Here is a 57,671-nt window from a genome sequence, read left to right as displayed (position 1 = left end):
AATGCGCCAGTTTGAACAAAATCTCAATAAGCAAATGGCCATTCAAAAACAACTTGGTTTTAATGAAGACCAAGGTATTCGTGCCAGCTTTAGAAAATCCATTCATGCAATTCAAGCCACTAGCCAGCAAATTAACGACCAAACGCTCGAGATAATGATCTTAGAATTAAGGCGCCGAGAAAAAGACTACCTACTACGCTGGGACAAAAAGTACTTAGAGCTTCACAAACAAGCGTTAGTGCAAATAAAAGTGTACCTACAAACCCATAACAGCGAATTAAAAACTCAATTAGTTGAAAATTTAAAAGACTATGATTACAACTTTACCCAATATACCGCACTATTAGATACCATGGGGCAATCCTCAACACTTGGTGTTGCCGGTAAAAATAAAGTGCTGTCACAAGTTATTAATGAGCGCTTTACTAACTTATCCTTATTGTTGAATGAGCGTGCGAAAGATGCCAGTAATCAAGTGCTGTTACTCACTTTTAGCGTCACATTTGTCTTTTTAGCATTCAGCTTATTAAGCTCATTTTTGATAAATCGACGCATTGGTTACGGATTATTTAAGCTAAATGCATTTATCAGTTCAATTTGCCAATCTGATACTTTTTCAATGCGCAGCAATATACGCGGCGACGATGAGGTAACTGATCTTGCAAAAAATATTGATAACCTACTCGCCCATATTGAAGAGCTAATTAACCGCTTAAGTTTGGCGCAAAAGCGCTTAATTGAAGATGCTAAAATGGCAAGCCTTGGCACTATGGTAAAAGGCTTCGCTCACGAATTAAATACACCGCTTGGCATTGCGATAACCAGCGAATCGCACTTACGTGATCAAGTTGAACAACTAAAGCACTCTTTTAACCAAGGTACACTACAAAAAAATACCCTCGAGCAAATGATCTTGGATGCGGAAAATTGTTTAAGTTTGATGGAGTCAAATTTAAACCGTTCAGCGAGTTTAATTAACAGCTTTAAACAAGTTGCTTCACATCAAGAATACGACGAATTAGTCGAGTTTAATGTCGAAACCTTTTTAAATAACCTGTTTGATAGCCTAAAACATGAACTTGATAAATACGATGTTAACGTTAGTGTTGAAGCAACTAATGGACTGGTAATCAAAAGCTATTTAGGTGCGTTTAATCAGATATTTACAATTCTTATCATTAACAGTTTACGTCACGGCAGCGAGCCGAATACAACCTTAAACATTAATATCGTGGCAAAAATGGTAGGGGCAACACTGCATTTCCGTTACATGGATGACGGTGCAGGTGTAAAAGAGTCATTGCTCGACAAAATTTTCGAACCCTTTGTAACAACAAAACGTGCCAAAGGCGGAACCGGTTTGGGGCTGAGTATTGTGTACAACTTGGTCACGCAACGCCTTAAAGGTGAAATCGAATTTCAAAGTATCGAGGGTGAAGGCGTATGTATTTACCTGCATTTTGATGAAATTGATTACAATCTTAAGTTTGATGAGTAATAAGCATGTCGATTTAGTTTTACAGCAAGTATCGAGGTTACCATCTAGCGAAAATACATAAACGGTTACTATTTTCACTAAGCCATTCGCTCTAGAAATAGACAGCAAAGGTCAACACACTTAGCTTTCTGTGTTAATGTAAACGCGTATAAATTAATTGAATTACACTATGGATCAAGTTGTTAGCCATTTCATAGGCTTGCTTAAAACTGGCAATATAAAAGAAATCACCACGTTTTATTTAACGCAAACGCCTCAGAGTCAAGCACACATAATGCTGTTTTTAAACTTGCAGGCCAATAAAAACGTGGACTCATTTGATTATTTTCAACGTTTAAGTGTCACGCTAAACGGCGAACACCCGATGCCCACGCCGTTAGTATCGCAACTTAAAAATAGCCAAGCATTATCGTTTTTTACGCCGTTATTGCAGAAAATGGCAAACTTTTCGCTGCAAGATTCAATGAAGCGCAATGTCTTGCATTACCTATTTGTTGCCCGCGGTGAGCACACAAATGTGCCCTTTACGTATGTTCGCTCACTGTTATTATTCGAAAGTAACGTATTTTTACCAAAAGCACTAAGCCAACGTGAATCGAATGGGTTGACGCCGCTGGAATGTTACCTGCACTTAAACATTCAAGGCACTGTTTTACCAAACCATGAACTCACCGCGTTTATTGCGCTGTGTGAAATAGAGCGTAGCCAAATCACCTTAAACAGCGACAACTTAAATTCTGCACTAAAGCGATTTAAAAAACAGCGTGCCGATTTTGACCTAACACCCAATTACATCGAACAAAAATGTTTATTGCTAGCCAGTTACTACGGTGTCTCAGAGCAGCACATTATTACTTCGCTTAACTAGCTTGCGCTCTCAACAATCAGTAACAAACAACACAACAAATAGAACAATAACAAAGGTTTACCGATACATGTTTGAATCACTTAAAACTAAGTTAATTACACCATTTTGCCTTAGCTTACCCATTTTAACGCTTGCTACGTTTAATATAAACGCAGCCACAGCGTTTAACGCAACAAGCGCATGGCAAGAGGTTGAACACGTACTCACAAAGCAATACGCCTATTTTGATAGGTTAAACAATACAAATACAGTATTGAACCAGTTTAAAAGTAAAGCGCTGAAGGCTAAAAACAAGGCTGAGTTTAATGACATTAGCCAGCAGCTTATGCGTGCCTTTTCCGACCCGCATTTAAACCTTGGTCCCTACGATAAAAATGATTTTAGTGTGTTTCCAACCGGATCAGATATCCGTGCTATTTATCAAAACGGTCTATTTATCGTGCAAGATATTAAAGCTCGATCAGCTGCAGATAAAAGCACTCTCACATTAGGTTCAACAATTATCAAAATGGACAACCAGCCAATAAAGCCTCTTATAGCCAGCTTATTTGGTCAAGAGTTTGAAAACCTATCACCACATCAAATTGAGTACGGGTTAAATGTTGTACTTGGCGGCCTTCGTAAACAAACTCGAGCAATTACCTATAAAAATAACAAGGGTACGCACACTATTACACTTGCCGCCAGTTATGATGCGATTAATGCGTTAAACGATGGTCCAACATTGAGCTACCGAAATTTAGATGGCCTTGGCTATATCCGCTTTAATAACTCCCTTGGTAACAACCAAACGGCGGCCTCGTTTAAAAAAGCCATTAACGCACTTAAGCATACGCGCGCACTGATTATTGATTTACGCAATACGCCAAGTGGCGGCAATACTGGCGTTGCAGAGCCTATTCTTGGCCACTTCGTCACCGAAAAAACACGTTATCAAACCTATCGCACGCAAACATCTAACATGGCGTATCAAAACGCACCAATGCAAACAGCGTTTGTTACGCCAACTAAGCCGCATTATGCAAAGCCATTTATTGTACTTGCTGGTCGTTGGACCGGTAGTATGGGTGAAGGTATGACTATCGGACTTGACGCCCTTGGCGCACAAACCGTGATTGGCGCCCCCATGGCTGATTTACTCGGTGGCATTAAAACAGTGACTTTAGAACAAAGTGATGCCTGGCTAGAAATGGCATTTGAGCGTTTGTACCATGTAAATGGCAGCTTTAGAGAAGATTTTGAACCGCATATATTAGTAATTCCAACAGATAGAGATAATCAAGGAAGCGACCCAGCTCTAAACAAAGCCATTGAGTACTTACAACAATCTACCAGTATATAACCGTTCGAATATAAATAAAAAGCCTGCATACATTGCAGGCTTTGTTATTAAACCAACGGGAAATTTATGCTCGATTAACGCTTAAAATCTAACGTTAATGTTGGCAGAAAAACTTCTACCTGGCTCTGAGTAACGCTTAATGCCATCGTTTGCAACACCACCTCTAAAACCACCAGAGCCTTCTGACACAAAACGAATGCGCTGCCAGTTATAGTACTCTTCATCAAATAAGTTACGTGCCGCGATATTAATCACCATGTTATCCGTGATATCGAAATTAGCGATTAAATCAACTACGGTCGATGTATCACTCAAGAAGTCAGTCGCTTGAACCTGCTCACCTTGTTCATTTGTGGTGTATGCATCGCTTGCCTTTTTCTCAGCTTGGTGACGAACTTGCGCCATTACTCGCCATAGTGACTGTGAATCATACCCAACACTGAAAACTGCCGAATCTGGCGAAACGGTTAGCATTGGGTCGCCATTGTCATATTCGCCTTCAGAGTGGGTGTAAGCAGCACGCAACTCTAAACCATTGTTAAAGCGATAGAGCGCATCTAACTCAACACCTTTAACACTTGCTTCGCCGATGTTTTCAGGTCGTTGATAGTCATCTGTAGTGACTTCCATTTGCTTGTAACAACCGCATGATGGGTCGTACACACGCTTTGTTGTTGGTGTCGCTAAATCGCGGGTGTAAGTGACATTATCAATAAAATCTGTGTACTCACTGTCAAATACTGACACACGTACTCGGCCGTTATCATTTTGCCATTGATAACCGAGTTCCATGTTAAATGCTGATTCAGGTTTTAAATCATAGTTTGGTACAAGTTGCCAATCATCAACCGTTGCACCGCGTGAGCCATAATAAACCTGCTCGACAGATGGTGCTCTAAAACCTGTGCCAAGGTCAACAATCACTGAATGATTTTGTGTTATCTCATAGTTCGCAGAAAGTTGCCAAGTAAATGCATTCATATCAACGTCTTTAACCAGACCTTGATCATTGGTGAAATACTCATCGAACTCTGGTTGATAGCTGTAATCGTCATATCGCATACCCGCTGCTAACGTTAACGCGTCTGTTACAGTCACACTGTCACGTAAATACACATTCCAAATCGCAACGTCTGTTTGAGGAATAAAATTAGCATCTTTAATCGGATAATGGGTGGTGCCATCTGCAAGCGGGCGTCTTAATTGTTGATAACCTGAATCAGTTGTCAGCCCATTGTAACGGTGATCCCACATATTATTCTCAAGTTCACGGGTTTCAAAGCTTGTACCGTAAACGATATCATGGCGCATTTGCCCGGTAACTAACTGCTTTGAAAAATCAAATGCAAGAGTCGAAGTCTGTTGCGTTAGTTCGCGCTGCTCTTGACGTAAATACGCTTCTCCTAGCGCTAAGCATTGGTAACTCGGTGAGTATTCAAGACACGCTGCGTAGTGCATATTAGTTACACCAGAGGTGAAAATATCTTGATAATCAAAACGTACCTCCAGCTCATCGAATGCTACTGTATCGAGCGTTAAGTAATAAAATACACCGTAACGGGCGCGATTTTGTTCATCATCTGAAAAACGACGTTGAATACTGCTTGAAACGCGCGATAGGTTTTCGACTTGAGATAGATTATCGTCATTTTCAACAACAAAGCCTAGTTCATGAACGTCGTTAAATTGATACTGGGTTTTAAATAACAGTGCGTCGCTGTTAAAGTCGAGTGGGTCTGGCTTTTCTCGCGATGCGCCTGTTGTATCTGGGTTTCCAGAGTGGTTACTTGATTCACTGCCCTGGCGTTTTGTGTACATTAGTAGTGTTTCTAGCCCACCAAACTTGTTAGCCACTGCAATTGTGCCTTGCGCTTGTTCATCGCGCTCATCATAACCAAACTTGAAATAACCACGGGTTTGATTTTCATCGCCGTCAAGTAAATCAGATGCGCTCATGGTGGTAAACATCACTGCACCACCCAGTGAACCTGAACCACTGGTTACTGAGTTTGCACCTTTTACAATTTGAATGGCTTTCATATGCTCAATTTCGGTGGAGTTACGACTCGCTCGAAAATACTCATAAGGCGCAAATGAAGGGGGATCGAGTGTTTCACCTTGGGTTAAGCCATCAACCGTAATCGCAATACGATCGCCTTCCATACCGCGAATATTAAAACCGTTATTACCAAAACGGCCCATGCTTGCAACGTCTACACCTGGAATGTAGTCAGCGACATCATTAATATCTTGCATAAGATTTGACGAAACTGACACGCTGTCGAGTTCCGTTTGTGACTTAGATTCAACGCGCTTGTTGGCAGATAATTTTGTTTTTTCTAGTGTTGTGACCTGCGTATTTGCCAAGGTATATGGGCTTACGCCCGCGATTGAAACAACTGATGCAAATGAAATTGCGGTGCTTAGCTTAGATAGAGTAAAGCGCAAAAGAGTATCCTCACATTTAAAATTCATAGTCATCGCACTCAGGTCGTAATGATAATGATTCGCGTTTTTAATGCAAGGTAAATTATACTTTTTTTCGCAATATAGTTAATTGCGCAAAATCCACTACAGGAAAAAAATAAATGATTGATATATTTAAAATAATATAAAATATTTCTGGTAATCTTTCGTCAAAGCCAAGTTTGCACATTGAACTTAATTATCGTGAGCAAAACTGCATATAAGTAAAGCGCGTATTTTGAGAAAGTAAGCGGCAAATCCTTATGCCGTTTTATGTAATTTACGTTAGAGCCTGTTGATCCGTACAACCAATTTCTATAGCGCTTTTGTTGCCAACTTTTGACTTAGCGCTTTGCTTTTACGGCGTAATCGTCAGGCTAAGTTGCCCTATTTCCCCTTTGCCATCTTTAGTTATTGTGGCTTGTTTCGTAACATTAAATGGCAACTTTTGATAGCTGGTTTCACCATGCTCTCGGCTAACTTCAATATGCAATATCAATTCATTTTCAGTGACAATTTGGCCAAAATCGTCCTCGCCAAACCATGTAATACTGTGTTGACCGGGCTTTCGCGTTGCATGGGCAAGATGTGGAAAAACACTATTTTCCTTGCGCCCTACTTTTCGCCACCAACGCCTGCTTTGCTGCCACCACCTTTCACTATCACCAAGAATAGCCATTTGTTTTATAGGGTTGCCTTTGGTATCTGATAGCCATATCGCAACATAAGGTTTACGGTAATCAGCAATATCAAATTCAGGTAACGTGTAATCAAATGTCAGCTTTGCCTTGTGTTTTGATACATCGCGTTGTTGCCATGTTTTTGAATAAACAACGCGCCCGTCAGGCAAAAATAATACGCCTGCTACGTCATGCTTATTAAGCCAATCAATGGCATTTACACCATTCATTGTGGTTAACGCGGTTGCAATGGCATCGGCATTTGCAGTTGTTTTTGCAATTACTGCAGCACCGATAGGCTTTGTAATTGGCCAGCCATCACGGGGGGCAAAAATATGGCTAAACGTATTGTGCTTAATTTTAAAATGACGAAACGCAAGGCCACTTGCTGCATATGCGTGATTTTCCAAATTAGTTAACATCACCTGCGTTGCGTTCTTAACATTTGGGTTTGTAAATGCGATTGGCCACGCGCCGTAGTGACGACCATCGCCGCCAATATCAATTTTAAAGCGGCTTTCGCTGTAGTGGGCAACAAGTAAGTCATACACTTTATCTATGATAAACCCTTTCGCGATACCATTAACATCAAGCGTTAGTTCCTCATCAAGGGTGATGTGCGAACCATTAATTAAAATTGTTTTATCGCGTAACGAACGGGCCTCGCGTCTTACATCAATGCGCGATGGCAAAGTCTGCGTTGTTTCAGCCTGTTGCCAAATCGGTAAAATACTGCCTAGTCGACAACTAAAGTGGTTAGCGGTACTTACTTGCCATTGCTGACATAACTTAAGTACGTCGATAAGCTCAATAGGTGCATTTTTCAGTTGTTTATCACGATTTAAAATCGACAGGGAACTACTGTTGTTATAGCGCGATAAAATCATATCCAAGCGTGTTAACTCTTGTTTAACTAACTCAAACGCTTGGTTTTGTTCAGTCGCTGATACATTCTCTATAGTAAACTGAACAGATGTGCCTAAATAGGCCGTTGTGGCGTACTGTTTCGCCACTGCGTTAAATCCGCACACAAGTGCTACGATTAAAACCACAAAACGCATCATTTACCTTTTTAATCTAAAAGGGGGATTACTCCCCCCTGAATGTGTTAGATTTTTATCAACAAACGTTACAGTTTGCTGTCTTCTTTTTTGGTATCGCGGTTAGCTACTTGTGTGTTAGTCTTTTCGTCAAACTCAACTTTGCCGTCTTTGTTTTTGTCATAGCGCACAAAACTGCGCACACCTGACAATTGAAACTCCTCAAATGTCATACCATTACTGTCTACATCAAGGATTGCAAAGCGTTTATCGGTACGTGCTACCCGTTTTTCACGGGCTTTTGCAATTTGCGTATCGAGTCGGTTTTCAAATTCTGCTAAATATTCGTCAAATACCAGTTGGCCGTCACCATTTTCATCTGTTCTTGCGAACATTTCTTCACGTACTGCCATGTACTCTTGCCAAGACACACTGCCATTACCGTTGGCGTCATAAATCGCAACCATGCCCTTTTTATTATGCGTAGTTGGCATTTTTACAACACGTTTCGCACTGGCTATTTTGCGCTCGCGTTGTTGTTTTTTAATTTCTTCTTCGCTTTTTTGCTTAGCTTTTTTGCGCGGTTTATAGTCAGGTTTAGGATCTTCATCGGTGATCATGCCGTTTTTATCCGTATCAAAAAAATCAAAACCGCGCTTTGCAACATCCATGTATTCGTCTTTCGACATCACTTCGTCGTCGTTTTTATCCATTGCGTTAAAGCGCATTTTTGTTTGCTTAACGCTTTGCTTACGCTCTTGTGCAATTTTTTGGTCGAGACGATTTTCGTATTCGTTACGATATTCATCTAAGTTCACTAGGCCGTCTTTATTTTCATCGGCAAGGTCAAAGCGTGTTTTTCTTGCTTTAAAAAACTCTTCAATCGTTACTTGTTGGTTGTTATCTGTATCCCAAGTATCAATCCAGCTATAGCTAAAATGGGATTTTTCTGCTGCTACAACTGAAAAACTATTAATTGCTGCAACCACAGCAATGGCCGATAAGGCTTTAATTGGACCTTTCATTTTCAACCTCTTTTATAATTGAGAAAGTGTTTGGGATAATGCATTAAGATTACGTTTTAAACGCGCAATTAATGGCGCTTTGTTAAATCGACTAAAATCATCAATATGCCAGGTATTAGGCGATGGCGTTTTCTTAACTTTGTCGACTAATAAGTAATTTAGACCTAGGGCTTGTGCGTCTTGCTGGGTCGCTAAATCTGTCGCAAAGCCATTAACAAACGGTGCCTGTTTCACATTTGCCACCATAAATGCAACGTCGTGTTTAATTAACAACTCATTACTCGCGCGATTAATGCTGCGAATTTGCGACGATAGCGCTTGTTGATTGGCATTAAACATTTCAGAGAATTGCGGCCAAAGGCTCACCAAATCACGCTTCAAAATGCCTAACATAAGCAATAAGTTGTTATTATTAAGCCAAAAATATTCTTGTTGGTTTAGTAACACGACTTTCTCGCCCTTTGGCAACAGGGCCTCAGCAATGTCAATTTCAACCACACGAATATTGCTTTGACGCACGCTGGCATATAAATCAAATTTCGGCTTTACTGAGCGCATTGATACATACGCATCAAACTGGTCAAATTTGCGCGTTTTGTTTTTCTCAATCCAGCTTGGGATGCGACTTACAGGTAAACGCTTTGGGGGTAGATAAGTCACTTGAATAGGCGTATTTTCAACCATCGCTGTGACTAAGCTATGGCTTATTGGACTCACAGTGACAATTTTCAAAGACTTACTTTCGCTTGCCTCAGACGCACCTACAGCCAAAGGCATTATGGTTAATAACATCGCTAACATAAGATCACGCACGGGTGCTTACTCCTTTTACGCTGTGCACGCTAATGGCAAACACAAACCAACAACAAGCGGTTAAAATAATTGCAGGCCCAGTTGTCACGGCCCATTGCATATACATAGGTAGCAACACACCAATTAATGCGCTGGTTGTTGCAATCATTACTGACCATAACAACATGCTGCGTAAGTTATGGGCTAATAATCGCGCACTTGCAGCAGGAATAAGCAACAACGCCCCAACTAAAATTGCACCGATAATTTTCACGGCAGCGACAGTCATCAGGGCAATAAGCACAACAAAGCCATAATCATGCAGCTTAGTGTTAATGCGTTGGCTCTTTGCAATTTCAGGCGCAATTGCGGTTAAGAATGCTTGATTTGAAAAACGCCATGCAAGCACCGCAATAATGACAAACATCACTACTAAAATGAGTAAGTCTTGTTCATTGGCGGTAAGTACCGAGCCAAACAACACTTGCTCTACTAAATGGGCGTTTACTTGTTGCGCAACCAACATTAAAAGCGCCGCCCCCATTGCCAAAGCAAATGATAAAAATACGCCAATTAGCGCGTCATAAGGCACGGTCGTACGCCCTCTCACCCACTGCAACGACAGGGCAAATAACAAAGAAAACGCAAATAAACTGATCCAAGGCGCGGTAATTGGCTCACCAAGCAAAATACCAATGGATACGCCTGTGAGTGCTGAGTGACCAACTGCTTCAGATAAAAAGGCTAAGCGTTTCACCACCACTAAAGTGCCTAATGCTCCCAACAAAGGGCCAATTAGCAAAGACGCTAAAAAGGCATTAACCAAAAAACCATAGCTGAACATTTCTGGCAACAGACCAATATTCACTAGATTTGAAAAGAATGTATGTACTAGGTCCAACATAAAATTCCTACGCTGATGTTGCTAACTCAAATGGTGCGACATTTGGCTTTAAGCGGCCAAATACGTGTTCAATTGGACCATAGTCAACCAGTTGCCCATCAATCACTGCAACAAACTGACAATACTGCTCCACCACGTGCCAGTGGTGTTCAACCATAATCACGCTACCACCCGCTTGGTGAAATTCTGACAACACATTAAGAATTAGTGCATGGCCTTGTTTGTCTACACCGGCAAGTGGTTCATCTAGCACCAGAATATCCGGTTGATTAATTAGCGCGGCGCAAAGTAAAACGCGTTGTCTTTCGCCAGCCGATAATGTACCAAGGCGTTTGTTATTAAAGGTTTCAATTTGCAAACGCGTCATAGCATTTCGTATTGCTTGCTTTTGCTTATGCCGAAACCAAACTGGGCGGGTATCGCATACCATAGTGAGGTAATCGCTTACAGTTATCGGTAAAGAGGGCTCAATAACCGCAATTTGTGGTAAATAACCAATTCGGCGCGCACTTTGCTCAGGCCAATCTAACGCGATTTGTCCGCGGTGCGGCACTTGCCCCATGATGGCTTTAATCAATGTTGACTTACCACCGCCATTTGGCCCAACCACGCCTAGCCAAATTCCCGCAGGTACCAACAAGTTAACGTCATTTAACAGCAGGTTGTTGTTAATGCTGACACTTAAGTCACTAACACATACGATAGGAGCATGAATTGTCATAGCGTGTTACCTGATTTTGATGCAGCAAATGTCAATGCATTGGCAAGCATTGTTAGGTTGTGCTTCATTTCACGTTCAACTAAGTCTTGGCTGTACTGACCATGGGTCATATGCGAAAAATGATACACTTTAATGCCGGTCGCTTTTTCAATTACATCAACATAGCTGTTTGCCATATTAAGTTCTGTAAACAGCACATCTATGTCGGCTTTTTTTATCTCATTAATCGTTTGTTGTAGCTGCGACGCACTTGGGGAAACCCCGTGCGCGGGCTCAACAACGGCTGAAACGGTTAAGCCAAACTCTTGCAATAAATAACCATATGCGTTGTGGGTGCTCGCGATACGCACATTCGATAAATCATGATTGATTAAAATATCTTGCACTGGCTTTTTTAACGCTCGCAATTTTTTGGCGTATAAAAAAGCGTTTTTACTAAAGTATTTAGCGTGATCAGGTGCCAATTGACCAAGTGATTTAGCAATGGCATAAACTTGGCGAATTGCCGCATCAATAGAAACAAAGGTATGAGGGTTCATCTTATGGTTTTTGCGCAGCAGCGGTACTTGGTCGTTGGCTTTTATCAGTGTAACGCCTTTCGGTTTTATGCGATTAAAACCATCGAGTGCAAAGTCATCATGACCAATACCATTAACAACTAGCGCGTCCATGTTTTTTAAACGGCTTATATCTGCAGGGCTTAAACTGTAATTGTGTGCATTAAATCCCGTTTCAATTAACGGAATTACCTCACCTTGGTTACCCACAATATTTGCCACATAGGCATAATAAGGGTGTAAGGTCGTACCGACATGCAATTTACCGTGCTGTGCATATGCGTTCGATAACGTGATGCAAAACACCATCACGCTAAACATAATTTTATAAAACAAGCGAACCTCTAATTTTGGTTAGTCTGGCTACTTACGTGTTGCCATTTATTATTGTTATTGCAAAGCGCGTTATCGTCATGATGTGCGTGCGCTGTCGCGCTATGAGTTTGTTCGCGCCACATCACTTGCCAGCCCGAATCCTGAAAGTTAAGGCGCACTTGGTGGTTATTGTGTTGATGTATAAAACACCCTAGTATCGGTGATTCAAATTCACGCTCCAAAAAAGGTTCAATCTGGTAGGTGATCAACTCTTCTAATGTGGGCCTCACAGCTAATTCACCCACACTAGATAAAATAGCGATTTCTTCTGCGGCATTTTGTAATTGAGTGCTAAGGCTTACAATATTTGCCGGCAGCGCAACACGTTTACTGCGCTCGCCTACAGTGAGCACAAGAAGTAATGCTGCAAGCGCAAGTATTGATACGAATGCCACTACAAAATAGGCATTTTCCTTACGGCCGTCTTGCTGCGACACAATTTCCACAAAACCAGCTTGGTAAAACGCGCGTTTATTCAAGTTCGGCATAATCAAACTCGGCTGGGCTTTCATGACCCGCGTCAAACACAATATAAAACTCGCCGTTTGGTTTACCAAACGACACGCTGCCATCACTCTCGGTCTTTACTTCACGTAATAACGCTTCATCGTATGAGTACACTTTGAGTATTACTTCACCTGCTAGACTTGCATCAGAATAACCTGCGGTGCAGCTAAGCAGTTTTGCATCCGTATTGCTTACATGGCAGTTTAGCGTTGGAAAATGGGCATGTGCTTTAGCGCATACCGCTAAAGACAACATGCCAATCACAGGGGAAATCAGCTTTTTCATCGTGATTTACTCAAAAATCACTTCAAATGCGTAATACACGCGGGTAATTTCAACATCCGCTTCAGGATCGGTACTATCGATTTTATGATTGACCTTCAGCATGTAACGCCCGCCTTTTGCGAAATTGAAGTTCACAAGGCCATCTTTATCACTTTTCAGTTCAAGGGCTTTAGGATTTTCGCTGTATTGAGGTGCTTCGCGCTCAATCACCACATCTTGATTTGCCACTGGCTTACCGTTAAATAACAAGCTTACCGTTAAATCTTCACCAGTTACGTAATCTGACGGATGGGTGATTGGTAATACTTCAAAACCTTTATTTTTTGCTTTGAGTACTTCGTTGGTGGGTGCTTTATTTGTCACGTACGACATTGCAATGGTTGTGTATGATGCCGTTTCTAAATCTCGCGCGCCTTTTGGTGCATGAGCCTTAGCGTGTGATTTATTGCCGCGAATGCGTTTTTCAGTGTCTCGCTTACCAATTTTGTAGCGTGAGTGATAGTTTGGACCGCGATGATATTCTAGTGCATATGTGCCTTCCCCTTCCACACCTAAATCGAATGTTGAAAAACGCGCACCTTGATAAAAACTACCAATACGACGCACTTGTTTACCGTCGGCAGCAAATACTTTTACGCCTTCACTTGGCATAGCAAAGTCAGGTCTGTATGTAGTGTGTGACGCAGTAATTTGAACTGGCACGTCAACCGCCTTTTCGCTATTCACCGTAAAGTAACTTGGCCAAATATAGATATCATGGGCACTTGCTAAACCTGATGCCAAAGCAAGTGTTACCCCTGCGGTTACGTTAACAAATTGGAATTTCATTATTATTTTCCTTTGATAATTGTTACAGCGCCAATTTCTTTATCAGCGTTTAAGCGATAGTGTTTTTGGTTATCTGAGAAGTCGATTGGCGTTTTTATTAGTGCACGACCGCCGTCTTCACGCACCACTTCGATAAACAGTTTAAATTGGCTTAAATCGCCAACATCGAGTGTTTCGCTATATTTTCCTGGGCCTTTTGTCGCGCCAGTCACGCCATCTGGCGCGTCGCCATAACGCCCTTGTTTGCGCCACCAACGACGAATATCCACCAGCCATTTATCTTCTTTTCGTTTAGTTAAATGCCAAAGCAACAACGTTTGATTTTGCGCTTTACTTTCAGCCCAAATTGCAACGTAAGGTTTGTGATAGTCGCCGGTGGTAAAACTCGGTAATTCAAATTCAACTGTTAAGGTATTTGCATGCGCAGTGACAGATGCAAACATAAGGGAAGTCACTGCAATTAACTGCTTAAGCATCGATACGTCTCCTAATGCATTAAAGTAATGGTAAAGACAAACAAGCTACTACCGAGTAGCAACGCAATATTGGCGTTTTTGCGCTCCATGCGGTTAACCAAAACCAGCCAAAAACCACTAATCGAAAACAGCACCATACAAATTGCGCTAATATCTGAAAGCATGCGCCATAAGCCTGATACGTGCTTTGCCCGATGAATATTATTCAGCATATCGATAAGGGATAAGCGTCGTGTATCAACATGTGCTTGCCCTTCTTCTATAAATGCCTCAATTAGTGTGCTGCCATTTGGGCCAGATAAATTCAAAATGACCAGGCTATCTAATTCATCCCAATCGATTTCGAAGTCAACTCCCGATACGCCATGTTCAACATCAAGCCAGTGCAATAAGGTTAAACTGTGGCTCGCATAATGAGTTGACCAGTCGGGTAAATCAGTCAGACTTTTTGGCAGCGCAATGGTTTGCTGTTGTTTTTCAACGTCACCACCTTTCCAATCGGGGTGGTTTAGGTAAATACCCGTAATTGCAAAAAACACCATCAACACCAATACCGGCATTGCACTGAAAATGTGTATTTTGCGCATAATGCGAGATACATAACTAACATCGAATTGCATTTGGCTATTTGACCTTGCCATACCACTAAAAAATCTTCGGTCTACTTATTTGTCGGGCAAATTCTACTAGCGTTCGCTGACACTTTGCAATAGCATATGATAATTATTTTCATTTAGATTTATAAATTAAACATGTCTCAGCTAGTCAAATATGGCAAAAACCTTATTAACTCTCAGCACGCTAACTTATCGTATTTATTGAATTTATTTATAAAATTGCTTTTTCTATTGGGCTTTGTTTTATGGGCGTGGATGTTTTCTTTAAATTCAAGCCATACTCAAACACGCTTTTCAATTGAGGGGGTTACGCAACACAGTAATGGTGAGAAAGTATTCGATAGTTTTACCATTAAACAACTTGAATTTTTCGATGAAACTCGCTTAATTGTGCTTAACCAAGAGTTTGAGATAATCAATTATCTGTCTAGCATCCAACTCGCCATCGCCCACCTATTAGAACAAATCGGCCTATTATTTTGTGCTGTAATTGTGGTTATTTCATTGCTTCTTTGGCATCAAAAAAAGCAGCATAAACTATCGCTATTTGCTTTTGGTTTTGTCGCATGTGCCCTATTTAGTGGCTGCTTTACCTTATTTAACCTAGACGTAAACAACGGCTTATCACTGTATGCATCAATAGGTATATTGATTGTGTGTTTTGTGTTTTATGCCTGCTGTTACAGTTTACTGAACGCCCGTAGTCAAACCGCGAGTACCTTGCTTGCATTCGCCAGTCAATCAGGTACTGCGATGTCGATTGCAGAGCGCTTTCATAAACAGCTACCGAATACCTTTGATCTGCGTTGTTTGTCTTCTCTCACACCCGATTGTTTAGGCCAGTATCGCCAAGTGCTTTTAATCGCCAGCACTTATGGCGAAGGTGCGCCGCCAGAAACCGCGGTGACATTTCTTAATAAAATGAAGAAAACGCAAACGCTAACTAGCAAGGTGAATTTCTCGATTTTGGCATTGGGCGATCGTACCTATCAGCATTTTTGTGCCTTCGGCCACCAACTTGCACATTTATTGTCATCAAAAGGTGCAAAACAAATTACCGATGTTATTGAAGTGGATCGCGGTGATAAAGATGCTATTGGCCATTGGTGGCAGCAAATTAGCCACTTTATTGGTAATGAGCAATCGACCGTTTCATTGAGTGATAACTATCACCGTCTTAATACCCGCAGTAACACGCTAGTGAACCCAAAAAAGCCTAAGCGCGCTGCACATAGAATAACCTTTAAAAACGAAGGACTCACTTATCAGGCTGGCGATCTTTTGGAAGTAATACCCAAATACGACGCGATTAAGTGTCAACAAATGCTGCGTGAAAAAGGCTTTGATTGTCAGCAACAGGTCATTTTTCAAAATACTGAAATGCCACTATTTGAAGCAGTAAGGCAATCGAACTGGCTTGGTGAAAACGCAACATCAGCTCAGCAACTTGTCGATGTGTTGAAGCCGCTACCACCTCGAGTTTATTCAATTGCAAGCGCACCACACGAATCTAACATAGAGATTTTTGTGCGCAGGCATTTCGATGACTTAGGTAAGCCGGGGCTTGCTTCAAATTATCTGTGTGATCTGAGTGAAAATGAACTGATAAGTGCTCGTATTAAGCATCATGCGAATTTCAATCTACCTAAACGCCACTGCCCCACCATTTTAATCGGTGCTGGCACTGGCATTGCGCCTCTTATTAGCTTACTAAAAGGTATGTCAGTCAATGAACAGCGTTTACCCGCTTGGCTATTCTTCGGTGAGCAATCAAAGAGCACCGATTTTTATTTTAAAGATGAAATTAATGCCATGCTTAGCGATAAATCACTGACTCACTTTACCCCAGCCTGGTCGCGCGACGGTGGCGGTTATATTACTGAGCAGCTAGAGCTACATGCTAGCAGTATTAAAAAGTGGATGCTTGACGATAACGCAATGATTTATTTATGTGGAAAACAAAAAGGGTTTGGCGACTCAGTTATCAGCTGTCTTAAATCAATTTTAGAAGAGCGCGTCTACCAATCACTTATCGAAGCTAAGTGCATTAGGGTCGATCTGTATTAGTAACGTAAAAATGCAAATTTGCTAACATTAACCGTATTGAGAACTAAAGGCGGTTTTCTCATCAAACCGCCCTTTGAATTAGCGTTTAATACCCTGACACAACAAAGCATGGGTATTAGTACCTAACAACTCTTGGTTTTTAAGTTCAAAACCAGAAGCGTTAAACAAGCTTTGACATAAATCAGGTGTGAGTACTGTGCTGTGCGCCGGCTTTTTACCATAGGTTTTATGGTAGCGGTACAACAACTTTGCACGATTTATCAGTGACATTTTATACATGGTAACGCTCATCACAATCACCTGACCAAACGGTTTTAATACGCGATGACACTCTTTAAGTAGCTTATTTTGCTCAGGTACAACGTGTAATAGGTTAGCCATAAACAAAGTGTCAAAGCTATTATCGCAATAAGGTAAATTAAAGCCATCTGCCAACTGGGTTTTTACGTTATCGCAATCACATAAGCGCTTTTGGCATACATTCAACATTTCCCTACTTACATCGGTTGCAGTAACCGATTCTGCATTGTCAGCCATCACTTTAGTATAAGTGCCATTACCACAACCGAGCTCTAGCACATGACCCGTACCGTAAAACTTTGAAAGACGCGTTTTAATACGGTCTATCTCCGATTTACCCACGACATAATTGTTACGATTTTCAAAATCAGTCGCAAACTGCTGCCATTGATTATTTAACGCTATCATCTGTTGAAACTCCTTTTTCTAAACAAGTAAAGGGAACACTTGTTAGGTGTGTGGTTTTCGCACCATTGCTTATTTATTTGTAAAGGCAATGCACGATTCAAGAATTTAAGTTTAATAGTGAGTTTATTTTAGTTGTATATAGTAATGATAATGGTTATCATTTGCAATATATTTAATTTGTAACTAACGCTGGTGTGGCGCTATGTCACTACTCGCGAATTTTTTGTCACTATGAAGACTCCAAAAAAAGTAACCTTGGTGCTATTAATTACTACCGCGTGTCTGTTTGATAGCCACGCAAGTACCGTAAAAGACTATCAATTATTGGTCGATAAATGGCTAAACTTACATAAACAACGTAATCAATTGATCGCCAATTGGCAAAGCCAAAAACCTTTGCTCGAGCAACGATTACGTTTATTAAATATTGAAAAACAGCGATTAAAAGAAAAACTAGCACAAAGCAAGCAGCACAATGATGAAGTTAGTGAGCGCCGAAATCAGATTTTACTCGCGCAATCTAAACTTGAGTCTGAGCAACATGAGCTTGCATTGTGGCTTGAACAATCAATTAGTTACGCTCACAGCCAGATAACAAGCCTGCCCCCTCCTTTAGCAAACACATGGCGGCAATCGCTTTTACAAATTACCGATGCATCGACTGACAGTGAAACCCTTGAAGTTTTGTTACTACTACAAAGCAAACGCCAAGCGTTTAATCAGCGCATAAGTTTTGAAAAGTCCAAAATCACACTAGCAACAGGTAAACACGTGTTACTTGAACAAATCTACATCGGTGAAAAGCTTGCCTATGTGAGTACGCCAGATGGTACACAGACTGGCATCGGGTTTGTTGCAAACAATCAGTGGCAATGGCAACTCAATAATGAAATGCCTTATGCCGACTTTGTAAAAGCAAAGGCCATGTTACAGCACCGACAAGAAGCCGATTTTATTTCTCTACCGGTAACCTTGGAGCAAACGCAATGAAACTATATTTATGGTTAGTCACTGCGTTGCTTTGTGTTGTAGCCCCGCTTAACGCAAGCGACGTAATTCAATCGTTACAACACGATATTAAAAGTGCGCAAGCAACACTCAACAAAACCGAAAAACAATTGGCACGTGAGAATAGTAATCTCAGCCGTGAAATACTTAACGCTGAAAACGCAGTTCTGTTACTGCGTAAAGAAACTGAAGGCGTAATACGCGCACAAGATGAAGCAGCACTGTCGATAGAAGACGTTGAAAATCGCTTAAAACAATGGCAGCAACAGTCGCAATATCAAACACACCTACTAAATCGTTATTTAAGTGAAAGCGAAATCGCGCCAAAAAGTGACGACTTAACAGAATTATTAGCGCTTGCGAGAAAAAGCTTTAGTGAAACGCAACAAAGGCAGGGGCTGTTTTATCAAAGTGAGGTGGTATTTAGCGATGGCAATACACATCAAGCAGAGCTAATTGATATTGGCCCTTTCACTTATTTTAAAAGCGATAGCACTGCAGGTTTAATTGATAAATCTAGCCAACACAATGAAGTCGCGGTATTACTAGAAAGTTCGCATGATGCATTAACGCAGTTAAAAGACACCGGCAGTGCAGTATTGCCAATCGACCCGAGTAACGGCCGCGCTACCATGACCTTAAAACAGCAAGAAAGCATTATTTCGCACATCAGCAAAGGTGGTGTTTGGGTCGCACCGATATTACTGTTTGCACTTTTCGCGGTACTTATTTCAATTTACAAACTGGTGCAGCTTGCAAGGCTCGACAAAATCGTGCCCGCAGTAACAGAGCGCTTAACTAATCTCAATGGTGATCACAGCACATTGAAACTGGGCAGCTGGCAAACCGAACTGGTCGAAATTTGTAAACGCACTCCAATTGGCCAATTGAGAGATGATTCACTGTTCAATGCCTTAAACGAGCAAAAGAAGCAACTCGATAACTTACTTGGCGCAATTGCTGTAACAGCTGCAGTTGCGCCACTTCTTGGCCTTTTGGGAACAGTAAGCGGCATGATTGAAACCTTTAAACTAATGACCTTGTTCGGTGCTGGCGACCCGGCTGCTGTGTCAGGTGGCATCTCAGAGGCGCTCGTAACTACCGAGCTCGGCCTTGTTGTAGCCATTCCTGCGTTACTTTGTCATGCGTTTTTGTCACGAAAAGTTAAAAGCCATTATCATCAACTTGAGCAGTGTGCCATTTCACTTAGCCAATTTAACTTCAACCAAAACATAGAACTACACAAAGGCGCGGCATGATCACATTAAACGAACTATGCCATCCCATTGTAATCGCCATTTTAGCGCTCGCGCTGTTTGTTTATTACCGTTTGGTGTATGCCTTTATTGCGCGCAAACAGGTGTGTTGCTGTGGCCTTGGCTTTTGGCAACAATCGCTCAATTTATGCATTTGCGCACTACCGCTATTAGGTTTGCTTGGCACAATTATGGGATTATTAGATGCCTTTGTTGCCATGTCTTATGGCGAAACAATGGGCTTTGGCAACAGTTTAACCGCCGGCATTTCAGATGCCCTATTTACAACACAACTTGGTTTGTTATTGGCCGTGCCTGCTTGGATCCTCTACAGCCTAGTTAATCGCAGCTTAAATGAAGTACAGCGCCATGCAAGCTAATCTAAAACAACGATTGCAAAACGAAGAGCAGCAACACATCGATTTATCGCCATTAATAGACGTGGTGTTTATATTGCTTATTTTCTTTATTGTTACCACGGTTTTTGTAAAAGAAACGGGGGTAGACGTTGATAAGCCTCAGGCATTATCGCAACAAAAACTAGAGCGAAATCTAATTATGATTGCCATTACTAACGCCAAAGAAGTGGTTTACGATGGCAGTAATATTGGCGTTGCCGGCGTACGTTCGATTGTTAGCCAGCTGACAAAAGACAAGCAACGCGCGGTGGTTATTCAAGCCGATAAATTGGTACCAACCGAGCTTTTGGTACAAGTAATTGACGAAAGTAAACTCGCGGGTGCGAGCAATGTGAGCATTGCGACAAAATGAAGAAAGTAACCTCGCATTCAATTGCCTTACTGATTGCTTTTGCAATTCTCACATCGGCACTTTCCCTTGTAATGCTATCGCGTTTTTTGACTACAGGTGTGCAAAAATCGCTAACAGTGCGCAATATTGAGACCGTGAGTTTACCGCCACCCCCTCCTCCTCCGCCACCAATGTCGCAGCCACAAGTAGACACTGTGCAAATTGCTATTAGCGCAAGTGGTGAGGGCCCGCAAATCACCATGAGTTTAGTAAAACCAGAGGTTACCTATACACAACAGCCAATTGATATCGCTTTTCAGGTAGATGACGTCAACTGGAGCGACTCATTGGATGTTGATTGGCAGGCATTTGGCTTAAGTGACTTAGATTCCTTGCCACGATCACTTGCGAATCTCAAGTTCAACGTACCCAAAAAGATACGACGCAGCGGCGTAAAGCGTTTTGACATTGTGCTTGATGTATTAATCAACGAACAAGGCAAAGTGACGCTAATTGATATTAAAGAGAATCCATTTCCCAGCTTTAAAAAAGAAATTAAACGTATTGTTAAAATTGCCCGCTTTACCCCGCCTAAAAAAAATGGCGAGAACGTAAAAGCGCGCTTTAACTGGCCTATTGAAGTAGAAACCATATGAAAATTACTCTGTTCTTAACACTGCTATTTGTTTGTACTAGTGCAGCTTCGAGCAATGCACACGTCGATATCGCGATAACTAAACCGAGTTGGGATTTTGAAATTAAATACGGTTTATTATCACAAGATGCTGCTAAGCTCGCGGCTAACGAACAAACCATTGCGACAACAATAAAGCCACTGCTTGCCAAACCCGACTACAACGGCGCGTGGCAAGCTGTAAAGCAGTTAGAAATTAACACATTAAGCCCAGCACTTGCGCAAGCGGTTGGTCAAATAGCACTACAAGTAAAACAGCTAGCGCACGCCGAGCGTGCTTTTCGCCATGCACTATCAAAAAGACCTGATTTACTGCCAAGCCACCGCGCACTTGCCGCAATTTATTTAAAGTTGGAAGATAATCAAAAAGCAGCAAAATATCTCGCGAGTGCATTAACATTAGGTGACCAAGATGCAAGTTTGTTTGCACAATTAGCTTATTTGCATATGCAGCAAGCCCAACCCTACGCCGCCATTGCTGGCTTTAGACAAGCGCTTTTTTTACAACCAGATAGCCTTGATTACAAAAAAGGATTGTTATGGGCGTTAACCCAAGCTGGCGATGTAAACGAAGCAACGGTTTTACTTAACCAACTAATTGAAAACACGCCTAACGAGGCTGATCTTTGGTTACATCTTAGCCAAATTCAATTGCAGCAAGGTAAAGAAAAGAACGCCCTCGCAAGTATTGAAGTGGCAAGACGTCTTGGCAATAATAACCCAACCAATCTATTACTTAACGCCCAACTGCATTTAAACCACGGTAGCAGTGACGCCGCTGTCAAATTATTAACAGAAATAATCAACAAAGGTGACCCCGCTCATTTAACCCAAATCGTTAACGCATTAACGGTTTTGATAAACCAAAATAACGTATCGCAAGCACAAGTACTTGCGTCAGTGCTTGAAAAACACAGCACTAAGCTTAACTTTACACATCAAAGCATGCTGTTAACTTATCTAGGGCTGTTAGCTGAGCGAAATGGTAAAACAACAACAGCAAAGCAATACTTAACCCGCGCAATTGAAACCGATGCCAGTAACGGCAAAGCCTTACTTCAACTTGGCCAACTTTATCAACATCAAAAACAACTTTTACGGGCAGATAATTATTATGTGCGGGCAAGTAGCCTTGATAACTATAAAGAGCAAGCGTGGCTTTTCAGCGCGCAAATCGCAATTGACCAAGGGCTATATGAGCGCGCGATTACACTATTAAATAATGCGTATCGTGAAAATCCAACACGACGTGATTTACTTGCCAATATTAAACAACTAGAGCGATTAAAACGCGTTCAATAACAGATAAAAATTAAAATGAAGATTGAGTTTTTGCTCTAATTAAGCTTTTTGATTACTTGAATCTGATGTAATATCGCTCACGTGCATGTTTTCTCTTATCAGTTTCACGTGCACTTTCTATACATTAAATACAAGGAAAGTAACTAGTGAAGTATCTAATTTTATCGCTTAGTCTATTTTTAACCGCATGTAATTCTACAACACATGTTGATGTTGCAGACACCATGGACTTAATCGCGCAAGCCGAAGACAATGCGCCTGATGGTGTAGAAGGTACATTTAAATTTTTAGTTAAAGCTACTGGAAGCTCACGCCGTGGTGAAGTTTATCTCAATACTGAGCACGATTATCGCGACCGACGTGCAGTAACCATTGTATTATCGCCTTCAGTGGTACCAGAATTTACCAAAAATTATGGCAAAGCGCCTAACGCGTTTTTCACAGGCAAAGTGATTGAAGTTACGGGTGAAGCAAAACGCGAAATTATCGATTTTGTTTCAAATGGAAAAAGAACGGGAAAATACTATTTTCAAACTCATATCCGGGTGTCGTCACTTGAACAAATTAAGGTATTAAGCTAACCACACGATTCGGGATTGTGCACTAGATTAGTACAATCCCTACCTTTAACAAAAACTGACCGAACGCTTAGATTAACTACCGCGTTTTAAACCATAAATAGCATGGTCGACTATTTTGCCATTAACATTCTCGGCACGTGTAATAACCCCTTCTAACGAAAACCCAAGACGCTCACACACATTTCGGCTTGCAGTATTGTTAACGGCAACTGCAATCTCAACTTTTTCCATTTCGTATTGCGTAAACGCCAGTTCAATCAATTTAGTAACGGCGCGCGTAACAATGCCCTTGCCCTGAAAATCACAACTAAGCCAGTAACCAATTTCAACCTTTTTAAGCGTATGATCAATGGAATTAAAACTCACATTTCCCACTAATTCGCCTTCATATATCATGGCACACACCAGCGACTTGCCATTAGCATAATCAATCAGTGAGCGAGTAATAAAATTCGAGAAAAACGCAATACTGTCGGCATGGCTTGGCCAAATCAACCAACGACTCAAATAATCACGTTGCTTTGTTACGATATCAAAATACGCCGTTGCAAACTTGGCATCAACTAACGCTAGTTTTAACGTGTTATCAACCGCTAGAGTAAACATAATCTACCTCGTTAAGCGCTCTAAACCATTGCTATAGTTTCTTTAACAAACAAAAAAGGGCCTTTAAGGCCCTTTTACACATCAGATTACGATTAACGTATTAATAAATCAACAATGTTTACACTGATGCGCTTCAATTTGCAGTACGCTGTGCTTCACCAAAAATTCTTGCAACAAGCACTTTTCGACGGCTAATTGACATAAATCGTGATGAAGTTCTTTGGTGCAACTCGGCTTTAAAACAATGTGTGCGCCGACGATAGTTTTACTGCCTTGCTTATCAACCGTTACATTGTGAACGCTGCTAATGTGCTCCAGATTGGTTAATCGTGATTCGATATCTGTCGCCGCTGGCAATGCGCTATCAGTTTCAACTAGGCCATCAATGCATTTTTTGATCACTCGAAAACCTGTTATCAGTACAAAAGTGGCAATAATTAAACTTGAGAAAATATCGATATCGACCCAGCCTGTAAAATAAATCACTATGCCGGCGCTGAATGTTAATACCGTCGATAACAAGTCTAAAAAGCTGTGTAAGAATACCGCATAGACGTTAACGCTTTCTTTGCGCCCTTGATACAACACATAAGCCGATGCTGCATGAAATAAAAAACCAAGGCCAGAGACTGCCGTCATTAAAAAGGTATTTACCTCATGTGAGTGATCTGCATGATTTACAAGCTTATTGGTACTGGCAAAAATAATCGTCGCTGCGATGGCTAAATACAAAATACCGTTAATTAAGCCACCAATGAGCTCTGCTTTTTTATAACCCGCGTTATAGTTTTTTGCTAAGTGAATCGCAATGCTTGAGGCGATTAACGCCACTACCAACGAACTGTTATGCACAAATAAATGGCCGGCATCAGCAAGTACTGCCATAGAGTTGGCAAAAAACGAAACAATAAATTGAATCACCATAAAAGTGCTTGTAATTGAAAGGGCGATAAGTAAACGGCGCCTTGCAGTTTTATGGGTGGTGATATCTGTCATGAATGGGGATAAGTTAGAAACTAAAATGTTATAGTGTTTCAATTATAACGGTTAGTTTTCATAAAATCACTCCTAGTGCTTCTAAAACCTAAAATAAAATGATAGATTTTGCATATTGCATACAATAAAGAGTATTTTCATATGACGATAGGTGTAGGTGGCAGCACAATAGAACAAGCTTTAGCCAAATTAGATAATATGACGCAACAGGTTGCGCCAATTTCAAACGACGAACTCAACGCCCGTTTACAAAAAGCGCAATCATTAATGCAACAGCAAGGCATTGCAGCTATGTATATTGATGCGGGTACTAACCTAACCTATTTTACCGGTTTAAAATGGTATAAAAGCGAGCGTTTAGTTGGTGCTATTTTGCCTGCAAAAGGCGAGCTATGTTACGTCGCCCCACATTTCGAACAAGGTTCACTGAACGATTACATGAAGCTAAATGGCGAGTTTTTTGGCTGGCATGAACATCAAAGCCCTTACGCGTTAATTGCAGAAATACTGCAAAAACAGGGTATCAACGAAGGCAAACTAGCTGTCGACCCAAGCGCTGGTTATTTTCTTGTCGACGGTATTATAAAAGCAAACCCGCAACTTACAGTAATTAACGCTGATGTTATCACCGCGCCTTGCCGTGAATGTAAATCTGATGCGGAAATCGCCCTGATGCAAACCGCTAAAAACATGACATTAGAAGTGCATAAAGCCGCAGCAAGCATTTTAAAACCAGGCATTAGTACAAGCGAAGTTGAAGCGTTTATCAACCAAGCTCATAAAAAGGTTGGTGCATCAGGTTCATCGTTTTGCATTGTGCTGTTCGGTTTAGCGACATCTTTCCCCCATGGTGTAAAAGATCCTCAAGTACTTCAAGAAAATGATTGGGTACTGATTGATACCGGCTGTATTGTTGAAGGCTATCACTCTGATATTACGCGTACTTATGCGTATGGTGAGGCAACTGATGAACAGCGTGCTGTATGGCAAGTAGAAAAAGATGCGCAAATCGCGGCATTTAATGCTGCCAAAATTGGGCAAGCTTGTGAAGTGACAGATGCGGCTGCCCGCGTGGTAATTGATGCTGCCGGATTTGGTCCAGAATACGAGCTGCCCGGTTTACCACACCGTACTGGGCATGGTTGCGGCATGGATATTCACGAATCACCCTACTTGGTAAAAGGCGACACCACACCACTTGCTAAAGGTATGGTGTTTAGTAACGAGCCAATGTTGGTATTACCGGGTAAATTTGGTGTCAGACTTGAAGATCATTTTTACATGACTGATGAAGGTCCAAAGTGGTTTACACAGCCTGCGCATAGCGTAGACGACCCATTTGGTTAGGCATAAACGACACAAAAGCGCAGCTTGCTAGCGTAAGCTGCGTGTTACGACTGCAATCCCTGATAGAGTTGTTGGTTTTCATTACGGTGTAAATTAAACAAAAACTTTCTTAAACGGTCACGTCCGCGTTGAACTTTGGCAATTTTCGCAGCTACAACATCGCGCTCTACTCGTACAGCTTCAAACTCTAACGCCACCTGCTCTTCGTTAGGTAAGCTAATACATAACGACTTTTCGTTTAAAATACGCTTAAGGCTGCGACGGTCGCTCACTCGAAACGCAATGCCAGTACTTGAAAGTGACAATAAGTCGTGTGCTTTACCTTTTTGGTCTTGCAATTCCACATTAACAAAATCACCGCCACGCCAACTGCGCTCACCATTTTGAATATCGACGATTTCAGGAGTACCGAGAACCGGTTTAAACTCACCGTTCTCAATTGTCATTTCGAGCGGAAACCACAACTGATAATGGCTAATCTCAGCCAGTAATGTCAGTTTAGATTGCTCAAATACTTGATAAAGATTGCTTGGAATTTCAGATTTAATGCTAAGCGCATGGCCTGACTCTTCAGTTTGCTCAGGCGTTGATTTGTCTGCAAACATATTAGAGAAAAAAGCTAACTCTTCTTGTGATAATTCCATGCCCCAACCTTTCTTGTATTTAGAGCCTTCCACGTATGAATTGTTAATTTTTTATAGAGGATAATGGGCTCTAGGTAACAAATGTCCCCATAAAGTAGTACAAACTTTATCGAAATTTTTGATTTAACTCAATGTTTCGACGGTGATTTTGTGTATTTAATCAACAAAATTGCGTTATTTTTGTAATGTATATTTGACAAAATGTAACCAAACGACTACCAATGTAGCTTTTTTCTTGTTATTCGCCTCGCTAAACTGGCAACTAATCGTTTATCGATTAACATTTTGCTGGCGTTAATGTAAACATGCACAAATTTATATTTGAAGGATCTCACATGAAAAAGTCTTTATTAGCACTTGCGCTAACGGCGAGTGCTGCAATGCCTGTAGCAGCTGAGCAGTTTAACTTTTCAAACGCAACGACCTCCGACGCAGATACACTTGTTTTATTCACCCATGAAAAGCAAGACGAAAACGTGTTTTCAAACTACCCTTTTGCACGCCAACTTAATCAAGCAATCGCTGCAAATGAATTTAGCGGTAAGTTTGCCACTAAGTTAGAAGTGGTTGCGCCACAAAACAGCATTTATAAGCGCGTAATGGTTATCGGTCTTGGCGATGACAACAGCTTGACACAATCAGAGCTGACAAAATTAGGCGGTAAGCTTTCTGGCATGTTAGAACAAAAATACATTCAGAATATTGCTGTTGATGCGTCATCATTTGCAAGCTCTGATCTTGCGCAACTTGCTCACGGCATTAACTTACGTGCATACCGTTTTGACAAATACCAAAAAGAAAAGCGTGAAGAAAAAGCGTTTACTTTTATTTCAACAAACGCAACTACTGCAAAACAAGAATACGCTCACTTAGCTAACATTGAAAAAGGTGTATTTCTAGCGCGTGACTTAATTTCTGAAGTCGCTACAGAAATGACGCCTGTTGATTTTGCAAATGAAGCGAAAAAACTGAAAAAGATTGGTGTCGAAGTATCTGTATTAACACCAAAAGAAATCAAAGAACTTGGCATGGGTGCACTTGAAGCGGTTGGCCGTGGCAGCAATGAAGGTTCTCGTTTAGTTGTTGCCCATTATAAAGGCAGCGACGATGCACCCATTGCACTTGTAGGTAAAGGTATAACCTTTGATTCAGGTGGCTACAGCATTAAAACAGGTTCATCGATTGCGCGCATGAAATCTGATATGGCAGGTGCGGCAGCAGCGCTTGGTACGGTAAAAGCGCTTGCGTTAAACGAAGCGAAAGTTAACGTAGTTGCAGTAATGGGCATGGCCGCAAACATGGTATCAGAAAGCTCTGTTGCTCCTGGCGATGTAGTACGCACTGCAGCGGGTCACTCGGTAGAAATTCTAAATACTGATGCAGAAGGTCGTTTAGTACTGTCTGATGCACTTTGGTATGCGCGCACGCAATTTAAACCTCAAGTTATGGTCGATATTGCAACGCTTACTGGTTCAAAAGTACGTGCCGTTGGTAATCGCTACGCTGCTGTATTTTCAGATGATGACAGCCTAGTTGAATCTCTGACAGTTGCTGGTAAACAAGTAAATGAAAACCTATGGCGTTTGCCACTTGGCTACAAAGATATGCTTAAAAGCCCAATCGCAGATTTCGCTAATATCGGTTCAGGTGGTCCGGGCGCAACAACTGCAGCGACTTTCCTACAACAGTTTGTGGGCGATACTAAGTGGGCGCACATTGATATAGCCGGTAATGCACTGGCGTCATCAGCTAAAAATGAAGTGCCAAAAGGTGGTACAGGCTACAGCGTACGTTTATTAACTCAGTGGGTTGAGAATCAAGCTAAATAACTAGCTTGATAGTACGTTAAACACAAAAAAGTGGGCATTGCCCACTTTTTTGTGTTTATGTGTTCCTTAAAGAACAACACACTCTAACACATAGACTTAAAGCTGCCATGCATAACTAAATTTGGTAAAGAACGTACGTTCGTTAGCTTTTAGACGTTGTTCGTCATCATCGCTAAACCCATTGTCTGAATACCCTAAATAAAACAATGTTTGTGGGTTAAGCTTATATGAGTAAATCAACTGGGTGGCAAAATCGCGTTCTTTATTGATCTGATTAGTAATCTCAAGCGGTGAATCACCATACTTGCCAACTTCATACTGCACAACAAGCTTCAACATGCTTTGCATATTAAATTTAAGGTTTACACGTAAATCGGTTAGGTTAACGCGAAACGACAGAGCGTCATCGAGCTTCATTTCACTGTAAGTATGCGCAAGTTTAAACTGTAAATACTGATTCAAATCCCATGTTATTTTTGGGTTTAAATACAATGAATCACCAAGCTCCGCATTACGGTAATCGATGCGTTTACCTTCACGCGCATAAAGTGATATTTTTACATCACCCGTTGGCTTACCTGAAAACCACCAATCTCCATATTGTTCGTCGTAGTAACGATTTCCATATTTCGTTTCACCTGCAATATACCCTACTTCTGTGTAAATATTGTAGATAGCCTCAAGGCCCGCGTATATTTCAAGTTCGCTGGCTAATTTATCGCCGTGTCGTTCGTAATTGATATCATAGTCGCCTTTCAGCCAATAATCCGTTACCGACTCGCCTTGTGGCATATACCAATGATAGCCGCCACCAACCAGCGCTTTTTCATAACCAGCACGTGTTACAAAACCTAAATCCGAACGAAAATCGGCATCAACTTGTCGATACGATGCTTTTAAATCATATGCTTTAGTGTTTCGTTGGTACTCAACATACGCGGTATGTCCTTGTTGATTTTTAGCAAGATCAAAATCAGTGACTAACTGTTCGGTGTTTTTTGTATCAGAATAGGCAAATTGATAGCGGATTTGGTCTTGTTCAGACAAATACGTTGCACCATCAACCGATGCTAAATTGTTATGATAGTTGCTACTTTGGCGGCTAGTAACCAACATACCTAAATTATCGCGTGAGCCGTAATCAAGTTGATAACTGGCAATCCCTGCATGCGCTTTTTCATCGACAACAGCTAGGTTAGACCCTTGCGTGCCAGGTAAAATCAGCGCACTTTGCTGGTCATCGGCATAAAGCACACCATAGGTGTGATTACCCGATTTACCCGTTAATTTTGCCCCGACATCAGGATCCGCGATATTGCGGGTATGAACAAAGTTAAATAACTCAGTTTCAAATGTATCGGCACCATCTAAGAAAAATGGGCGCTTTTCTTCATAAAACAAGGCAAATGTACTGTTTACATCAAGCTGACTGGCATCAGCTTCAACTTGCGAGAAGTCGGGATTTATCGTTGCGTTAAGTACCGCATCCGACGAAATGCCGTAGCGAATATCTAAGCCTGGCTCAATGTCTGCATCGCCATTTTGCCAACCATCGTTCTCACGCACATCGCTGCGACTTGCTGTTAATGTGGGCGTTAATTGTAAGTTTTGGCTTGGTTTTGCATGTTCAAAACCAGTAATTTTATCAAACTGACAGAAGCTACATTTAATATCGTAATCAAATTTTATATTTGAGAATTGATTTAACACACCGCGTGGATAGTTACGGTATAACGACAAACCCCATGTTTGTTCACCATCGACAAGCGGAAAGCGGATAGCTGTAAATGGAATAACCATTTCAACGGTATAACCCGTATCCGTAATTTGGGTTTTCGCATCCCAAATTGCATCCCATGATGAGTCTTCTTCCCATGAACCATAATCGGTCATGCGTGCATCGGCTTGTGCGCCAAGGGCGTTGACATAAAACTGGTAACCTGTGCGCTCATCATTAAAGGTATCGAGCATCACAATGACATTGTCATCAAACCACAGGTCATCGCGGTCACGAATCGACGCACGAATTTTGCCCGGTTCTGGGTCACTTGCCTTAAACGCAACATACAGGTTGTTACCATCTTGGTACATCCACACATGCGTTTCTATTGAAGCGGGAACACCTTCTACCGGCTCTACTTCCCAAGCTAAGTCTACAAACGTCGCATTTTGCCAATGAGCCTCATCTAATACGCCATCAACAACAATCGGTTGGTTGATATATTTCAGCTCAAAATTTTGTTTTGCAAACAGTGAAACACTTACCTGCAATAAAAAAATTGCGACTAGCCACGACAATTTTTTCACGACGCATCCTTACTTATTTTAATAATTTGTTAACATCTTCCACGTTAGCAATTCTAGTGCCAAAGATAGGTATTTGTAAACCCATCATTTATATACCTTTTTATTCATACTTTAGCGCTAGATAACAGGCGTGATTTTACCGAATTTGCTTGAACTCTGGCGCGCACTTGCTTACAGTAAACGCCTATTAAATCAAGCAAAAGACGTGAAAATGGACAGCATTATAAAAAAAGGAATTTTACGCTTCGTAATTATTGCTGGCTTTTGCTTTTCTCAATTGGTTTTTGCGCTAGAAGACGACGTACTGACGCAACAAATTGACAACATCAAACAACTCGATGATGTTAGCCAACAAATTGACGCATATCACGCAATACAAACACAGCATCAGCTCAGTAATGAACAAACCGCACGCATTTTACATTTAATCGGGGCTAATTACGCAAAAATCAGTCAGCTAGAAAACGCAATAGCGCCACTTAAGCGCGCATTACTGTTAACAGAGAATTCGCGTAAACGCTCAGACATTAACCGACTGCTTGGATTAATTTACTATTACAGCGACCAACCCGAAGAAGCGATTGCCTATTATTCCAAGGCATTAGCATTTCATTTAGAACATAATGCCCAAGTTAAAGCCGCTCACCTTGAAAATAATATTGCGCTTGCGTACGAAAAACTCAACCAATTCTCGCGCGCGCTCGATTACTATCAGCAAGCCGAACCCCGCTATGTTGAATACGGTACAAAACAAGACGTACTGGATGTAAAACTAAATCGCGCAGGCTTACTTGCTAAGCTCGGGCACAATTATAAAGCGGTAGAAATATATGATGATCTACTTAACAATCATTACCACGAGTTAGATGAAGATACCCAATTTTTAACGCACAGTAACGTTGCTGTGTCGTTAAATGCGCTTGGTAAATACAACCGTGCTATTAAACATTTAAGTGATGCTAAAGCGATTTTAGTCAATAAGGATGACGCCTATCACTTAGCGTCTGTCGAACTAAACTTCGCAGATAGCTATATTTGGTTGACGGATTACCATCAAGCACGCGTGCACATTGCTAATGCAGCAAAAATCGGCAAGAAGTTAAATAACCCGACAGTTAATTTTAGCGTTGCATATCACCTTTCTCGCGTCGCTATTGTGTTAGAAGAGCCGGAAATGGCGCTTGAGCAAATCAATCACGCTATCGACATCGCAAAAAAAACGGGTAACAAACAACTTTTACAAAAAGCGTATTCCCAAGCGTTGATCATTTATGGCGCCAATAATATGGTGTCTCAAGCGTATGGCGTACGCAAGCAGCAACAACTTGTCAATACTGAAATTAAGCAGCAAAATTTAAAAGAACGCCTCGCTCAAGAACAAGCCTTTGAAGAGCGTAACCAACTCGAAACACGTGTCACCGAACTTGAAAAAGAAAAACAAATTCAAAAACTCGCCATAGAGAAATCAAAGCAACAGCGCATATTTTTTATCGTTGCAGGTCTTTTAAGCATTTTGTTGATAGTTGCAGCCCAGCGCCGTGCCCACGAACGAAAAGCAAAGAAGCAGCTTGAAGTTATCGTTACGCAACGCACGCAAGAACTGCAAAAAACCAGTGAAGATTTACGCCAAGCAAGCTTGGTTAAATCAAAATTTCTTGCCAACATGAGCCATGAAATACGCACCCCGCTCACCGCAATTATCGGTCATTCAGAGGCGATGAGTAATGCCCATTATGATCTGCGTAACTTTAATAAAGATCTGGCGATCATAAATAACAATGGCAAGCACTTACTTGATTTAATCAATGATATTCTCGATATAAGCCGCATCGAAGAAAACAAATTAGAGCTGGATATCAGTACATTTAATGTAAGTGGCTTGATTGAAGAAATTGGCACTATGTTTACCACATTGGCCAATAAAAAGAATATCGACTTTTACATTATTAATGCTCTTGATGATGACTTTGCAATTAAAGCCGACCAATTCAGGTTAAAACAAATATTACTCAACCTATGCTCTAACGCCGTTAAATTTACCGACAAAGGCAGTGTTACCTTATCAATTCGTGAAACGTTTACTGGCATACGGTTTAACGTTATTGACACCGGCATTGGTATGGAAGAGCAACAACTTGAAGAAATATTCGATAGCTTTACCCAAGGCGATAGCAGCATTACCCGCAGGTTTGGTGGCTCAGGATTAGGTTTATGCCTATCAGAACAACTCGCCAATTTAATGAGCGGCTCAATCTCTGTCACCAGTGAAGTGCACAAAGGCAGCGAATTTACACTTCATTTAAATGTTGAGAAAAGTAAAGTCGCGAAACCAATTACCGTTGCGCAACGCGATGACAAAGCCATTTTTGAAGGCCGCGTATTAATTGCAGAAGATCACGATGATAACCGCGAATTAATTGTACGTTTGTTGCGACATTTGGGTTTGGAAGTGGTTGCGGTGGAAAACGGTGCGCAAGCAGTTGAAGAATGCAAACACGGACGCTTTGATTTAGTACTGCTAGATATTCAAATGCCGATATTAGATGGCATAGGCGCATTAAAGCAACTTCAAGGTTCAGGGTTTACCCAGCCTATTGTCGCCATTACGGCAAATACCATGCAACACGAAGTATTGAGCTATCTTGAGCAAGGCTTTGCTGATCACATTAAAAAGCCGCTCGAACAAGAAAACTTTATCTCGACACTCAGAAAATACGTTAGCTATGACAGCAAATCTCGCAGTCACAAAGCAATTAATATTTCAAATACGGTCGATACAGGTGATCTTGCTGCTAATTTCGCAGCAGGGCTTGAACGCGAAAAAGCCGCGATAAAATCGCTTTATACCAACGAAAGCTGGGAAGATTTACAACAAGCGTTACATAAACTGCGCGGCGCGGCGGCTATGTTTAAATATCATTCGATTGAAGAAGCCGCAGATTACTTTGAAAAAGCGCTGAAATATAACGATAAAGAAGCGTATAGCGAAGCACTAGAAGGCATTGAATACGCTTTATCGTCTAGTCAAAAAGTCGTTTAATCTGAATAAGTCTTAACTCGAACTACCAGATTTGATTTATAGAACTGAATCAAATCTAACAGTGAATAGCCGATTTGTGCCAACAACTGTCATTCGTGCAAACTCTACACCTATTTCATTGCCAAAGGCATTGCTACCCAACATCGTTTCATTTAGTAAAACAAAACTCCACTCAATATAAACATCGCCATACTCAATATCGGCAGCAAAATTATCTTCCATATTGAACGTTTCTCTAACCACTGTGTTTTAGCTAATCTAGGTTCTATCTCTTCAAACTTTATCCCAAAGCAACAAACTATATACGTAAGAATAACAGCAAAAGCTACTGTTAAAATCACCATCCAGTTAACGCTTCCTCTAAAATTGAACAACTGCTCTCTAAGTGAATCGGTAATAAATTCAATTCCAATCGCGTTAAACGTGTATAGAATTGTTGCAGCATGAAAAGCCATTACCAAAAACACAACGGTGACAAATCCCATTGAAGGTACTAGCTTGCCAGTCTTGTGATTTATTGATGTTTGGAAATAAACATACAAATAGTAGCTACGAATAAAACTCAAAATGCTCATTTAAAACCCTGCCAGTGCGTGAACTTTAAAATTAGGGCGAATTCTCTGATTAGCCTCGGTCATATCGCCATGTAGATAAATTAACTCTGTCGAACTCTTCTTAGGTATTCCTGTTTCTGTCGGATGGAATTTAGGAGCATAGTTTTAGCCAGATGACTGCAAAAGAGAAAATGGTTCAAGTCTTGCATTTTGCATACTGATGAGGGGCTGTTCAACGACTGCTGTTCACTCATTACTATCAGATACATAATGAAATTCAGAGGGTTACTTCCGCTTTGCGCCAAAAGCAGGCGATTGCAACGCCTCGCTTAATCGGCGCAAAATAGCAGGCAAATTTAACGACAACTGTTTTGCGACCCTTTAGTTGAGGCACATGTTATGTGTTTATTTAGCAATGATTTAAGTTATAGCTTGTAAGTTTTTTTTGAAATTTTTCATATGTGGTTGGGTTAAATAGACTTAAGGTATCTACCTGATCTTTCATTATTGTCACTTTATATTCAGAGAATACCTTTTCAGTTTCATCATTGTAATTGTTGTGCGATTTGAAATGATCTAAATAGTTAGTTGTTATTATTAATTCTTTGCTATTATTATCTCTGTACCCACTTAATACGGGTGTTATGGTAAAATCGCTTAAAGTACCATGCTCCAAAGCAACATCTTCGAACCAACCTACATAAACTTTGTTGTCCCTAAGAGTTATAGCAACAAAAGAGAGAGTATCTTCTTGCCTATTCTTGATAATATTGGAAACAACCACCTTCTCAAAACTGTCTCTTTGTGTGATTTTCTTTAACAGGTTATTTTTACGCTCATCACTTTTATAGTAAAACTTGGAGCAATAACCAGAAACAAAGGCTAGTGTTATTGAAGAAATAACCCAAGACAATATCTTAAGCTGCTGAAACGTAAAGCCCCATTGGATTATATCTTTGCGGTACAGCCCTAGTAGCTTTGTAAATTCCCTTACCCAATTCATGTAATCTACAAGCAGTAGTAGAGGGAGTGTGATTAAGAATAGCAGAAACCCGTTTTTAGCTATACTAAAGTAAACAACCCACCCTTCAGATCTGTTTAACCTGTAAGAAGAAGGATAGTGAAGAGAAGAAAATACGAAACCTGTAACAAGGATTGCTACAAGAAAAAGAGCACTCATTTAGTTTGTTTTTATTCCTTCAAAAGCTTCTAGCTTCTTTTTAAATATTTGAGCCGTCTTGCGGTCTGACATATCTATAAAAGGCATTCCATTTTTATCGTAACCAAATTTAACTGCACTTTTCTTAGTTTTTTCAGCTCTTCCCCTTGAGAAAAGACTAAACCAAGACATAAATAACCTTTCAATGTAATTAGAAGTTTCCATAGGACCCCCTTGATGAACTGCATTTAGTATAAAGCAACACCTCTTACTGTGCAATTGCTACACATGTTGAGAAACACATAACAGTTTATTAAGAGGCAAGTTGCCTGTTTAAAATATTAGGAGGAAGTGTTCATTCATAAATGGAACGGATGAAATTATTCAACGACCGTTGTTCACTCATGGCGGCCAGTCAGGTAAAGTCCAAACCTATTCATAGAAACTTCAAGATCAAAATATGAGTTACTCCATTTAATCAAACGCTAAACTGTCGAGTGCCTGTCGCGCTTCAATCAGGGTGCAATCGGTTTTTGTCATTAGTTGCGCAAGAGTAATCGTTGGGTTTTTCCTTACAATCTCAATTAACTCGCTTGTACTTGCCTTTGGCTTTACACTTTTCAGTTGGGTAATCACCCACAACCAACTCGGTTCATTTTGCGTTTCTGCCAATTCAATAATTAGCGCAAACTGCGGCCACTCGCCTTGCAGTTGCCAGTTTCGAGACCGCCCTTTTCGCGTTAATTTTGCGCCAGAAGTCTTAATCAGCGCTTTTAACTCATTCGCTCGGGCGATACGTCGTACAAAACTGTTTAATTGAATTTCAAGCATGTTAACGGTTGGAATTTGCAAAATGCCTTAGTGTAAACAGGCTAAAGAAAGTGCTAACAAGGTAACGTTTTATTTATGTAGTTATTCTACACAGTAAGTTTTATGCATTGTTAGCAAATTATTAAGCTTGTTAGAAAGGTCTACAGGTTACATAAATTGATATCACACTTTAAAGCGTGATATCAATTCAGATAGCTCATTTGACAGTGCATTCAATTGCTTTAATTGCTCGGTATCTTTCATTGCGATGCCATGGAATTGGCGAGATAAATCGGCGATTTCTACTGCCGACTCATTAATGTGTTGAACCACATGATTTTGCTCTTCTGTCGCGGTGGCAATTTGCTGGTTCATGTCTTTTACTTCTGTGATACGCGCATCAATTAAGTTAAGCGTTTGGCTTGATTCAACCGAGCTTTCACTCACCGCTTTTGTCGTTTCAAAACCCTGTGCCATTGCTGACAGTACGGTTTCGGTTGATTGTTGAAACTGCTCAATTTGACTGCGGATTTGCTGGGTTGAACCTTGTGTTTTGCTTGCTAATGTTCGCACTTCATCAGCGACCACCGCAAAACCACGCCCCTGCTCTCCAGCACGCGCCGCTTCAATTGCGGCATTAAGCGCAAGCAAGTTTGTTTGCTCTGAAATAGCATTGATCACATCAACAATCGAGTTAATAGATTCTGCTTGGTTCGCCAATTGTTGAATGTCCTGATGCGCTTTTTCAATTACGCCCGTTAATGCTTTCATTGCACTGGCATTTGATTCAACTTGGCTAATGCTTTGCTTAGTGTTATCTACTGCGTGTTCGCTACTTTTCGCAGTATCAAGCGCAAGGTGCGATACTTCTGCCACTGTTGTGCCCATTTCGGTAATGGCAGAGGCGACTTGCTCACTTAAACCGTCTTGCTGGAACGCCAAATCGGTAACTCGTTCGAATGAGTTAACCAGTACCTGAATATCGTTTGCAAGCTGAGTTTCAATATCTTTAAGGCGTGTGATCATACGTTGGTTGTTTTCAATCACCGCATTAAAGCCTTTAGCTAAGGTTCCCAATTCATCATGTCTGCTGTCATCAAGTCGTACCGTTAAATCACCATCTTGCTGCGCCATTGCGAGTAATTTATCTGAAATACCTGATATATTTTTCGAAATACGATTTGCAAGCAGCACCATCACAACGATAAAACCAATCGCAATCACCAAACTTACAGCAACCGTTTTAAATAACGCGCTAGTGATTTGATTGCTCAATTCAGAAGTAGGCAATAAAGCCACTAAGGTAAGACCGGTACCTTCTAGCGATTGGCTTGCCACATAGTGCTTTTCGCCTTGTAAACTGAGGGTATCGATTTGGGCATGTTCTAACTGTTTAGATGTGTTGATAAGCTGCTTAAGCGGTTGGTATTTTTCAATTTTGTTAAAATCAGAACCAACTAGCTGCTCGTTTGGGTGCGCTGCAAAGGTGTTATCATCCTTAATCAAAAATACATAGCCTGCTTCACCAATCTTATTGCTTTTAATGATATCGGTAATACGGCTAATATCGTAGCCAAGGCCCGTTAAACCGTAGTCTTTGCCATTTAGGTTAACCTTAACATTAGTGTAAGCAATTAGCTTTTTCGTTTCTTGGTGAACCGCTACCGCAAGTTGCTGCTCAATTGGCTTTTGCATAAAGGCATAAAACCATGCATCGCGCGGATCGGTATTTGAAATGGTTTTTAAAATACCATCATTTTGGTAGTACTTGCCTGTCACACTTGATACTAAAAAGACAACTGCCGCATTATTTTCGTTTTTTATATGCTCAAAGTAATCTTGAATTTCAGGCCATTGCTCTGCGTTTTCACCTTCTTCAACCCATTTCATCAAAAAGCTGTTTTGCTCCATGCCTTTCGCTAGTGCAAGTGGGGTGTTTAGTTCTGCACGAATACTCGCTTCAACTTTACCCAGCAAAGCAGGAAAATACGCTTGGTCGTTAAATTGTTCGAAAACGCGGTTAAATTGCGCACTGCTAAATAGCGTGGACAACAAGGTGCTTAACACTAATGCAAACGTAATGGTAAGAATTAGCGCATTGCGAATACTGATATTGAGACGTTTTATCATACTACTGCTATCTGTTTGATAATTAGTAACACTTGGCATCAATTGCCAGGCAAATAGGTTTGAAGTTTATTATAATTGGTACAAGATTTCGAGCAGTTAATGTTAATTTACGCAACAATGTGATGGAATATCAGACCGAATAAACAACACACAAACAACGCGATATTAGAGTTTTAGCGCTATTCGACACCAACAAAGTTAACGGCGGTTAATACAATAATAATTTCGACGCACCATTTTAATTGAATGAACTGGTATAGATAAAGCGCCAAAAACCGCTACCCTGAACATACGATATTTCAGGGCAGCCCATTTATTTGGTGTTTTATACAGTAAACTCTGAAATAAGTGATGACAGCTCGCTTGCTAAGTGATTTAAGCGTTTTAGCTGTTGTTGATCTGCCACCGCTATATCGTTGAACTGCTTCGATAGATCAGCGATTTGTACTGCCGACTCATTGATATGTTGCACCACCACGTTTTGCTCTTCAGTCGCTGTGGCGATTTGCTGGTTCATATCTTTTACCGCAGTAATACTGCGGTCAATTGTGGTTAAAATTTCTGCCGATTGAGCCGATGTTTCACTTACTTTACTCGTGGTTTCATTGCCTTGCGCCATGGCATTAAGAACTATTTCGGTTGAGCGTTGGAATTGATCTATTTGCCCGCGAATTTCTTGCGTCGAGCTTTGCGTTTTACTTGCAAGCGTTCTTACTTCGTCAGCAACCACTGCAAATCCACGTCCTTGCTCGCCTGCTCGCGCGGCTTCAATCGCAGCGTTAAGTGCAAGCAAATTAGTTTGTTCTGAAATAGCGTTAATTACATCGACAATTGAATTAATCGACTCTGCCTGCCCAGCAAGTTCTTGAATATTTTGATACGCTTCGCCCATAACTTGCGTTAACTGGTTCATCGCTAATGTACTTGACTGCATTTGGTCGATACTTTGTTTCGTATCACTTACTGCGTTTTCGCTGGTGTTGGCGGTATCAAGTGCAAGGTTTGACACCTCAGAAACCGTGGTACCCATTTCAGTAATAGCCGATGCCACTTGTTCACTGAGTGCATCTTGGTTTGATGAAAGGCTCGTGACTTGATCGAACGAATCGACTAAAGCTTGAATGTCTTGCGCCATTTGCAATTCGATGTCTTTAAGTTTAATCACCATCTTTTGATTGTTAGCAATAACCGCATTAAACCCTCGCGCAAGATCACCAAGTTCATCTTGACGCGAATCATCCAAACGCATGGTTAAATCGCCGCCTTGATTACCCATTTCAAGCAATTTGCTACCGATACTTGCAATACTGCGCGACACGCGATTAGCAATCCACACCATAAGCACAATAAACACACCCGCAATTACGCTGTTTACCGCAATTGTTAACATCATGGCTTTAGATATTTTGCTGCTCATTTCACTGGTTGGCATCAAGGCAACCAACTGCCAACCGATATCTTCTAAGTTTCGCGTAGCGGCAAAATAGGTTTCGTTGTCGAGTTTAATTTTTTCTAATTGCGTTTGCTGTGAAACTGATCCAGACAGTAATTCTGATAATGGTGAGTATTTGTTGATAGCTTGATAATCTTTACCCACAAACGCTTGGTTTGGGTGTGCAGCAATTTTGCCATCTGGGCGCAGTAAAAATACATATCCTGTTTTACCAATTTTATTGCTATTAACAATATCGATAATTTTACTGATATCGTAACCGAGGCCGGTTAGGCCTAAATCTTGCCCGTTGGCGTTCACTTTTACATTAATAAAGGCGGTTAAGCGTTTTGACTGCTCGTCTACATCAACAGCCACTTGTTGGGTATTTGACGAACTCATAAATTGAAAAAACCAGCTATCGCGGTCGCTACTCGCCGATAGCGTTTTTAAAATGCCATCGTTTTGATAATAATTTAAGCTTTGCTTAGATACCCAAAACACCACAGCTGCGTCGTTGGTGTTTTTAACATTGGCAAAATACTGTTGAATGCGGGGCCATTCATCATTTTTTTCGCCTTTTAACGCCCAATCAATTAAAAAGTCATTTTGCGCAAGTGCTTTCGATAACGCGATGGGCGTATTAAGTTCAGCACGAATACTGGCTTCTACTTTGCCAAGTAACGCCGGAAAATATTCCTGCTCGTTAAACTCATCGAATACAGAGTTAAATTGATTACTGCTAAAAAGCGTTGAGAAAAGTGTACTTAAAATAAGTGCGAGTGTGATGGTGGCAATAAGTGCATTGCGAATGCTGATATCTGAAAGCTTCATGAATTGTTATTTTGGTTTTGGGTATAAAAAGCATAGACCAAAATTACGAATGTTATATGTTTTAAAACGAAATATTGCCAAAATAACAATAAAAATCGCCAACATTTGTGCTGGCGATTTTTCTGTTTTTTAAGCGCTATTGAGTTTATTTACTCAATAAATGTTGCTCAAGCCACTGCTCTTGCTCCCAAAGCACATGCAAAATACTCTCTCTTGCACGATAGCCATGACCTTCATACGGTAACATTACCAATCTTGCTTCTTTACCTAAGCCTTTAAGCGCATTATACATACGCTCAGATTGCATTGGATAAGTACCCGAGTTTGGATCGTCTTTACCGTGGATCATTAACATAGGCTCATTTATTTTTTCTGCATGGAAAAACGGTGACATTGCCGCATAAACCGCTTGTCCTTGCCAGAAATCGCGTTCTTCACCCTGGAAACCAAACGGCGTTAATGTACGATTATACGCGCCACTTCGGGCAATACCTGTTTTAAATAAATCACTGTGTGCTAACAAATTCGCTACCATAAATGCACCATAAGAGTGGCCAGCAATGGCAATGCGTGACTCATCGGCTACGCCTTTTTCAACCAATGCATCAACCGCCGCTTGGGCACTGCTCACTAATTGCGTTCTAAACGTATCGTTAGGCTCACTGCCATCAACGCCAACAATCGGCATTTTCGGATCATCAAATACTGCAATGCCTTTAGCTAAATATGGCATCGGTCCCCAATAGCCGATATATGTGAATTCATATGGTGAATCACGTACTTGCGATGCAACTGCTTTATCCTTGTATTCAAGCGGATACGCCCACATCAACACCGGCACTTTGCCGCCTTTGTAATTTGCAGGTAAATACAAAGTACCACTTAGTGCTACGCCATCATCACGGGTATAGCTAATTTGTTCTTTTTTAATGTTTTTAAAGTCTGGGTAAGGGTGAGCAAACTCGGTAAATTGCGTCAGCGTATTTTGTTTTAAGTCACGAATGTAAAAATTCGGTTGCTCTGTTTTAGATTCACGCAGTGTAATCAGTTTTTCACCTGCATCATCAAGTACTGCACGCACACGTTCATAGTATGGCGCTTCACTTTGCCAAACACGCTTTGACGATGCGGTTTTAATATCAAACTGATCTAAAAACGGAATATTGCCTTTGTCTGATGCGCCAGTACCGGTTAGCATCATGTAACGCTCGCCAACCACTTTCACCGCGCGCGTACCAAACTCGGTTTGTTCGTAAACAAAGTTACCAGGGTCGTTATACGCGTCGTTGTAAGAGCGTTCATTAAAAAGTACACGTGGGCCGTCAGGGTTTTCTGGATTGATAATTTGCGTGCGAATTTTTCTGTCGCTAAAGCGCCAATCACTCAACATAGCAACATTATCATTCGCCCATTCAATGCCAGCAAAACGACGCTCAACTTTTGCAAATAGCTTTGGTTCACTGTTAAACGGTGCTTTCCAACTATAAACGAAGTCATGAAACGGCACGTCAGTTTTCATTGAGCCGTTATCTTGCGCCTGTGCCCATACTAGCGTTGCTGGTTTATCGGCACGCCATGAAAAACTGCGGCGATCTGTTCTTACACTGTCAAAACCTTGCGGAATATTTTCAGCAAGCGTTTGTTTTTCAACACTTGCTACAGGCTTTCCTTTTGTATCAATTACTTGCCAGTTAGTTGCAAAACGTGAATACGGCACTAAATAAGAAAACGGTGCTTCTATTTGCCCAAGCAAAATGTAATCACTATTTGGCGAAGGTACAAAAGAGCGAATAATGCCCGGCTTTGCCAACTTTGTAACATTACCGCTAAGCGACACTTTGGCTAACTGGCCTAAACCATAAAACGAAAAAAGTGCTTTATCGTGTGGTGTTTGCAGTAAATTTTGGTATGTACGTACTGGTGCTTTTTCGCCACTTGTTTGCGATATAACGGGTACAATTGAGGCGTTTTCTGCTGACGGTGCTTGATTATTAGCATTCGCAGCAAGGTTAATTAATAATCCTTCACTATTAGGTAACCAGGTATAGGGGCGTGATGTAATCACCGAATTAAGCGGTGCGTTATCAACTGAGATTAAACGGCGCTCGGAAATATTAAAAAGATATAACTGTGCCGTATGGGCTTGCTCAATAAAAAATGCAAGATGTTGACTATCGGGTGACCACGACGGCGATAAAATACGTCCTTCTGGCAGGCCTTTAACAGTAAACTTTTGACCATTTTCTAAGTGTTTAAACGTAATAGACAAATACTTTGAACGAGGTCGCGCTCGCGAAAAATTTTTAGGATTTAACTTTATGCCGGCAAGTTTAAGTTCTGGTTTAGCAAGCTCTTGCAGTGTTGCAATACGTTGACGCTCCAAAAACGCCATCCATTGATTATCTGGCGATAATCGCGTTGTTGGCGCTAGTTTCGCATCAACTAAATCGGCCAATGCTTTACTGGGTGTTTGATAGCTATCTTGCTCATTAGCATGAGCAAACGAACCACAAAACACACTAGCAACAACCAATAATTTAAGTAGTTTCATTACTGTTCCTTGGTAGTGATTTTATTATTCAAGCAAACGAGAAGTAATACCAATTCTGTTAGGTATGTGATCAGGGATAGCGCTGGATAAATGAAATGATAACAAGGCAGAATTTTTCTTGTGTAGTTGTTCTACAATGATAAATTCCAACGCAGTTAGCATGACATTTAGTCCGCTAGGATGATCAGCTACTTAATTGAATTGGTATAATATAAGCTTAATTTTGCAGCCTACGTTAGCCTTCCCTTCCTTACTCTTTATTTTAATTGATTACCATTCAATCATTTGAATCGTAAAACGACTTCAAGACTATTGATTATAATTAGCTTACTCAAGCAATTGCGGTAAATTTACGATAAAATGCGCCGATTATATTTTTGTTGAGAAACACCGTGAAAGTTCTTGTTATTGGTTATGTGTGGCCGGAGCCTAAATCATCTGCTGCAGGCAGCCATATTTTGTCGATTATGCAAACATTTTTAGAGCAAGGCTGGCAGGTAGAATTTGCCTCGCCTGCGCAAAAAACGCCGCATATGTTTGACCTTAACAGCATTCACGTTTCAAGCGCTGAAATTACCCTAAATTGCGACAGTTTTAATGACTATATTGCGGCTTTTAACCCAGATATAGTGATGTTTGACCGGTTTATGATGGAAGAACAATTCGGCTGGCGTGTAGATACATACTGCCCTAACGCGTTAAAAATTCTTGATACGGAAGATTTACAGAGCGTTAGAAACGCACGCCATTTGGCACACAAAGCGGGACGCGCCCTACAAGCACAAGACTGGTCATCTGATCTTGCAAAGCGTGAAATTGCGGCCATTTTACGCTGTGATTTATCACTTATCATTTCAGACTATGAAATGAACTTGTTGCAAGCACAATACAAGCTTGAGCCAAGTTTATTGCATCACCTGCCCTTTATGTTTGATACCGATAAGTTATCAGAGAACCCACGCTTTGAAGAGCGCCAGCACTTTATCACTATAGGTAATTTTCGCCACGCGCCAAACTGGGATAGTGTGTTATTTTTGCAGCAAATTTGGCCACAGATCCGCAAACAACTTTCTACCGCAGAACTGCACATCTATGGGTCGTATCCACCACCAAAAGCCACTGCTATTTCTAATGAGAAAACCGGTTTTATTGTAAAAGGTTGGTGTGACGACGCCTATGAAGTAATAAAAAATGCCAAAGTGATGCTAAGTCCACTGCGTTTTGGCGCTGGTATAAAAGGAAAGTTTTTAGATGCCATGGTGTGCCAAACCCCTTCTATCACAACACCAATTGGCATTGAAGGCATGTTCGACAGTGAAAATTGGCCCGGTCTTGTGAGTGAGCACGCTGAAAATATTGTTACTGATGCAGTAAATTTATATTCGAACAGAGCACTGTGGCAACAAAAGTCATCTTTGTGCCATAACAAGCTGATTGAAAAATTTGCCAAAGCACCGCTAGCTTGCGATTTAATTGAAAGAATCAACTCGGTACGTAATGACTTAGAACAACATCGCTTGAACAATTTTACCGGGCAAATGCTTAAACATCATATGCATGCGAGCACAAAATATATGTCGCAATGGATCACCGAAAAAAACAAGTCGCGACACAACGACGAATAAAAACGATATTTATAAAATGAGTATTATTAATGATTTAACATTATTGCCTGTTTACAAACAGTAACAATTCTCATTATATGACAGTTATATTACAATGTAACATATTGTCCTTACTTTACTCTTAATCGTTTCAAACCGTATGAATCTTAAGCAAAAACTGTTATTTTCCTTTTTAGCGCTGGCATTAGTGCCAGTGTTTATTATTACCCTTATCGCAATTACAATCTCTAATAATGCACTTGAACAACAAGCATTTAATCAATTAACGTCGATCAAAAACATTAAAGCCACGGAAATACGCAATTACTTTGCCCAAAGCAAAGCCGATTTATCGTTAATTGCATCGTCATGGACCAACATGGATGATGTAACAAACGCAGAATTAGCCGAGCAAAAACACGACTACTTTAAACGCTTTATCGAAACTAATCAGTACTACGATTTATTCTTAATTGATTTAAATGGTGATATTTTTTACAGCGTTGCAAAAGAATCAGACTATCAAACAAACTTGCTTGATGGCCCTTACGCGCAATCTGGCTTAGCCAGCCTGTTTAACAAAACAACGCTAAACCAGCGCTTTAATATTGTCGATTTTTCGGCCTACGCACCGAGTAACAATGAACCCGCTGCTTTTATCGCACAGCCAATTACACAAAACGGCGAAATAAAAGGTGTGATTGCGTTACAACTATCAATCACCAAAATAAACACGTTAATGCAGCAACGCGAAGGTATGGGTGAAACTGGGGAATCTTATATTGTTGGGCAAGATCATCGCATGCGCTCTGACTCATTTTTAGACCCCGTTGGCCGCAGCGTTAAAGCGAGTTTCGCTGGTAATATAACCGATAATGGCATTAGCACGCTTGCTGTAACCAAGGGACTGAGCGGCATTAGTAATACTGAAATTATTCAAGACTACAATGACAACGCTGTCTTGTCGGCGTATATGCCAATCAACTTTGGTGATATAAGCTGGGTACTTATTTCAGAAATTGACGCAGCCGAGGCCTTTGCAGCAACCGAGAAATTAAAGTCATCGATTTTAATAATTTCGCTGTTTAGCTTGGTGTGTATTGTGGTTACTGCGCTACTCATTACCCGTTCAATTTTAAAACCAATTGGTGGCGAACCAAAAGACATTCATAAATTGGCGATGAAAATCGCTGATGGTGATTTAACACACCAATTTGGCAATCAGTACACCTTTGGTTTACTTAACTCGATGAAAAAAATGAACCAAAGTTTACATAGCATTATTAGTTCTATTATCTCGTCAAGCCAAAAACTAACTGGCATGGCTTCGCAAACAAGCTCTACCAGTATTCAAGCCAAATCTAGCTTAGAGGAGCAACACGTGAGTATTGAGCGCGTATCTGCTGCTATGCACGAAATGACTATTACCATTGAAGAAGTGGCAAATAACGCAAAAGACTGCTCTGAACAAACACAGCTGGCAAGCCTTAAAAGCCAGGAGGCAAATCGTGATATTCATGATGCACTCAGTGCTATCGAACAGTTAGAAACGTCATTAAACAAAGCTAACAGTGTTATTAATCAAGTCGAACGAAAAAGTATTGGTATAAATTCGGTGCTTGAAGTGATTCAAAGCGTGACTGAGCAAACCAACTTACTTGCGCTTAACGCCGCAATTGAAGCGGCCCGTGCCGGTGAACAAGGACGCGGTTTTGCGGTAGTGGCAGATGAAGTTAGGCAACTTGCCTTCAAAACGCAGCAATCTACTGCCAATATTGAGAAAATAATTTATGAATTACAATCAGATACACAGTGTGCCGTTACTGCGATAGAGCAAAGTACCGAGCTTGCTAATACCACATTTGAAAAAGCCAAAAACAGTGAAGCAACCATGCACGATGTTTTAGCTGATATGGATATGATGACGCAAAATACCGAGGCAATTGCAACTGCGGCTGCACAACAAAGTATTGCCGCTGAAGAAATAACCCAAAGCATTACCGCAATAAACAATGCAGCACTTGAAAACGCTGCGGGCGCAGAGCTCATTGCTGACGCCAGTTTACAGCTAAAAGCGCTTACTGATGAATTAAATGTGATCGGGTCTAAATTTAAACTTAGCTAAACTGAGTTAATAGTTTAAGTGCCCAAGTTTATGAAAGTGAAGCGCTTTTAAAAACTGGGCACTTTTAAAATACAGTTTTAAGTACATAACCAATACACTTCGTTTAAGTACTTAGAATCAGTGTTACGTAACCTTCATCACTTGCTTCTATCTTCTATTTCATCAAAGGTTTCAACCGAAATACGCTCGGCTATTGCTCGCATCTTCTGCATTTGATGGGGATTACAATTACCCCAAAATTGTTGCCAATGTTCGCGTGAATGCCACTTAGCAACTGTGAGTATTTTTTCTGGTTCATCACTAGAGCGCAGCATAAAACTACCAAGCGCCCCCTCTACAGTGTCATGAATCGTTTCGGTTGTTGTGCGCCAAATAGTTTGAAATGCTTGTTGCTGCGTTACTGGCACTTTCCATTCGTATACCACTCTAAACATACTATTCCCTTATAGTAATGCCAATTGCGTGTTGCGTCAGATTCCGGTGTGAAAACTCGATATGCCATTTTACAATGGTGAAGACGATTTATAACGCTAGCAAAATCGCCATTACTAAATCAAATGGTTAAATTTAACGTAATAAACTAACCATAAATACAGCGTTTGGCTAACGATAGTTCTGATTCTGAAATCACACTTTGTGCTGTCGGAATATAACGCTTTTTAATTAACTGAATTTCGTTACTTTGCTTTAATTCAACCAGCGCATTTTGTAGTTTCTCGACTATTTCAATTGGCATTGCCAAATTAAGCGCTAAATAATTGCCAAGTAATGCCTCATCGCTTATTACAAATACCGGTTCAACTTCGTGCAGTGCGAGCCTATCGCTATCTATGTGGTATTGAAGTGTATTGGCGGATGCAATAAATAAATCTAACTTGCCTTTTTTAAACGCGTCAACTTCACCAAATTTTTCTGAGTAAATAACGTAATTAACGTTTTCTTGCATGCCCCAATTTTGCAACACGTGTTCATAAACATCACCTTTGTTTAAACCCACGGTGTAATTGTTAAGTTGTTGTTTTGAATTAATATGAATGTCGCTCCGATGAGCTAATTTATAAAAGCATGCTGGGCTCGAGACTAATGGCCCTACCCATTGAAAATGTGCTTCACGGTCCGGCAATCGTGAAGTTGAAACCAGCCCAGCAAAACGTTTTGATAATGACAATGCCATTGCACGCTGCCAAGGATACATTTTAAATTTGCACTTTAAACCTGCGACTTCGCATGCGCGGGCAACAATATCATGATTAATGCCTTTGATTTTGTCGCCATCTCGAAAGTTGTAAGGAGGAAAGTGTTCAGTATAAATAGTGACAGTTACATTCTCATACGCCTGCACTAAATTACTAAAACATACAGTTATAATGACAAGTTTGACTATCCAGTTCACGTTTACACCTCAATATCCTTTTCATACCACACCATACTATTTGCACATTAATACGCTGGCAAACAATACTAATAGGCCACACCTAACCAATTAGTTACACACATTTAAGCACGTCATTCCATAACAATCGGCCTTGTCCTTTGACCCATGTTACTTTAACGTTAACATAAAATTAATAATTTATTTTATAAATTACCTTTGTTATCAATATGTATAAATTGATGCATTTTTTATTGATCTTGACCCGGATTTATTACAATTGTTGATATTTAACATAAACAAAACTAGACAAACCGTAAATAAAACATAAAATTTGCGAGTCATCACTGTATATGTAGATTTAAAACCTTGAACACAGCTAGTTTTACGCAAAAACGCCGCTTTATTGTAAAGCTTGGTAAAATGCTGCACAAATTCGGTACACCTGCTTACCGGCTAGAAGCTCATCTAGAAAATTTAGCAACATTTTTAGGCTTAAAAGCGTCGTTTATTATTACACCAACCGCATTAACATTTGTTATCTGGACAGAAGGCCACGAAGACGAATATACCCATGCGGCGCGTGTTTCTCCGGGTGAATTAGACCTAGGCGCACTTGCACGCAGTGATGAACTCGTTGATAAACTAACTGACTACACGATTACCTTGGAACAAGCCGATCACGCGCTTGATGAAATAGCTAATTTCCCAAATCCTTATAACCGTTTTATCACAGGTATCGCGTTCGTAATGTCGGCGGGTGCATTTGCCATGCTGATGGGGACAAGTTGGAACGACGTACTTTGGTCAACGTTAATTAGCAGTGTTATTTATTTGTTTGTGCTTTGGTCAGAGCGTTCAAAACGTGTCGCCCATATGCTTGAAGCTGTGGTTTCTATTGTTGCCGCCATTTTAGCGTGTGCGATAAGCGTTTACATCGACCCCGGCATCAATATACGTATGGTTATATTATCCGCCATCATTGTATTTATACCGGGCTTGGCGTTAACACTTGGCCTAGCTGAATTATCTGCTCGTCATTTAGTTTCTGGCACTGCGCGCGTAATGGATGCGTTAATGCTGCTCTTCAAGCTTTATTTTGGCGCCTTTTTAGGTATTGCAGTAGGCTTTTCGCTATTTGGTCAAACCGACTTTGTTGCACCACCACAAATGCCAAAATGGACTGCTTGGCTTGCCATCGCTATTTTATGTATGAGCTTAATCGTTATCTTTCGTACCAAAGCGAAACATGCGGTGTGGTCAATTGTCGCGGGGTTTGTCGCTTACGGTGCTAGTATCGCGGGCGCCATGTATTTAGATTATGCACTCGGCACGTTTGTTGGCGCATTTGCGGTTGGTGTTTACAGTAACTTCTTTACACGTGTTGCCAATGCACCCGCATGTATTGTGGCGATGCAAGGTTTGATCGTATTGGTTCCCGGAAGTAAAACCTATATAGGATTAAATTCGTTAATCTCGGGGCAAGAGTTTATTGCAAGTACAGGTATTGGCCAACAAACGTTTCTTATTTTTATGTCTCTGGTCGCCGGACTGATATTTGCGAACGTGGCGTTACCGCCAAAGAAAAGCCTTTAAGATATATGAGTCGCCAACCTAGGCGACTCACCTTTTCCACCCGCTTTATTCGTTAACCATGTTACAGCTATCTCAAACCTTAAATAGTTTTTCAATATCATGAGATCGAACGACTCAGTACTCGAACGAGCTGAGCCTGAGCCAATACCACCAGCGTAAGAAAATCCAACTAATAAAAGAACCTTGTTCTTAGCCGTATAACTACTTTCAAATATAAGTTTCTTTCAAATCAAAATGTGTTGTACCAAGCTGTTTGTTTGGTTTTTGAATCGTGTTATCACTTTGGGTATGTAAACTGACGCGCAATCGCTTGGCATTCTATATATGCTTTCTATATCATCCTTCTAATACCTTCATCTTAATACCTTCATCTGCTGCAAAAATTAACAACAAACCTCAAAACTTTCGTGTTCAATTTAAATAGCCTTTTAACTCTGTTCACACAAAAATGGTGTAAGTGTTTTCGAATGATCATTTTTTACTGAACTAATTGAGGCATTTTTACGGATATACAACATCAAGCGCTTATTTAAATCCACTTAGTAAACGCGAAAAGTGAACAACACAACTCACCGGTTACTTAAAACGCTTATTTCTTAACACGGCCAACTAAGCGGTATGCTCAGCGATAGCTTTTTAATAGCCGCAACAGAAAAATTTAACGATTAAATAACACATAAACCCTTTTTTCATCCGATTTCAATATCGAATAATTATATAAACCAATTAATCTTCTACAAACTTCGTTAAATAAACTTAATTTATTAAAAGCACACAAACTTTTAAGTCATTGTTTTTAAAATTTATTTAAAATTCACCCTTATAATTCATAACTATTCATAATCAATCAATACGATTCACAACTAATCATGTAGCTATTACCCCAGCTTAAAACACATTCCGCATTGGGCAATTGTTAACGGTGTGTGATTTAAGCAGACAGTTACCGTTAAAAAATAACAACTGATGGTTTTTACATCGCAAGGGGAAACAATGGCTATATCTACTAAGAATAAATTAAGCCTAGCTATTAGTCAGGCATTATTGGCTGCAAGCTTAAGCACAACATATGTACAGGCTGCAGAAGAAAACACTGCAGAACAAAGCGACGTTGAGGTAATTCAGGTCCGCGGGATCCGTGGCAGCTTAGTGAAATCACTTAATACTAAACGTTTTTCAGGTTCGGTTGTTGATGCCGTAACCGCTGAAGACATCGGCAAATTTCCAGATCAGAACGTAGCAGAGTCGCTTCAGCGTATTACTGGCGTATCGATTTCACGTAATTTCGGTGAAGGTGAACGAGTAAGTATTCGTGGTACGTCTGAAAGCCAAAACAGAACTTTATTAAATGGCCAAGCTGTGGGCTCAGTAGATTGGTGGACAAACTCCCCTGCTAGTCGTGGTTTTAATTACACTATGCTTCCTTCAGAAATTGTATCTGGACTTGAAGTCTATAAGTCACCAGAAGCCGATATTGATGAGGGCTCGATTGGTGGTACAGTGATCGTTCGTACCCGTAAACCACTAGAATTAGAAGCCAATAAAATCGCCGGTAGCATAATGGCGCAACACAGTGAAGTATCAGGTGAAACTGACCCACAACTAAGTGGTTTATATTCATGGAAAAATGAAGATGAAACCTTTGGTGCACTAATTTCAGTGGTACGTCAGCAACGTAATCTACGCCGAGATGGTATTGAATCATGGAGCTGGACGCATCGCGATATTGAAATGGAAGATGGTACAGTTCACAAAAATGTTTATAGCTCTGGTGGCGGTGGATCAGCTATGTTTTCGCAAGAGCGTATCCGCACAGGTTTCAATGCATCACTACAATACCGTCCAAGTGACGCCTTAGACATTACCTTTAATGCCCTTGATTCAACATTAGAAGCTAACAATGAAAACCAAAACTTCTTGTGGTTACCAGGTTATGGCGGTTCAAAATATCAAGACGTGACGATTATTGATCATGACAAAGTTGGCAAAATGCTAATTGCAGGCACACTCGGTTTATCGCCAGATGGTAATAATATTCTTGATGAGACCAAAGTACGTAACTCAGAACTTAGCACTGAGTCATACGATTTAAAAGCAGATTATCAAGGTGATATATGGCAAACCTCCGTGCACTTGGGTTATACCAAGGGTTCAGGTGGTTCACACGCTGACCGCAGCGTTGGCTGGGGTGGTAACTACGTGCATTCGTATGATGCGTCAAGTGTTGAAGATATGAAAACAAGCTATAGCGCTGATCCAGCTGATGGCACTAAATGGTCACTTGATTTTTTACGTTACGACCAAAATAACGCCAAAGACGATGAACATTATGTACAAGTAGACTTTAACCGCCCAGTTGATGTTGCTGTATTTAGTAATATTAAATTTGGTGCTAAATATCGCGACCACAGTCGCTATAATGAGAAACGTCAAACTGCAACACGTACCGATTTAGGCTGGTCATTAGCCGATTATTCGCTCCAAATGCCGTCAGATTATCTATCTGGCTTAGGCTCAAATGGCACACTTAAAAACTACGCCATTACTGATTCAAACAAAGTACGTCGTGAAGGTGATGCCCTTGGTTGGCAGTACAACTTATTAAAAGCAAGTACCTTTGAAGTAGAAGAGCAAATCCTGGCTGGTTACATTAAGGCGGATATTGACGCAGATAGCTTGCGCGGTAACTTAGGCGTACGTTTAGTACAAACAAACCAAGATACAGGCGCTTACGTTGGTGAAGATTGGCAAACGCAGTCAAAAGACTATTTTGACGTACTACCAAGCCTTAACTTAGCGATTGACTTAGATGATGACCTAATTATGCGACTAGCAGCTGCACGCGTAATGTCTCGCCCAGATTATAACTCAATGACTCCGTCTACTTCATACAACCTAGAAACTAAAACCGGAACAGGTGGTAACCCAGATATTGACCCGTATCGTGCAAATCAGTTTGATGTAAGTATTGAATGGTACTTTGATGAGGCGAGCTTATTCTCAGCGGCGCTTTTCCATAAAGATATTCAATCTTTCTTAGACTCACAGCTAACGCTTGAAACTCACGAAGGTGTTGGTATATTGGTAAATCGCCCAGTGAATGGTCGTAGCGGTACAATTCAAGGTTTAGAGCTTGCGGTGCAGCACGATATTTATCAAGGCCTAGGTGTAATGGCTAACTACACCTATGTTGATGGCGAAGCGAAAGGTCCAAATGGTGAAGATATCACTATTCCTGGTAACTCTGAGCATACTATTAACCTAAGTGCATACTATGAAAATGAGTACCTAAACGGTCGTATTTCATACAACTACCGCACAGGCTATGATACAGGCCTTGGTTGGCCGGGTTATGTAGACGATTACGGACAAATTGATGCCAATCTTAACTACAATGTAACCGAGAACATTACCTTAGTATTTGAAGCCATTAACTTAACCGACGAGCATACCTTTAGCTACCAAGAAAAAGGTGTAGAGCAAGCACTAACCGGTGTTTATGCCGATGGCCGTCGCTATGTTGCAGGTGTTCGATTTAATTTTTAATTCTGAAAAAGAGTTTCACTGCGCTTAATTGCGCAGAGCTAACACAGGACTGCCCCCTATTAGAAAACTCTTACACTTCAGAACCCCCCAAAACAGCGAATGTAATGTTCGCTGTTTTTTTCGCTTTCAATTATAGCGCTACAAGCCATTAAAATTTCTTAAAAAAGTCGAAATATCAATTCAATTCCGCAGTAAGTTTGCGTATTCTTAACCCACTTTTTCGTTTTTTCGTTGCAAAACGTTTAAACCCCCTTAGTCGATATTTGGTTTTGTCATTGCGTTATCTAATTACGACATTGTTGTTACTGTATTTTTCGCTTATGCATTTCGGCTTGAAAGCCGACTTATTGAGCGCGTCAGTTAACTATACCAATGGCGAATATCAAAAAGCCTTAGATGAATTTTCACAGCTTGCAAAACTTGGTAATAGCGATGCCATGTTTAATATTGCCGTTATGCATTTACACGGCCGTGGCGTAAAAAAAGACATCAACAAAGCGTATGCATGGTTTTCACTTGCCGGCGAATTCGGAATAACCGATGCTAAAAACACCGCAGAGTACATCGCCACGCAAACACAAGACAGTGACGCTTTACACCAAGCAAAGCAACAACTCGACGCTGAACTTAGCTATCAACGCTATGTGAACACATTAGCACCCCAATTTAACGAAACATTTAACACTTTAATTCAACCAATAAAGTCATTTAATGTTGATCCTGTTTATCCCGAACATGCGGTCGACCGCGGTATTGAAGGATGGGTATGGGTTGAATACGATATTGATGGTGCAGGAGCCGTGATCAACGCGCAAATCATTGATAGCTACCCACAAAAAACATTTGATAACGCCATGCTAATGGCGTTAAAACGCTGGCGCTTTAAGCAAAGCGAGCAACTTCCCATCAAACGTCGCAGTTTGCTTTATCACTTCACCACATTTAAAGGTAAACGTTATCAGCAAGGGTTTTCGCGCCAGCAACGTGAATATCAAAAACACATTGCTGAAGTCATTGAACAGGCGGAGAATGGCAATGCTTTGTGGCAATACCGCATTGCACAATGGCTTACTACAGATAAACACAACGCCTCTAAATTGCTTAAATACCATTGGCCAAAAGAAAGCGAAGCGCAAAATCTTATGCTAAATGCAGCAAAAAATGGTTATCCCTTCGCGCAATATCGTATTGCAACACAGTTACTTGCCGGCGATAAAACCGCCCAAGACCGTAAAAAAGGACTTAACTGGCTCTTACTAAGCGCTCAAAATGGTTTTGCATCGGCGCAGTACCGTTTAGGCATCGAGTTATTAGTTAAAAAATCAGTTCATTACGATATAGAAAAAGCACGCTTATGGTTAACCCAAGCAAGTGATAAAGGCCATCTGCTTGCAAAAACCGCGCTCACCCGACTGGCACTTAGCCAAGCTGATATTTCAGAAAAAGAATACAAAACACTGCATCAGCAAATCGATTCTGTGCTACAACAAAACGCAAATAACGCTGAAGCCTGGTACTTAAAGGCTAAACTTTCGTATCAACAAAATGATATTTCAAATGCAAACAAACAGTTAGACAGAGCAATTGATATCGCCAATGCTCAAAAAATTGATTTCAATGAAATGAAAGCACTGAAACGAAAGCTTGCTGCTAAATCTTAAGCTAAGGTTTAACCTTACTATCACATCGCTTAATTAGCAGTGGTTTTACTGATTAAAACCAAATCTGATTGGAGATTATCGACGAGATTCACAAGCACTTCCTTACCATCGTGAGAGCTAGTAATAGTCAGCGTATGATTTGGCGCATTACTAAATTTACTCAAGTCTGCGACTTCGCGATATTCTTGGCTATCAAATTGATAATCAAACAATAATAATGTTTCACCTTTTTTAACCATAAAATAAATGCCGTCTCGATAGACGCTTGGAGTGAATAATTGGCTTGAGGGTAAAATATTATCAATCAGCAGCGGATCAAAAACACGCTCAGCTAAATACGAAGCCACATGATTTGCATAATTTCGAAAGCCCGTTGTCATAAGCGTTCTGTATTCTTGATTAGCAAGCATAAAGTCTAATACTAACGACTGTGCGTTCGGCTGTGCTAACCCGGTAGACAAGTCAAAATACCAATTATTGCTGCTATTGCCGTCGTTTTTTGCATAGAACACGCCATCGCCTTCTTTTTGCCAATACACATTGTCAAACTGCCCTTCTGCCATGGTAATACTATTTTTAGTTGTTAAATCAATCAGCGAAAGATGGGAATCTAAATAGCCTAACAGTAAAAAATTGCCGTTTGGTGAAAACGACATAAGTTCAGGCACGTTAGACTTTGAAAGTGGCGTAATAAACTGCACACTGTCACTATTAACATGGCTAAGCCAAACGTCAGCCTTATTTGAACGTTTATTTAAGGTTAAAAATGCATACTTGTTGCCCGTGTGCGATACAACCGGCGCACGTACCGCATTCATTGACGACCCTAATTGTTCAACACCATCGGATGAAACCGAGAATAACCCCGTATTTGACTGGCTTTTACTTAATAGAATATCACCATTTTTGGTATTAATGCTGATTTCATCAATATCGCCACCCTCAATATTCATAGCGCCAATACGCTTATTTTGTTTATAAAGCGCCAACTTGTTGGATACAAGCCACAGCGTGTTATTGTGGGCCGCGAGCTTTTTAATACCACGCTCTTCATGAGACAGCGTTGTCAAAAGCTTGCCATAAAAATCGCGTTTTTCCACGGTGTTTGTTGCCGTATTGAGTGTGAATAAATGATCGTTGCTCACACTTAATTCATCAACATTCTCAACAATCACATTTGGGCTATCAACCGCACGGGGAAACGGCTCAAAATTTAATGAATAACGCACAACATTGTGATTAAAGTGGGCTATTAGCTGGTTATCTTGCGGCCAACTCAATGCCATTTTATGCAAACTAGGCGGACAATCGGCTAGTTTGCTGTCGAGTGATAAACGCCACGTTTCTATCGCACTCGCCGTTGATATCACCCGAATATTGCATTGCAACGCGTCGTTGCGAATATACGCCAACCATTTTTGATCAGGGGAAAATACACCGCGTTGCTCAGAGTAATTGGCGTTTTTAATCACATGGGAAATCTGTTGCTGTAAGTCCATTACTGCTAAGTCGGTATTGCTTTTACCAATTGCACGATAGTTGAACACCATATAGCGCCCGTCATTTGAAAAAGACGCGCCCTGCTCTACGCCACCTCGCTGAGTAATGCGTCGCTCGGTATAATCATCGCCAAGCGTATAAGGCTTACTTAGATGCGAAAGCCCTAAGCTAAATAACCCACCTAACATTAAACATAATGCCCCCACAATCGCGACATTTTGCTGCTTAAACGATGCCGCTTTATGTTCAAGGTGTGTCGCGGTCGCAATTAACTGATAGCCTACTCGCGGTACGGTACGAATAATACCTTGATCGTTACGATCGTCACCGATCGTTTTGCGCAACTGAGTAACCAACTTACTGAGCGAGTTATCGCTCACAATCACATTTGGCCAAATTTTATCGAGCAACTCATCGCGCGATATTGCCTGCCCTTGCTGTTCAATCAGTAGCGCCAACAATATCAGCTGCTTACTTTCAACCTTATGCCATGTACCACTTCGTTTAATTCGCATTGCGCTGAAATCAACTAAAATTTTGTCTATTTGAATTAATGAGTTAGGTAACGAAGTGAGTGACAAAATTAGTCTAGCCTTATAGCACGTATAACAGTATTATGGTGATTGCATTTTAAGCGTTAACAATCGCTCAGTAAATACACGCAGTTCATATAATTCAGTC

At 40.8% G+C, this 57,671-nt stretch carries 46 protein-coding genes (1 of these 46 only partly in view); 19 read left to right on the top strand and 27 right to left on the bottom strand.

Features of this window, described 5'->3' with window-relative positions:
* The 3 genes from AN214_RS07860 to AN214_RS07850 form a co-directional block, all read left to right on the top strand.
* Nucleotides 1–1,498, top strand: partial view of a HAMP domain-containing sensor histidine kinase gene (locus tag AN214_RS07860; protein ID WP_054979216.1) — the 3' portion only. The gene continues 314 nt to the left of window position 1, outside the view; the window shows 1,498 of its 1,812 coding nt (coding positions 315–1,812); the start codon falls outside the window, past its left edge; its stop codon occupies nucleotides 1,496–1,498.
* A gap of 169 nt (nucleotides 1,499–1,667) precedes the next feature.
* Nucleotides 1,668–2,366 carry a hypothetical protein gene (locus AN214_RS07855; RefSeq protein WP_054979215.1) on the top strand — a complete coding sequence of 233 codons (699 nt, stop codon included), beginning with the start codon at nucleotides 1,668–1,670 and terminating at the stop codon, nucleotides 2,364–2,366.
* A 67-nt stretch (nucleotides 2,367–2,433) separates the two neighbouring features.
* Nucleotides 2,434–3,708, top strand: coding sequence for a S41 family peptidase (locus AN214_RS07850; protein ID WP_054979214.1), 1,275 nt, complete (start codon nucleotides 2,434–2,436; stop codon nucleotides 3,706–3,708).
* Between the two features lie 81 nt (nucleotides 3,709–3,789).
* Here AN214_RS07850 and AN214_RS07845 read toward each other — a convergent pair whose 3' ends face one another.
* The 12 genes from AN214_RS07845 to AN214_RS07790 form a co-directional block, all read right to left on the bottom strand.
* Nucleotides 3,790–6,156 carry a TonB-dependent hemoglobin/transferrin/lactoferrin family receptor gene (locus tag AN214_RS07845; RefSeq protein ID WP_161805669.1) on the bottom strand — a complete coding sequence of 789 codons (2,367 nt, stop codon included), beginning with the start codon at nucleotides 6,154–6,156 and terminating at the stop codon, nucleotides 3,790–3,792.
* Nucleotides 6,157–6,532: 376 nt separating this feature from the next.
* Nucleotides 6,533–7,906, bottom strand: coding sequence for a DUF2271 domain-containing protein (locus AN214_RS07840; RefSeq protein WP_161805668.1), 1,374 nt, complete (start codon nucleotides 7,904–7,906; stop codon nucleotides 6,533–6,535).
* Between the two features lie 77 nt (nucleotides 7,907–7,983).
* A complete protein-coding gene (locus tag AN214_RS07835; RefSeq protein WP_054979211.1) occupies nucleotides 7,984–8,919 on the bottom strand; it encodes an EF-hand domain-containing protein in 936 nt (311 codons plus the stop codon).
* 12 nt (nucleotides 8,920–8,931) lie between these two features.
* A complete protein-coding gene (locus AN214_RS07830; protein ID WP_054979210.1) occupies nucleotides 8,932–9,732 on the bottom strand; it encodes a hypothetical protein in 801 nt (266 codons plus the stop codon).
* Entirely contained in the window at nucleotides 9,725–10,615 is an 891-nt protein-coding gene (locus AN214_RS07825; RefSeq protein ID WP_054979209.1) for a metal ABC transporter permease, read from the bottom strand. The genes AN214_RS07830 and AN214_RS07825 overlap by 8 nt, the downstream gene beginning before the upstream one ends.
* A gap of 7 nt (nucleotides 10,616–10,622) precedes the next feature.
* Entirely contained in the window at nucleotides 10,623–11,336 is a 714-nt protein-coding gene (locus tag AN214_RS07820; RefSeq protein ID WP_054979208.1) for a metal ABC transporter ATP-binding protein, read from the bottom strand.
* Complete coding sequence (locus AN214_RS07815; RefSeq protein ID WP_082428526.1) at nucleotides 11,333–12,229, bottom strand: metal ABC transporter solute-binding protein, Zn/Mn family; 897 nt, start codon at nucleotides 12,227–12,229, stop codon at nucleotides 11,333–11,335. Before AN214_RS07815 ends, AN214_RS07820 begins: the two co-directional genes overlap by 4 nt.
* Nucleotides 12,230–12,237: 8 nt before the next feature.
* Nucleotides 12,238–12,756: a hypothetical protein gene (locus AN214_RS07810; RefSeq protein WP_054979206.1), complete on the bottom strand. Its 519-nt coding sequence runs from the start codon at nucleotides 12,754–12,756 to the stop codon at nucleotides 12,238–12,240.
* On the bottom strand, nucleotides 12,740–13,060 hold the full coding sequence (locus tag AN214_RS07805) for a hypothetical protein (RefSeq protein WP_054979205.1): 321 nt from the start codon (nucleotides 13,058–13,060) through the stop codon (nucleotides 12,740–12,742). Before AN214_RS07805 ends, AN214_RS07810 begins: the two co-directional genes overlap by 17 nt.
* A gap of 6 nt (nucleotides 13,061–13,066) precedes the next feature.
* Nucleotides 13,067–13,888 (bottom strand): DUF4198 domain-containing protein, encoded by an 822-nt coding sequence (locus AN214_RS07800; protein WP_054979204.1) that lies wholly within the window; start codon nucleotides 13,886–13,888, stop codon nucleotides 13,067–13,069.
* A gap of 2 nt (nucleotides 13,889–13,890) precedes the next feature.
* Complete coding sequence (locus AN214_RS07795) at nucleotides 13,891–14,364, bottom strand: DUF2271 domain-containing protein (RefSeq protein ID WP_054979203.1); 474 nt, start codon at nucleotides 14,362–14,364, stop codon at nucleotides 13,891–13,893.
* Between the two features lie 11 nt (nucleotides 14,365–14,375).
* The gene (locus tag AN214_RS07790; RefSeq protein ID WP_082428525.1) at nucleotides 14,376–15,005 is read right to left on the bottom strand and encodes a PepSY-associated TM helix domain-containing protein; all 630 of its coding nucleotides are present in this window, start codon (nucleotides 15,003–15,005) and stop codon (nucleotides 14,376–14,378) included.
* Between the two features lie 231 nt (nucleotides 15,006–15,236).
* On the opposite strand from AN214_RS07790, the gene AN214_RS07785 reads away from it, so the two are divergent.
* Nucleotides 15,237–17,048, top strand: coding sequence for a flavodoxin domain-containing protein (locus AN214_RS07785; RefSeq protein ID WP_161805667.1), 1,812 nt, complete (start codon nucleotides 15,237–15,239; stop codon nucleotides 17,046–17,048).
* A 78-nt stretch (nucleotides 17,049–17,126) separates the two neighbouring features.
* Here AN214_RS07785 and AN214_RS07780 read toward each other — a convergent pair whose 3' ends face one another.
* Nucleotides 17,127–17,756, bottom strand: a complete 630-nt coding sequence (locus AN214_RS07780) for a class I SAM-dependent methyltransferase (protein ID WP_054979200.1) — start codon at nucleotides 17,754–17,756, stop codon at nucleotides 17,127–17,129.
* A gap of 231 nt (nucleotides 17,757–17,987) precedes the next feature.
* Here AN214_RS07780 and AN214_RS07775 point away from each other — a divergent pair, with 231 nt between their 5' ends.
* The 7 genes from AN214_RS07775 (at nucleotide 17,988) to AN214_RS07745 (ending at nucleotide 23,347) form a co-directional block, all read left to right on the top strand.
* Nucleotides 17,988–18,746, top strand: coding sequence for a DUF3450 family protein (locus tag AN214_RS07775; protein WP_054979199.1), 759 nt, complete (start codon nucleotides 17,988–17,990; stop codon nucleotides 18,744–18,746).
* Nucleotides 18,743–20,023: a MotA/TolQ/ExbB proton channel family protein gene (locus AN214_RS07770; protein WP_054979198.1), complete on the top strand. Its 1,281-nt coding sequence runs from the start codon at nucleotides 18,743–18,745 to the stop codon at nucleotides 20,021–20,023. The genes AN214_RS07775 and AN214_RS07770 overlap by 4 nt, the downstream gene beginning before the upstream one ends.
* The gene (locus AN214_RS07765) at nucleotides 20,020–20,400 is read left to right on the top strand and encodes a MotA/TolQ/ExbB proton channel family protein (protein WP_054979197.1); all 381 of its coding nucleotides are present in this window, start codon (nucleotides 20,020–20,022) and stop codon (nucleotides 20,398–20,400) included. Before AN214_RS07770 ends, AN214_RS07765 begins: the two co-directional genes overlap by 4 nt.
* A complete protein-coding gene (locus AN214_RS07760) occupies nucleotides 20,390–20,791 on the top strand; it encodes a biopolymer transporter ExbD (RefSeq protein WP_054979196.1) in 402 nt (133 codons plus the stop codon). Before AN214_RS07765 ends, AN214_RS07760 begins: the two co-directional genes overlap by 11 nt.
* The gene (locus AN214_RS07755; protein ID WP_054979195.1) at nucleotides 20,788–21,426 is read left to right on the top strand and encodes an energy transducer TonB; all 639 of its coding nucleotides are present in this window, start codon (nucleotides 20,788–20,790) and stop codon (nucleotides 21,424–21,426) included. The genes AN214_RS07760 and AN214_RS07755 overlap by 4 nt, the downstream gene beginning before the upstream one ends.
* On the top strand, nucleotides 21,423–22,766 hold the full coding sequence (locus AN214_RS07750) for a tetratricopeptide repeat protein (protein ID WP_054979194.1): 1,344 nt from the start codon (nucleotides 21,423–21,425) through the stop codon (nucleotides 22,764–22,766). The genes AN214_RS07755 and AN214_RS07750 overlap by 4 nt, the downstream gene beginning before the upstream one ends.
* Nucleotides 22,767–22,912: 146 nt before the next feature.
* Complete coding sequence (locus AN214_RS07745; protein WP_054979193.1) at nucleotides 22,913–23,347, top strand: hypothetical protein; 435 nt, start codon at nucleotides 22,913–22,915, stop codon at nucleotides 23,345–23,347.
* Between the two features lie 72 nt (nucleotides 23,348–23,419).
* Here the strand turns inward: AN214_RS07745 and AN214_RS07740 are convergent, their stop codons facing one another.
* Nucleotides 23,420–23,953: a GNAT family N-acetyltransferase gene (locus tag AN214_RS07740; RefSeq protein WP_054979192.1), complete on the bottom strand. Its 534-nt coding sequence runs from the start codon at nucleotides 23,951–23,953 to the stop codon at nucleotides 23,420–23,422.
* 108 nt (nucleotides 23,954–24,061) lie between these two features.
* Nucleotides 24,062–24,949, bottom strand: coding sequence for a cation diffusion facilitator family transporter (locus AN214_RS07735; protein ID WP_054979191.1), 888 nt, complete (start codon nucleotides 24,947–24,949; stop codon nucleotides 24,062–24,064).
* 141 nt (nucleotides 24,950–25,090) lie between these two features.
* Between AN214_RS07735 and AN214_RS07730 the strand changes: the two genes are divergently transcribed.
* The gene (locus AN214_RS07730; RefSeq protein ID WP_054979190.1) at nucleotides 25,091–26,296 is read left to right on the top strand and encodes a Xaa-Pro peptidase family protein; all 1,206 of its coding nucleotides are present in this window, start codon (nucleotides 25,091–25,093) and stop codon (nucleotides 26,294–26,296) included.
* 44 nt (nucleotides 26,297–26,340) lie between these two features.
* Here the strand turns inward: AN214_RS07730 and AN214_RS07725 are convergent, their stop codons facing one another.
* Nucleotides 26,341–26,940 (bottom strand): hypothetical protein, encoded by a 600-nt coding sequence (locus AN214_RS07725; RefSeq protein WP_010559314.1) that lies wholly within the window; start codon nucleotides 26,938–26,940, stop codon nucleotides 26,341–26,343.
* Nucleotides 26,941–27,275: 335 nt separating this feature from the next.
* Here AN214_RS07725 and AN214_RS07720 point away from each other — a divergent pair, with 335 nt between their 5' ends.
* Complete coding sequence (locus tag AN214_RS07720; RefSeq protein WP_054979189.1) at nucleotides 27,276–28,769, top strand: leucyl aminopeptidase; 1,494 nt, start codon at nucleotides 27,276–27,278, stop codon at nucleotides 28,767–28,769.
* 96 nt (nucleotides 28,770–28,865) lie between these two features.
* On the opposite strand, the gene AN214_RS07715 is transcribed toward AN214_RS07720, so the two are convergent.
* Nucleotides 28,866–31,076: a carbohydrate binding family 9 domain-containing protein gene (locus AN214_RS07715; RefSeq protein ID WP_054979188.1), complete on the bottom strand. Its 2,211-nt coding sequence runs from the start codon at nucleotides 31,074–31,076 to the stop codon at nucleotides 28,866–28,868.
* 130 nt (nucleotides 31,077–31,206) lie between these two features.
* Here AN214_RS07715 and AN214_RS07710 point away from each other — a divergent pair, with 130 nt between their 5' ends.
* Complete coding sequence (locus tag AN214_RS07710) at nucleotides 31,207–34,116, top strand: ATP-binding protein (protein WP_054979187.1); 2,910 nt, start codon at nucleotides 31,207–31,209, stop codon at nucleotides 34,114–34,116.
* 36 nt (nucleotides 34,117–34,152) lie between these two features.
* Here the strand turns inward: AN214_RS07710 and AN214_RS07705 are convergent, their stop codons facing one another.
* The 7 genes from AN214_RS07705 to AN214_RS07675 form a co-directional block, all read right to left on the bottom strand.
* Nucleotides 34,153–34,338 (bottom strand): hypothetical protein, encoded by a 186-nt coding sequence (locus AN214_RS07705; RefSeq protein ID WP_054979186.1) that lies wholly within the window; start codon nucleotides 34,336–34,338, stop codon nucleotides 34,153–34,155.
* 741 nt (nucleotides 34,339–35,079) lie between these two features.
* Nucleotides 35,080–35,850, bottom strand: coding sequence for a hypothetical protein (locus AN214_RS07700; RefSeq protein ID WP_054979185.1), 771 nt, complete (start codon nucleotides 35,848–35,850; stop codon nucleotides 35,080–35,082).
* Nucleotides 35,851–36,054, bottom strand: a complete 204-nt coding sequence (locus tag AN214_RS07695) for a hypothetical protein (protein ID WP_054979184.1) — start codon at nucleotides 36,052–36,054, stop codon at nucleotides 35,851–35,853. It abuts the gene before it with no gap.
* A gap of 249 nt (nucleotides 36,055–36,303) precedes the next feature.
* Nucleotides 36,304–36,660, bottom strand: a complete 357-nt coding sequence (locus AN214_RS07690) for a ribosome recycling factor family protein (RefSeq protein WP_054979183.1) — start codon at nucleotides 36,658–36,660, stop codon at nucleotides 36,304–36,306.
* Between the two features lie 162 nt (nucleotides 36,661–36,822).
* Nucleotides 36,823–38,769 (bottom strand): methyl-accepting chemotaxis protein, encoded by a 1,947-nt coding sequence (locus tag AN214_RS07685; protein ID WP_235576722.1) that lies wholly within the window; start codon nucleotides 38,767–38,769, stop codon nucleotides 36,823–36,825.
* A 325-nt stretch (nucleotides 38,770–39,094) separates the two neighbouring features.
* Nucleotides 39,095–41,035 carry a methyl-accepting chemotaxis protein gene (locus tag AN214_RS07680; protein WP_054979181.1) on the bottom strand — a complete coding sequence of 647 codons (1,941 nt, stop codon included), beginning with the start codon at nucleotides 41,033–41,035 and terminating at the stop codon, nucleotides 39,095–39,097.
* A 145-nt stretch (nucleotides 41,036–41,180) separates the two neighbouring features.
* The gene (locus AN214_RS07675) at nucleotides 41,181–43,586 is read right to left on the bottom strand and encodes a S9 family peptidase (RefSeq protein ID WP_054979180.1); all 2,406 of its coding nucleotides are present in this window, start codon (nucleotides 43,584–43,586) and stop codon (nucleotides 41,181–41,183) included.
* A 392-nt stretch (nucleotides 43,587–43,978) separates the two neighbouring features.
* Between AN214_RS07675 and AN214_RS07670 the strand changes: the two genes are divergently transcribed.
* Together AN214_RS07670 and AN214_RS07665 are read left to right on the top strand one after the other, a co-directional pair.
* On the top strand, nucleotides 43,979–45,211 hold the full coding sequence (locus AN214_RS07670; RefSeq protein WP_054979179.1) for a glycosyltransferase: 1,233 nt from the start codon (nucleotides 43,979–43,981) through the stop codon (nucleotides 45,209–45,211).
* A gap of 139 nt (nucleotides 45,212–45,350) precedes the next feature.
* Complete coding sequence (locus tag AN214_RS07665; RefSeq protein ID WP_054979178.1) at nucleotides 45,351–47,315, top strand: methyl-accepting chemotaxis protein; 1,965 nt, start codon at nucleotides 45,351–45,353, stop codon at nucleotides 47,313–47,315.
* A gap of 137 nt (nucleotides 47,316–47,452) precedes the next feature.
* Here AN214_RS07665 and AN214_RS07660 read toward each other — a convergent pair whose 3' ends face one another.
* Together AN214_RS07660 and AN214_RS07655 are read right to left on the bottom strand one after the other, a co-directional pair.
* On the bottom strand, nucleotides 47,453–47,749 hold the full coding sequence (locus AN214_RS07660; protein ID WP_054979177.1) for an antibiotic biosynthesis monooxygenase: 297 nt from the start codon (nucleotides 47,747–47,749) through the stop codon (nucleotides 47,453–47,455).
* A gap of 146 nt (nucleotides 47,750–47,895) precedes the next feature.
* The gene (locus AN214_RS07655; RefSeq protein ID WP_082428524.1) at nucleotides 47,896–48,708 is read right to left on the bottom strand and encodes an ABC transporter substrate-binding protein; all 813 of its coding nucleotides are present in this window, start codon (nucleotides 48,706–48,708) and stop codon (nucleotides 47,896–47,898) included.
* Between the two features lie 348 nt (nucleotides 48,709–49,056).
* On the opposite strand from AN214_RS07655, the gene AN214_RS07650 reads away from it, so the two are divergent.
* From AN214_RS07650 to AN214_RS07640, 3 genes are all read left to right on the top strand, one after another.
* Nucleotides 49,057–50,283 (top strand): threonine/serine exporter ThrE family protein, encoded by a 1,227-nt coding sequence (locus AN214_RS07650; protein WP_082428523.1) that lies wholly within the window; start codon nucleotides 49,057–49,059, stop codon nucleotides 50,281–50,283.
* A gap of 993 nt (nucleotides 50,284–51,276) precedes the next feature.
* Nucleotides 51,277–53,829: a TonB-dependent receptor gene (locus AN214_RS07645; protein WP_054979175.1), complete on the top strand. Its 2,553-nt coding sequence runs from the start codon at nucleotides 51,277–51,279 to the stop codon at nucleotides 53,827–53,829.
* Between the two features lie 275 nt (nucleotides 53,830–54,104).
* Nucleotides 54,105–55,490 carry a TonB family protein gene (locus tag AN214_RS07640; protein WP_152960737.1) on the top strand — a complete coding sequence of 462 codons (1,386 nt, stop codon included), beginning with the start codon at nucleotides 54,105–54,107 and terminating at the stop codon, nucleotides 55,488–55,490.
* 29 nt (nucleotides 55,491–55,519) lie between these two features.
* Here AN214_RS07640 and AN214_RS07635 read toward each other — a convergent pair whose 3' ends face one another.
* Nucleotides 55,520–57,571, bottom strand: a complete 2,052-nt coding sequence (locus tag AN214_RS07635; protein ID WP_054979173.1) for a winged helix-turn-helix domain-containing protein — start codon at nucleotides 57,569–57,571, stop codon at nucleotides 55,520–55,522.
* Nucleotides 57,572–57,671 lie beyond the last annotated feature (100 nt).

The organism is Pseudoalteromonas sp. P1-9, assembly GCF_001399975.1.
Classification (GTDB): Bacteria; Pseudomonadota; Gammaproteobacteria; order Enterobacterales; family Alteromonadaceae; genus Pseudoalteromonas.
This window is presented reverse-complemented; position numbering and strand designations above follow the sequence as displayed.

Bases quoted from the DNA above. Each gene is read 5' to 3' on its own strand.
- AN214_RS07855 (WP_054979215.1), top strand. From the start codon at position 1,668: ATGGATCAAGTTGTTAGCCATTTCATAGGCTTGCTTAAAACTGGCAAT.
- AN214_RS07850 (WP_054979214.1), top strand. From the start codon at position 2,434: ATGTTTGAATCACTTAAAACTAAGTTAATTACACCATTTTGCCTTAGC.
- AN214_RS07835 (WP_054979211.1), bottom strand. From the start codon at position 8,919: ATGAAAGGTCCAATTAAAGCCTTATCGGCCATTGCTGTGGTTGCAGCA.
- AN214_RS07825 (WP_054979209.1), bottom strand. From the start codon at position 10,615: ATGTTGGACCTAGTACATACATTCTTTTCAAATCTAGTGAATATTGGT.
- AN214_RS07820 (WP_054979208.1), bottom strand. From the start codon at position 11,336: ATGACAATTCATGCTCCTATCGTATGTGTTAGTGACTTAAGTGTCAGC.
- AN214_RS07810 (WP_054979206.1), bottom strand. From the start codon at position 12,756: ATGCCGAACTTGAATAAACGCGCGTTTTACCAAGCTGGTTTTGTGGAA.
- AN214_RS07805 (WP_054979205.1), bottom strand. From the start codon at position 13,060: ATGAAAAAGCTGATTTCCCCTGTGATTGGCATGTTGTCTTTAGCGGTA.
- AN214_RS07800 (WP_054979204.1), bottom strand. From the start codon at position 13,888: ATGAAATTCCAATTTGTTAACGTAACCGCAGGGGTAACACTTGCTTTG.
- AN214_RS07795 (WP_054979203.1), bottom strand. From the start codon at position 14,364: ATGCTTAAGCAGTTAATTGCAGTGACTTCCCTTATGTTTGCATCTGTC.
- AN214_RS07790 (WP_082428525.1), bottom strand. From the start codon at position 15,005: ATGGCAAGGTCAAATAGCCAAATGCAATTCGATGTTAGTTATGTATCT.
- AN214_RS07785 (WP_161805667.1), top strand. From the start codon at position 15,237: ATGTTTTCTTTAAATTCAAGCCATACTCAAACACGCTTTTCAATTGAG.
- AN214_RS07780 (WP_054979200.1), bottom strand. From the start codon at position 17,756: ATGATAGCGTTAAATAATCAATGGCAGCAGTTTGCGACTGATTTTGAA.
- AN214_RS07775 (WP_054979199.1), top strand. From the start codon at position 17,988: ATGAAGACTCCAAAAAAAGTAACCTTGGTGCTATTAATTACTACCGCG.
- AN214_RS07770 (WP_054979198.1), top strand. From the start codon at position 18,743: ATGAAACTATATTTATGGTTAGTCACTGCGTTGCTTTGTGTTGTAGCC.
- AN214_RS07765 (WP_054979197.1), top strand. From the start codon at position 20,020: ATGATCACATTAAACGAACTATGCCATCCCATTGTAATCGCCATTTTA.
- AN214_RS07760 (WP_054979196.1), top strand. From the start codon at position 20,390: ATGCAAGCTAATCTAAAACAACGATTGCAAAACGAAGAGCAGCAACAC.
- AN214_RS07755 (WP_054979195.1), top strand. From the start codon at position 20,788: ATGAAGAAAGTAACCTCGCATTCAATTGCCTTACTGATTGCTTTTGCA.
- AN214_RS07750 (WP_054979194.1), top strand. From the start codon at position 21,423: ATGAAAATTACTCTGTTCTTAACACTGCTATTTGTTTGTACTAGTGCA.
- AN214_RS07740 (WP_054979192.1), bottom strand. From the start codon at position 23,953: ATGTTTACTCTAGCGGTTGATAACACGTTAAAACTAGCGTTAGTTGAT.
- AN214_RS07735 (WP_054979191.1), bottom strand. From the start codon at position 24,949: ATGACAGATATCACCACCCATAAAACTGCAAGGCGCCGTTTACTTATC.
- AN214_RS07730 (WP_054979190.1), top strand. From the start codon at position 25,091: ATGACGATAGGTGTAGGTGGCAGCACAATAGAACAAGCTTTAGCCAAA.
- AN214_RS07725 (WP_010559314.1), bottom strand. From the start codon at position 26,940: ATGGAATTATCACAAGAAGAGTTAGCTTTTTTCTCTAATATGTTTGCA.
- AN214_RS07720 (WP_054979189.1), top strand. From the start codon at position 27,276: ATGAAAAAGTCTTTATTAGCACTTGCGCTAACGGCGAGTGCTGCAATG.
- AN214_RS07705 (WP_054979186.1), bottom strand. From the start codon at position 34,338: ATGGAAGATAATTTTGCTGCCGATATTGAGTATGGCGATGTTTATATT.
- AN214_RS07700 (WP_054979185.1), bottom strand. From the start codon at position 35,850: ATGAGTGCTCTTTTTCTTGTAGCAATCCTTGTTACAGGTTTCGTATTT.
- AN214_RS07695 (WP_054979184.1), bottom strand. From the start codon at position 36,054: ATGGAAACTTCTAATTACATTGAAAGGTTATTTATGTCTTGGTTTAGT.
- AN214_RS07690 (WP_054979183.1), bottom strand. From the start codon at position 36,660: ATGCTTGAAATTCAATTAAACAGTTTTGTACGACGTATCGCCCGAGCG.
- AN214_RS07685 (WP_235576722.1), bottom strand. From the start codon at position 38,769: ATGATAAAACGTCTCAATATCAGTATTCGCAATGCGCTAATTCTTACC.
- AN214_RS07680 (WP_054979181.1), bottom strand. From the start codon at position 41,035: ATGAAGCTTTCAGATATCAGCATTCGCAATGCACTTATTGCCACCATC.
- AN214_RS07675 (WP_054979180.1), bottom strand. From the start codon at position 43,586: ATGAAACTACTTAAATTATTGGTTGTTGCTAGTGTGTTTTGTGGTTCG.
- AN214_RS07665 (WP_054979178.1), top strand. From the start codon at position 45,351: ATGAATCTTAAGCAAAAACTGTTATTTTCCTTTTTAGCGCTGGCATTA.
- AN214_RS07660 (WP_054979177.1), bottom strand. From the start codon at position 47,749: ATGTTTAGAGTGGTATACGAATGGAAAGTGCCAGTAACGCAGCAACAA.
- AN214_RS07645 (WP_054979175.1), top strand. From the start codon at position 51,277: ATGGCTATATCTACTAAGAATAAATTAAGCCTAGCTATTAGTCAGGCA.